This window comes from Bacteroidales bacterium, from assembly GCA_041671145.1.
GTDB lineage: Bacteria > Bacteroidota > Bacteroidia > Bacteroidales > JAHJDW01 > JAQUPB01.
On the sequence record JBAZBZ010000013.1, the window covers coordinates 2,673 to 60,343 of the forward strand.

Here is a 57,671-nt window from a genome sequence, read left to right on the forward strand (position 1 = left end):
GATGAGCTTGCAATATTGAACAAAGCTGAAATAAATGCTTTGAAAAGTATATTCAGTAAGGATTATATTAAGGTTCGACATCCTTTCGATAGGAAGCCGATTGTAAGCTCACGAAGAGCCAACTTTTTAGGAAGTACAAATAAGATTGGATTTTTAAATGATGAAACTGGTTCTGTACGTTGGCTTTGTTTTGAAATAATCGGTATTGATTGGAATTATAGCACCGATGTTGATATTAATTTAGTTTGGTCGCAAGCTTATACTTTATTTAAAGAGGGCTTTAAATATGAGCTTAACGCAGAAGAAATACAGGAAAACGAAAAAGCAAATAAAGAATTTATAAATGAAACAGCAGAAATGCAATTGATAAATGAATATTTTGAACCGGCAACAAAAGAAAGCCATGAGTCATGTTTGCCTGCAACCAAAATACTAAAGCTTTTTCAGTTTAAAAATAACAATATAAATAAAATGAGCATTGAAAGCATTGGTAAGGCAATGAAATTTTTGGAATTTGAACGTGGCAATTATTATGTAAAAGAGCGAGGTAATCAATCAAAGGGATATTATGTAAATTATATTAATCCAACAGATAAAATGTTATTAAATGAATAAAAGAACTTGCTTAACTTACTTAGTATTTCTGTTTGTGCCTATTTTATTATGTTTTTAGGTAAGTAAGGTTTGTTTATTTAAGTTACTTAATAGTTACTTGGTTACTTATATTGATAAATAAAGGATTTTAACTAAGTAATCAAGTAGGTAAAGTAAGCTACTTTTTTAATTTTTAAAATATGAATTATGAGTAAAAGATTAACAACAAAGGAATGTAAATTTTGCGGAAGAGAATTTGAAGCAAAACGAATTGATGCAATGTATTGCGGGAACACCTGCAAACAATATGCTTATGAAAATAAAAAAAAGTATAATTATAGTAGCTTTGCAAAATTACTTAATGACAAAAAAATAATCCATGAAACATATATAAATGTTTCTAAACATTTCATTAAAATTTTAAAAAAAGATTATGCTGATATTCCCATTGGCTTTCTTTATGATTTAATGATGCGAGCTGCAAAATTTGTTGATTCAAATAAAAATAAAAAGTTATGGAATTGTTATATTTTTAAAAATGATTTTGTAAAGCTTTTAGGTATAATGGTAAGTTTTCATAGTGCCGCTCAATTAGGAACTCTATCAAAAACCAATTTGATGTTGAATATCGAATTATTTGAAGAAGAAATAAGTCGCTGCGAAGAGTTTAAGGATAGTTATTTTTGATAGAACTGAATGTTCATACAAATTTGAATAATTCAATACAAAGTAAATAAAATGCCAAACATCAAAAAATAATTTATAGTTCTACATATCAAGAGCACACATTTTTAATATGTATTTCTCTGAAATTAAAATTGAAGTATAGATTTAAAATATCCAAATGCTTCATTCACTAAAAGCTTTCTGTCTAAAAACAGATTTGAAAGTTCACAAGTAATTTCTGGCGTTAATGTGCATGAATGACATGCTGCTAAATTCAATTGCGAAACACCTTGTCCTTCTGATTCCATACAAATAGGGTCAGAAGAACAGTCGTTGGCTCTGTTGATTGCACTTCTAATAATTTCATTCAGCTTTTCTAAGTCGTTACACAAGTTTGCAAGACCACCTAAATAACCGTCTGTGCCGTCAAATGCAGATATAAGAAAGCCATGCATTGTATCACTCACATACAAGCGTTCCTGTATAGAAGATGCCGGATAGCCACACACATACTCCAACTCACGAATGAGTATATGTGATAGTGTGTGAATGAGAACTTTTCTCGGTGTCAAAGTCCTTGCAATGATTTTATGATACTGCCACGAAGAATTCTTTGCATTCTTAATTAAGATTTTTGTTCTCTCAATTACATCATCCTGTAATTCCCAACGGTTTAATTTATCTTTGTCCAACACAAACAAAATTCCTTCACCATAGCTTTCAATTCCGGGAAGTAACTTTGTGTCAAAATTATTTTTAGAAACTGATTGTCGTTTTACAAGATAATCTTGATTGAAAATATTATCCTCTTGCAAAATCGAATCAACATCAATTGGCTCTTGTCGTGTGAAGGAAGTTTGAACAGTTATCTTCTTCAACTTTTCAAGTTTTACCAACTTTTCAAAACCGAAAGTTTGTGTTAAGCATTCAAGCAATCTGAATTTTAGTTGATTGTTTTCAGGATGTTCACCTTTCAACAAATAATTGTATTCAGTTTCTCTAAAAACAATATCAGGAATGAAGGTTACATTTCCGGTTTGTAAATAACTTCTTAAAACATCTTTTGGGATTTTTTTAGTGATACTGATATTCTTAATTATTTCTTCCGTTGAGAATTCTCCGCTGTCAATCAAATTATCAATTTCAATACGAACCTCACCTGTAATAGGGGTTTGCATTTCAGGAATGTAAATACTGCTTAATGAGTTTGCATAATAAACGCTGTTGCTTGTCTTAACAACAACTTTTGTTTGCTGTTTACATTCTTCATCAGCCCACTTTCCATTTGTCATTCCCAACCAATATTTTTTTCCGAAGCAATCTGTTTGATAATTGAAAATACCTTTCAATGTTCTCACAGCTTTACAGGTCTTGCACACAACACGAATACCCGTTAACTCTGTATTCTCCTTACTTATTTCATAACGTAAATCTTGCGACTGGCAACAAGTTCTTGACAAATCAATTTGAGGTCCTTGCGGTTTCACATTTGAAGTTTCATCGTCTGCATTATCATCTTCAATATCCGTGAGGTCTTCGGGTAAAAATGTGTTCCAATGTTTCCAAGGTATGTCATGAATATGTCCGTCTTTACAAGTCATAACGAAACGAATTTGCTCTAATACCTCTTCATTGCAATCAGGATTAGAACACTTAGGTGGATTAAAATAATCAATCTTTTTACCTGCTGCAACCCATCGCCTTTTCCATTCGTTATAATCTGCAAACCTATTGCATTTTGAATGCGGACAATAAAACCATTTTGAAAAATAGTTTGCACTCGGTCTTACTTGATCGGTGAAAGAATTTTTATCCGTTGGAATTTGAACAATATGCCTGATGTTCGGGAAGCGATTTTTCAAACGATTCAACAATCTATCATCTTTAATGATATATGTTGAAAGTCGGTTTGCTAAATCTTTGTACTGCCAATTATCAAATGTCTCAATGATAATTGAACAATCTTGTGTTTCGATTAGAGAACCAACGCCTCCGTAATTTGAAATCAGCTTACTTCTTCCGTGTTTTATTTTATCGTTTGGCATTTCTTATTGTTGTTTAATAAATATTTCTGCATTTGGTTCAACATTCCTCATGGATTGCATTGCTACTAAAATATCATCTTCACTTCTTTTGTCTTGAACCGATTTCATTAAAGATTTTTCCGGATGCTGATACCAAAAGAATTTTAAATCGTTCACTGCATCAACTCTATATTGCCAATTTTGAATAAAGTATTCAATCTTCAAAATAATGTTTGAGAGTTCCTGTGCTACGAAAGGATGATTTCTAAATAGTTCAGGAAATTGATTTTGCAATTGTGTTTTCGCATTAGTTTGCATGAAAGCATTTGCCATATTATTTGCAGCGAAATTCATTTTATGTCGGAAGTATGCAACCATCAAAGTGAAAAGCATTTTGTCCAAAGCACTGTCGGCAAATGGAGTTACGCTCAATGGTTCAACTTGCTTGTAAAAAGTTTTATGGAACTGAACAAAATCTTCAAAGTAAGAAAGGTCTCTTGTGTTGAATGGGTCAAACATTGTTGTTACAAGTCCTTCGTTCTTTCTCGCTACACGACTGCTTGCCTGAATATACTCTGCTGTGTTAGGTGGCATTCCATTCATTACCATTATTCCCAATCGTCCAACATCTAAACCCACGCTAATCATATTCGTTGCTAAAACTAAATCGTATGCTTTATGTTCTTTCAAACTTCCGTCAAATTGAATATCCAACTTATCAAGATTCTTTTTGATTCTTTCGTTTGGAATTCTGCTTGTGAGTTCAAGATTTCTGTATGAAAGTTTCCAATAGTTGTAAGTCAGGTCGCCTTGATTTTTCAAGCGTCTTACCTGCAATTGTTGAATTATAGGTTTTAACTCTGAAGAAATTTTATTTGAGAACCTCCCGATTTCCTTCAAACTTTTGAAGTAAGAAAGCAAAGTCCAAAACTGGTCTGCATCTTTTTTATCTGCTGACTGTTCCCAAATTTCTATTCGAGCATAAAGCAATGCAGAAAGTAATTGCAAGTTTGTCATCACTGTTGTTTTTCCTGTTGGCAAAATACCAATGTATTTTCTTTTGCTTTCTTCTAATGTTTTTGAAAAAAATGTGTCATCAGAGTTTGTTGCGTATTGAGGAAATATTCTTGCTTCCCTTCCGTAAAGTCCTTGAATTTGTGCTTCAACATTTTTTACTGTTGCAGTTGAAGCAATGATTTTTGGTTTCTGATTTTCGTTTGTGCAAAGCGAAAGAATTACATTTTCAAACAAGCCAACTAAACTTCCTAAAGGTCCATTCAGTAAATGCAACTCGTCTTGAATTATAAGTTCGGGTTTGCGATTTCCTCCATAATTGAACAAAGTAGTTGCTTCACCATTCCAAGCAAGCGAAGCGAACTTATCAACTGTTCCAAATAAAATTGTCGGTGGTTTGTGATAAATGTCATCATCAACCAAAACAAGTGGTAACCCTCCTTTCGTTTCATTGTAATTGCACTTTGGGTTTAAGCAATGTGATTGAAGATGATTATTGATTCTATGCCCTACTGAATATGTTGCATCTTTATTGTTGATTCTTGAAATTATTTTTGAATTACACCACTGGCAATTTGTAAGTTGAAAAGGATTGATTGCTTTTCTGCCATCAAAATTTTTATCGTTAAGTTTCTTAAGAAGAAAATTGTATTTTTCTTTTGCTATTTTAATGCTGTTGGGAATAGTTGCTTTTCCAATCCAAAATCCAATGGAAATTTTCTCGCTGCCTAAATCTTTTTGATGTTGCCTAATAAACTCACAAGCCAAAATCAATTTTGTCGCTCTTTCAAATTGTTGTGCAGAAAGCAAACGCAAAGTGTATCGAATGATAATGTTTACACCATCGTATTGTTTAGGAAAAGTAACCCGTCTCCAAAAAATCAAAAATGCTGATATTGCTAAATATGCCTCTGTCTTTCCGCCTCCGGTGGGGAAATAAAGCAAATCAACAAGGTCTTTGTCTGTGCTATTTGGCTCAACGAATGAAGGAATACATTGCAAGATAAAAGCTAACTGAAAAGGTCTCCAACTAGGTTCTCCTTTTCCATTTGGAAAATTTGCTGTTGAATATTCGTTGTATGTGAGTTGCATATTTCCGTTTCTCTCAAAAACCTCAAAACCGTCTTTCTTGTTAAAGTGCCATTCGCTTTGAAACATCTGAATGTAAATTGCTGTATTCGCTAATTGAAATGCTTTGTAAGCATTATCATTTTGAGAAAGCAACTGAATTCCTTTTTCAATTCTTCTGTGAATCTCTTTGCATTTCTGAATATTCTTTTCTCCATATTCATTATCATCTGCGTTGCCGCTTTCATCTTTTATCCAACTCAAATAAGCATCAGCAATTTTTTGAAGATTGCTAATTACTTTATTCTTATCGTTGCCAAATGATGAAAGGTTTTTGATATTCAAAATTTCATTTGCAATTTTATCTGTCTCTGTGCTTTGGTTTTTCACATTGTATGAAGGAATAAAAGTGGTCTTTATCCAACTCGGTTTACTCTCATCTTGTTCGCAATTCTCCCAAGTGCAAGAAGTGTTGTGTCCGATGCCATACGCCAACTTGTTTTTGAATAAGTAGTCAAGCATTTTATCTTCTGCGGTCTTGTAAAGATGTGGTCTGTAATCACGGAAGGGCAAAAGAAAATTACTGTTGACTTTTATTTCAGTTTGGAAAAGTGCCAACTGATTTAATTTTTCTTTTGAAAGTGCAAACTGGTCTTTCTTATGAGCAAACTTGTTTTCAATAACTGCTTTTATAAAATACTTGTCTGCATTCGTGTTGTGAAGTTTTAAATGCAAAACTAAATTGTCTTTATTGTCTTTGTGCCAATTGTCTGAATTTACATTGGGAACATTTGAAAGATTTATTTCAATGTGATTATTTTCTGTATTCAGCAAATCGGCAATTTTTATATCAACTGGAATTTCATTTTTAAATCGTTTGTATTTGTCTTTGAAAAAAAGTTTTGTGAGGTGTTTGAATATTGCAGAATTCCTGTGGTCTGCTGACATTGATTTAAAAGCAGATTGTAAAAGCAAATATTCGGTTGTTACTTTTCCTTTCTTTTTGCGTTTTATTTCGTGTCGTTGTCTTAGCGTTTTGGCTTTCTCGTCAAAAGTTACGAATTGGTCAAAGCCAAATTGAGTAAGCAAATTCAAATCGCTTGCTGTGTAATGTAAAATAATTTCTTCGGCTTTTGCTTTCTTGTAATTGCCAAATGAAACTATCAAGTTGAGTTCACTACAACTTTTGTTTACGCTAAATGAAAAGCCAAAGTGAGAAGGGAAGAAAGCATTTGAACTTGACTTTGGAACTGTGTCGGGTTCTTCATCCACATCATCTTCACTTTCGCTTTTTTCTTTTTCATCTTCATCTGATGGAGTAATTATGGCTTTGTCAATTTCAGAATCATTATCATCATCTTGTATGAATTCGCCCTTTCCTGTTTCAGAATCATCTGTTACAATTTGTTTTGGAAAAAGGATTGCTGAAAAATATCGTTGAAGCGGTTTGCCTTCAATAATCTCATTGGAAAAATCAGCATCACAAAGAAAAATATCAGAGCCGGGTCCGATTAATTCTTTTTCAATCCTATCAATTATTTTATTTCGGTTTTCAAGATAGCTCATAATTCTAACTGTTGAAAATTGTTTAGTTCTATTTGTTCATTATCTTCTTTATAAACTTCTTTCACTTTTATTGTTTGCAGTGGCATATATTCATCAACGAAGATTTTTAGCGTAGTTGCAGTAAATTTTAACTTGGTTAATATTTCACCAATTATTTTTTCTTTCAAAAATAATTTTATCTCTTGTTTAATTCCTCTACCCAAAGCTATCATTGTACTGTTATATATAGATTTTGATTTCCGAATTGGAGCTAAAAGTAAATCAATTTCTTCATCTTTTTTAGTATGAAACTTTAATCTAAATATTGCTTTTATGTCAGAATTGAACATCGGAAATTTTCTGCACCCATTAAAATAACTTTCAACTGTTGCAGGCAAAACTCTTAACCCATTTGCTTTTAGCATTGCGTATAATGAATTTGAGTATGTTTGTTTTAGTTCTGTTAGAACTGCCAACCAATATTTTGAATGTTCTTCAACCTTTCCAAAAACTTCCGAATCTGTTTCAACCGCCACTTGATAAAGATTTTCGGCAAAATGTTCTCTTGGATAAGTTCTGATTTTATCTCCAATTTTTATTTGCGAAAGATATATTTTTAGCAAATCCCCATTAGCTGTATATATTGTTTCGTTGCTATCTATGTATTCTATTTTGTTATTAGCATAAGTAATTTTGAAAATACATTTTTCTGGTAATTCATCTAAAAGTATATCTGATTCTTCCTTATAATTTTCATATACCCTTTTACTCCAGTCATCTATTCGGTTCACAATATTTTCAATTGTTTGGCTCACATGAATAGGTAAATCAGGAATTGGTACATAAGAAATACCGCAAATATTTTTGCGGTCATCACTCCTAACTTCTTCTTCTATTAATTGTTTGCGTTTTTGTAATTGGCTTTTGTAAAGTTGATGCTCTTGTTCATATAAAACAAGTGATACTTCTATTTGAAGATTGTATATAAAATCAAAATCCTTCTTTCCGTTAAATGAATAGAAAATTATTTTTTTATAGATATTGAGATTTCTTTTTAGCTCAGCAAGAGAAATGATTTTAATTCTTTTGTTTCGTATTATTTGAGTTAAAAAGTCAATATCATTTGTGTCTGCAATAATTGTTTCTCTTTCTGTTATTTTATTTAGAAAATCTTTAAAATAAATAAACTTGAGCTGTTTTGTTTGCAAGTAATTTAAAATTTCAGATAAAATTGTTTTCGGATTATTGCCAGCTATAAAATCGGTTGTATATCCGTCAGCATTGCTCAATGCGTTTTCTAATTCACGATTAATATTAGTTCTTTCAATTAAATTATTAAATGATTCAGACTGAATGTTATTTAAAGCAATTCTTAAAATATTTCCATATGTTTTAAGCTCTATGTTAAATTGAGTTTTCAAATAATTAATTTTTTCATCAAATGTTTTGATGAGCGTTTCAAAATCGGTATCCCTTATTTCGTGGACTTCTATCATAGCATATTGATTAAATCTATTTCTTCTTTATACCAATTCCAACAAGGAACTTGATTATATTTATTTAAATTAGATGTGTTAGTTAGCATAATTAAATTAAAACCAAAACGATTTTTATCTTGAATTATATGTTCAATCTCTGTTTCCTCTGTGTTATAAACAACTATCGTATCAACTTTTGTTTGTTGTTGTATGATTTTATCGTAGCACACTTTGTATTTGGGAACGAAATACATTATTGAATCAGGCAAAGCAGGAATTGATTTTGTTTCGTGCGAATTGCTTTCTTCTCTTGGATTTGGAAAATACGTTGTTGGAATTTTGTTTTTCACTTCCAATAAATCGTAAAAGGTTTTTGGTGCTATAAAAACTGATTTGCGCTCAAAATGAGTTTGTAAAAAATCTGTTTTCTGATTGTTTAACTCTTTAAAGAAATTTATATAATTGTTTATTGTTCGTTCTGAAATACCTGTATCTACTTCAACAAAACTTTTTGCGATAGAATCATAAGTTAAATCAGGTAATATGGTTTTTGTCGATTCTGTATACTTAAATCTTTTTCTTTGTTCTTCGATTAACGTATAACGGTTATTGTCTATTCCTAAAACTCTATAATATTTGTTATCTCTGTTTCTCTTGAGTCTCTGTCCGACTTCAAAACTTGGAGGTAGGTCAGCATAATTTAGGTAAATATCATTTGCTAATTCAATAAAAAGATGTTGACCTATTTTCCTTAAAGTATTATCAGAACACTGAAAATTAAAATGAACTGGCTTTTTGTTTTTATAATGTTCTATAATTATCTTGAGAGTAAGAACAAAAAAATTATCATTGAGTTTTAAATCAAGTGTCTCAATATTTTGATACTTATCCCAAACAGCTTGATAATATGTTCTATTTAGTAACATTAGTTTTTTATTTTGATATGGAAAAAATTGATGCTTTTTATATCATTATCAAATTTAATAATTTATTTTCCAATAATATTTTATTTAAAGAAAATTTACTTGTAATAAAAAGAACAAATAAATTATAATTTAATAATAATTTCATTAAATCCTTTTGTTAATAATGCTTTTAGCAAATATGGCAAAGTATAATTTGTTGAAATATACCAATAATATACCAATAATCTACTAATACAAGTAATTTTCGATAAATTTATATACTCGTAATTTACTGATAACACTATTTTTGATTAAATTTTCAGGATATTTTGATTAAAAATTCAATTTTTTTAAAGTTTTTGGGGGAATATTTGAGTTTTTTCTATCTCATTTGAATTTTGAGTGATAAACGCCAATTATTTTATATATTTGAAGCGAATCAATCAATAATTTTTTTCTAATGACATCCGAATCAGAAAAAGTAACAAGAGAAAAAAGGATTGACCTACAGTTAAAAGCTACTGGGTGGCTTATTATTCATTATACGGAAGGAATGGACTTATCCGTTCTGACTAATCACGCTATTGAAGAATTTCAAACTGCAAATGGTCCTGCTGATTATGCTTTGGTGGTTAATGGCAAATTATTCGGAGTTGTTGAAGCAAAAAAACTTGAAGTTGGTGCTCAGAATGTTTTGGAACAAGCCAAACGTTATTCAAAAGGTGCAGAAAATACAATCGGCGAATGGAATAAATTTCATGTTCCATTTTTATATTCTTCAAATGGTGAGTTGATTTATTATTTGGATGCAAGAGACAGCAAAAACTTAAGCCGACAAATTTATAGTTTTCATACGCCTGAAGCAATAGAAACTTTATTTAATACAAAAATAGAAACTGCTTTGCAATGGCTAAAAGACAAACCAATTAACACTCCCGGATTAAGACCTTATCAAAAAGATGCAATTCAATCTTATGAGAATAATTTAGAAGAAGGCGAACGCCTGATGTTATTGGCAATGGCAACAGGAACAGGCAAAACATTTACAACGGTAAATCTTGTTTATCGAATGCTTGCATCGGGTTATGCAAAACGAATTTTGTTTTTAGTGGACAGAAAATCTTTAGCTGCACAAGCTGTTACTGCTTTTGCTTCTTTCGACACTCCCCGAAATATTAAGTTCAAAGATGAGTACGAATTATATTCTCAACGATTCAGAAAAGACGATTTTGAAGGAGAAGCATACGACCCTACTGTTTTACCAAATTCATATCTCACGAATCCTGACGGCAGTAAAACATTTCTTTATGTTTGTACTATTCAACGAATGGCGATTAATTTATACGGAAAATCTGCTGCATTTTATGATAATGAAGAAGTCGAGGACGATGCAGAAGAAAAATTAACAATTCCTTCTCATGCTTTTGATTTGATTATTGCAGATGAGTGTCATCGTGGTTATACTTCAAAAGATACTAATGTTTGGCGAGATGTGTTAAATCATTTCGATGCCGTTAAGGTTGGTTTAACTGCAACCCCTGTTTCACATACAGTTGCTTATTTTAAAAAACCTATTTTTAATTATCCTTTGCAACAAGCTATTGACGAAGGTTATTTAGTGGACTATGATGCGGTTGCTATTGATTCAAAAGTTTTAATGAATGGAGCTTTTCTTAAAGAAGGCGAACAAGTTGGAATGATTGATACTATAACCGGCAGAGAAAAAATAGACCAACTGGAAGACGAAAGAGAATTTACATCAACGGAAATTGAAGAAAAGATTACCGCTCCCGATACCAATCAAAAAATAATTGAGGAATTAAAAAAATATGCTGATGAATTTGAAGCAGAAAGAGGAAGATTTCCAAAAATATTAATTTTTGCTTCTAATGATATGCCAATGATTTCACACGCTGATAGAATAGTGAGCATTTGCAAATCGGTTTTTAATCGTGGTGATGATTTTGTCGCAAAGATTACAGGAAGTCCAACAGTTGACCGTCCGCTAAAAAAGATTAAGGAATTCCGTAACCGACCAAATCCTAAAATTGTCGTTACAGTTGATATGTTGAGTACAGGTGTTGATATTCCTGCTCTTGAATTTATTGTTTTTCTTCGACCCGTAAAATCACGTATCCTTTGGGAACAGATGTTAGGAAGAGGCACTCGTAAATGCGATGATATTGGAAAAACTCACTTTGTAATATTCGATTGTTTTAATGGCACATTGATTAAATACTTTAAAAATGCAAGTTATAATTTTAAAATTGACCCACCCGGAACGGACACTGTTACAATAAAAGAATTAATTGAAAAAATATATAACAACGAAGACCGCAAGGCAAACGCTAAACGTTTAAGTAAACGTCTTCATCGAATCGAGAAAGACATGAGCGGAAATGCACGTGATAAATTTAAAACATATATTCCCGATGGCGATATGGGTAAATTTGCGGAATATTTGTCGAAATTCTTTGATAATTATAAATAATGGCAAAATCGTTTAACGACATATTTGAAAGTTTTTCAAGCGTTATGGAGCTTCTTAGAAATGAGAAATTCCAAGACCTGTTGGTAAATTATGAACGTGCTAAAAAAGTTTTCATTGTTGGCTATGATGTGAAAGACGAAGTGAGTTCAATGGTTTTGTTTGAAGCAGAAGACAAGTATGGATTAAAACCCGAAGATTATTTAATTTCTTTCTCGGAATTTATAAAACAAAATGAAAAAGAAATTGAAGCAATTTCAATAATTTTAAACAAACCGAAGGACTGGAACACAAAAGTTTTAAATGAGCTAAAGCAAAAGCTGAAAGAAAACAAATACGATGAATCGAACTTACAAAAAGCCCATAAAATTGTTTATCATAAAGATACAGTTGATATAATAAGCATGGTAAAACATGCCGTAAAAGAAACAGAACCTTTGCTAAGTACTGATGAAAGAGTGAATCAGGCAATTCAGAAAGTAACAGAAGGAAAACAACTGAATGATGAACAACAAAAATGGATGGAGTACATTAAAGAACATCTGAAACAAAATATGACATTAGATGAAAATGACTTAAAGGAATTGCCGGTGTTTACAGATAGAGGAGGGTTTAACAAATTCAAAAAAGTTTTTGCCGGAAAATATGAAATAATAATTAACGAGATAAATAAAGCAATAGCAGCATAAAATGAGTGATGTAGTAAACAAATTGTGGGGATTTTGCCACACCCTGAGACACGAAGGAATTGATTATAACGATTACATTGAACAATTATCTTTTTTATTGTTCTTGAAAATGGCTGATGAAAAAGAAGTGCATCTAACGGAGAAATACAATTGGCAGGCACTTAAAAATTTAAGCGGTGGCGATTTGATGGATCATTATACTGATACATTAAAAGAATTAGCCAAAGAACCGGGTTTGCTTGGCGAAATTTTCACACAGGCACAAAACCGTTTCAATAATCCGGTGAGTTTAAAGAAACTGCTGAACCTTATTGAAGAAGACGAATGGACTTCGATGGATGTTGATGTAAAAGGAGCCGCTTTTGAAGGACTTTTGGAAAAAGCTGCCAGTGAAGGAAAGAAAGGGGCAGGACAATATTTTACACCACGACCATTAATACAAAGCATGGTGCGACTAATAAAACCAGACCCAAGAGGCAAATCAACATTTACCATTTCCGACCCTGCTTGTGGTACAGGCGGTTTCTTGGTTTGTGCTTACGAATGGCTTATGCACGAATGTAAAGGTGCAATACCCCGTGAAGATGTAAAACGAATACGTGAAAAAACATATTACGGACAAGAATTAGTTGCACGACCAAGACGACTTGCATTGATGAATATGTATTTGCATGGTGTAACTCCAAAAATAAAATTAGGCGATACCATTTACAATACACCCGGAAGCGACCGCTTTGATGTGGTATTGGCTAATCCGCCGTTTGGAACTAAAGGAGCTAATCAGGTTCCCGAACGAGACGATTTTACTGTTGAAACAAGCAACAAGCAATTAAATTTTGTGCAACACATTATGAGTACGCTTAAAACAAGCGGACGTGCTGCAATTGTGCTACCCGACAATGTTTTGTTTGAAGATAAAGCAGGCGAGGTATTTGAAATACTTATGCAAGATTGCAACCTGCACACTATTTTGCGATTACCACGAGGCACATTTACTCCGTATGCACAAGGTGTAAAAGCAAATGTAATATTTTTCCAAAAAGGTTTGCCTACCGAAAAAGTTTGGATTTACGATAACCGAAGCAACATTGAAGGCATTACAAAAAAAGACCGACCGCTTACAGCTAAATATTTTGAGGAGTTTGAGCAATGTTATGGAAAAGATGTAAATGGAAATAGTAAGCGAATAGACCAAGGCGAAACAGGACGTTTCCGTTGCTTTACATTGGAAGAAATAAAAAAACGAAATTATAAATTAGATATTACTTGGCTAAAAGACGACAGCATTGAAGATGCCGACAGCTTACCTGAACCAAATGAATTAGCAACAGAAACCATTACCGAATTAGAAGCAGTGGTTGATGATTTACGTGAAATATTAACCCTATTGGAAAATAATGGAGAATAGTTTACCACAAGGTTGGGTTGAATGCAGTTTAGGCAAAATCGTAACTGCAAAAAAAGGCAAGAAACCTATATCAGTTATTTGTGAGCCAAGAGAAGGATATGTGCCGTACATTCTGATTGATGAAATGGAAGGAAAGCCAATTAGAACTTATACAAATGACCCAAAGGTTTCCATTGTTGATGAGAGTGAAGTATTATTGGTGTGGGATGGTAGTATTGGGAAATGTGGAAGCGGTTTAAAAGGGGCTATAGGTTCGACTTTAGTTGGATTAAAAGTATTAGATAAAATTCAAACAAAATTTCTTGAATACACTATTAAGCAACAGAATAACTTTATTAAAGAAACAAGTACTGGAACAGGATTACAGCATATCAATAAAGATTTTTTTGAAATCTGAAAAATACCACTCCCGCCACTTCCCGAGCAACACCGCATCGTAGCAAAGTTAGATGCATTAATACTAAAAGCTGAAAGTAACAAACAACGCATAGAAAAAATACCAAAACTTTTCAAACGATTTAGACAAAGCGTACTGGCTGCCGCTGTATGCGGTAAATTGACAGAGAATTGGAGGGATAAGAACAAAGATAAAAAAACAATATTTGATATTATTGAAAGTATTGTAGAAAGAAGAAAACTTGATTACGAGAATTTAGTTAAGGAAATGTCTTTGTTGGGTAAAAGCAAACCACGAAAACCTGAGAATTTAATACCTAATGTGAAAAGTAATGATAATTTTCCTGAAACTTGGGGAACTATGACATTTTCGGATATATCTTCAACAAAACAATATTCTATGAGTAGCGGACCTTTCGGCTCTTCATTAGGAACAAAGGATTACAAAGAAAATGGAGTTCCTGTTGTTAGAGGACAGAATATACAAGGCGGAGTGTTTATAGCTAAAAATTTTGTTTTTATTTCTAAAGAAAAGGCAATTGAATTGGCAAGGTCTTCTGCTGTCCCTGATGATATAGTTATTGTTGCAGTTGGGGCAGGGGTGGGTAATTCAGCAATAATTCCTAACGAAATAGATAAAGTTGTTTTATCTCAAAACTGCAATAAATTTACTTTGGATATAGGTTTTATAATACCTAAGTTCATTTTATTCAATTTACAAGTATCCGTTCTAAAAGAACAAATGGATGATGTTACCACCGATACTGCAAGAGAATTTCTGAGTTTAACTAATTTAAAGAAATTAAATTTTCCAATTCCCCCAATCGAAGAACAAAAAGAAATCGTTCGCAGAGTAGAAAAACTCTTTTCCTTTGCCGATAAAGTAGAAGCCCGCTACACCAAAGCAAAAGTTATGTTGGATAAACTACCGCAAAGTATTTTAGCAAAGGCATTTCGTGGTGAGTTGGTTCCGCAAAATGTAAACGATGAGCCGGCAAGTATGCTGTTGGAAAGAATAAAGAAAGAAAAGGAAAAAATAGTTGAGCAAAAAAAGAATAAAAAAAACAAAAAATATTTGGTTGAGGAAACAGAAATAAAGATTGCAGCAGAGGAAAAGGAAAGCTATAAGAAGAAAAAACAATAAAGTTAAAAAAGGGGAAACAAATAAAAGATATTCTGAACAAAGCACTCAACAAAATTTAAAAAAAATATTTCTAATTTAGAAAAATAAAATATGAATAAAAGCGAACTCATAGAAAAATTATCTGATATTGAATGGGAAGATTTTGAAGTGAAGGAAGCTAAATCAGAAGTCCCCAAAAATAGTTGGGAAACTGTTAGTGCATTTTCCAATACTGCCGGAGGGTGGTTGGTATTTGGTGTAAAACAATCAGGTAAGCATTTTGAAATTACCGGAGTTGATAATATTGAAAAAGTAGAAAACGATTTTATTACAACGTTAAGAAGCGGTAAATTCAATGTTATAATCACTCCATCTTGTAAAAGATATAAGTTCGACAAGAAAAATGTTTTAGCTTTTTATTTCCCTATTTCGGAAAAACGCCCTGTTTATTTTAATTCACAATCAAATACTTTTATTCGCACAGGTAGCGGAGACCAGAGAGCTACTAAAGAAGAAATTGATGCAATGTTTCGTAATCAATCATACGGAACAAAAGACAAAGAACTTACTAAATATACTATTAAAGACCTTCATAAATCTTCATTGGAAAGTTATCGTGAATATTTGAAAAGTATTAATCCATCTCATCATTATAACAATCTTAAAACAGATGAATTTCTTGAAAAACTTCATGTTTTACGTGATGGTAAAGTTACTATTGGCGGTTTGCTTGTTTTTGGTAAATATGATGTAATAGAAGATTTAATAACTGATTTTCGAGTTGATTATATTGAAGTTCCTGGCACTTCATACTCTGATTCAGAAGTCCGATTTACTTATAGAATTAATGAGGAAGAAAATTTATATCAGTATTTTTTCAGCATTATGAGTAGGTTGGGAAAAAAGATTGAGCTTCCGTTTAAACTTACAAATATTGGAATGGCAACAGATAATCAGCCACAAATGGTTGCTATAAGAGAGGCATTGGTTAATTTGCTTATTCATTCCGACTATTTTAGCACAATGAAACCACGTATAAGAACTTTCACAGACCGCATTGAATTTATGAATCCAGGTGGCTTGCCTAAAGATATTGAATCTATTATCAAAGAAGATTATACGCAACCACGAAACCCAATTATTGCAAGAATATTTCGTGTAATAAAATTGGCAGAAACAGCCGGTTCTGGATTTGACAAAATGTTTAAAGGATGGAAAACTTATTATAATAGCAAACCTGTAATTGAAGGTGCTTTTGATTATTATAAGATAACTTTTACTACTCAAAAGAAAAAAAGTGAGGTGAAAAGTAAGGTGAAAAGTGAGGTGAAAAGTAAGTTGAAAAGTAAGTTGGAAATTATGGAACTAATAAAAGCTAATAAAGAAATAACCATTTCTGAAATTGCCGTTAAACTTGGTTTTTCAAAAAGCGGAATCGAAAAGCAAATTACAAAATTGAAAGAAGAAGGCATTTTAAAAAGAATTGGACCGGATAAAGGAGGGCACTGGAAAATTATTGAGAAAAATTAAAGCAAACATAAAAACTTTCTACACTTTCGGAATATAAATATCTGCATTACCAAAACTAAGTTTATTAAAATAATTTGGTTTGTCAATGTTTTGAGTGTTTGTCAGAAGTTTTGGCAGAGTAGCAGCAAGACAGAAAATAACAGGCAAACTATATTTAGGATATTTAATAATCGAATAAAGTAAAATTGCTCCACCAAATGCTAATCCTATCTTTTGACCTTTTGTAAAATTAATATTTGAAAAAAGTTTAGTTATTTTTTCAAAATTTTCTTCTTGTATTTTCTTTTTTGCTATTTCAAAATTATTTGGTGCAATGAAACCATTATACAAGCCAATAAATATATCTTGACGAGAAATTTTATTACCAACAATTAATCCACGAGGCATTAAAAGTTTTTTTGTGCCTATATTGCATGAAATCGAACTTGCAACAATATCTTGTTTTGATGTTTCTGTTTGTATGTTTTCTGAAGAAATACTATCAATAAAATCAATTCCTTTCGTTGGGTGTGTATGAAACCTCAATGGTAAATAACCATGAGTAAGAACAACATTCAATTCTTGATTTAGTTGGACTATATCGGGTAAATACGCATTTGATTTATTTAAATCGTCAGCCCTTTTATTGTCTTCAATAGCATTTCTAACAAAACTAACTTTATCAACTAAAAATAAATTTTCATTATCGTTATTTGTTGGCTTTGCCCATAAAACACCACCAATTTCTTCATTAGATAGGTAGCTTTTCTTTAATCTACCTACAATGTCTGATTTTATTCTAAAACGGCATGGTGTTTTTAAATGAAAAATTTCTTGTTCATTTTCAATTTTAATTTCCAAAAATCCTTTTTTTTGTAATTCTGTAATTAGCTTTTCCATATTTTTTTGCATTTCTTAAATTTTTAAATATTTTTTTAGTTTGCGATATTCTTTTCGAGGAAATGAATATCTCTCATCCCATTTTTCTTTATATCCTTTTTCACCATAACTCTTTAAAATGTTTTGCATGTTGGAAAAAATCAATTTAGCAAAGGAAGCAATGTATATAATAGTTTCCGTTATAAAAACATAATTAATATTTTTATTTACTTCATTACCATTTTCATCTATGAAATTAAAACTAATCCACTCGTCTGCCAAAAAAAGTTTCAATAAAATCTCCCTGTCGTTTAATTTTGTTAGTGTCAATTTGTATTCACCGGGTTCACAAATAAAAATAACATCGGAAGAATTTGCTTTCTTTGAAATTATATTATTTATACCATTTAAAAGTTCAAATGGCGGATTATTGAAATATGAAGCGTCTATTTGAATTTTTTTATTCTCAAACTGAAGATATACCTTAGCCCATCCGTATCCTAAAAGTTTATATTTGAAATCAAAATTCATTTTTTTTTGTTTTTTAATTCTAAGTATTTTTCAAAAAGTTCAGATTGTTTAAATTCTTCAAGCACTTCTTCAGAAAGCATTTCAAGTGTAATTTGTTCACGAAAAAGCCACCTATATATATGAACATTGTTGTTATAAGTTAATGGAGGTTTAATTTTTTTCACTCCCTCTTGTATCATCGGTGCATCTCGTGCAAACCCAATTTTTGCATGTTCTTTAAGCATTCTACATTGTTCCTTTGCTTTTTCTAAGGTAATCGGCTGTTGCTTTAATAATAGCTTCTTCGCCAATTTGGCTCTTTCCTGAAATGATATATTGTAATTCTTTAAATTTTTAATATAATTATTCAGCAATCCTTTTATTTGCTCTTTAGCAACAGGGTTTGCTGAATGAACTTTGAATTTTAAGTTTCTAATATCAATTTCTGATTCATAGACAAGCCATTTGGCACAAGCATACCCGTCTAAAGCAACTTTTCCTTTTTCATCCAGTCCTAAATCATTATCGAAAGAAATGAATTCAGGAAGCCCTTTTTCAATAATAACTCTTTTAAAATCATTAAAACTACGAACGATAATAAAATCGGTTTCCTCCAAATGCGGATAAATTGTTTTTGCATTTCTAAAATCGTCTAAAAATAATTTGTAGTTCATTTTGAAAATATTTTTTAATCTTAAAATTAAATTTTCAATTTTGTCCGTAAATTAAAGATTAAATGTTTTGCTTTAACTTTAGTCAATCCTTCTTCCACATAGTAATTAATAGAAGAATTTACATATTTTTTGTATCGTTTGTAATGGTCTTTATCATCTGTTAGAATTGGTGCAATCCTATTTAATTCTACTGATGTCTGCTTGTAAAAACTAATAGATGTAAACACTTTTATTCTTTGCAAGCTGTCCTTAATATATTTTTTATTTTTTTCGCAAATATCTATTAATAAAAGTTGGTTTGAATTTGCTTGTTTGTCAAAAAGGCAAACCTCTAATTCCACTTTGTTTTCAAGTGAGGTAAACCAACCAGAAATTTTGTAGTTATCAAAAAGCATTCTTACAAGTTTGTTTCGTCTGTTTATATCCCAGTGTTTAATGTCAAGGTCGTTAAAATCAGGATTGCTATCCAATGGAAAAACGCTGTTGTATAGTCGAGGTAAAGCAGAAATTGTCCAGCTCATGTGATTAAGATATTCAACTAAAAAAATAATTTTTATATCAATTTTGGTTTTCCAAACCTGTACTTTATCAAAGAATCCTTTTGCAACCCAATATTTTGTTGCAAAAAACATACAATCGTCAAATGAATTGTTTTCGTGCCCTCTATACAAAAGCGTGTTTTTGGGTATAATGCAGTATCCGTATATTTCAGTAAGTTTTTCCATTATTTATTTTGTAGTTTATATTTACTAATTTATAATTTAATCTGCATCTGAAATTGCAAGTATCCAAAATTCTCCTTTTATTTTATCAAAAATAAAGTATGTGTAATCCCAATATCCGGTAAACCAATTTGACCATGCACTTAAAATTTGATAAACTTCAAAATCATCGTAACGATTTTGTATTATCTCATTTGCAAATTTATGTGATTTGTTTTTTGTGCTTGATGCTGTACGAAGGTGTTCTATATATGCACCTCCATAATAAGCCATTTTTGCAAGCAATCCATCTAAAATAAACGAATTAACTTTTTCAATTTTTACGTCTGCAATATTTTGCCCCAAACCATAATTATATGTGGTAAATCCCTCAACTAATTTTTTATAAATTTTATTTTTTAATAAGGATTTATTTGAAAGTAGTTGTATAAAAACTCTATTAACTTTAATCTCGTCCTGTATATATTTACCAATTCCAAACCAATGAATACACTGTCCAAACTTATATTTGTCTGTTGCTGAAAATCCAAGTAAAATTGGATTTTTATAAATAAAAATTTTCTTTAAGTCGGAAAAGAAAAAATCATTAGTTAGCCATGAATTGCTAATGCTTGTAAACTCGGCATTACTGAGAGATTCGATTATTTCATCCTCGCTGATTTTTGGTATATTACTTTCAATAAAGTTAACCTCTACTGTTTCGTCTTTTTTTAATGGTAATTTACATAATGAAAATTTTATTTTCCAGTTATCAAAGTTGAGATAATCTTTTTTAAAATTAATATATTTCATATCAAATTCAAAAGATTGATTTATATTAAAAACAGATTGAATTTGGTTTTTTTTTGTTTTTAAATCAGCAGAACTAACTATTGACCCCCTTCCATTACCTTTTTTATCAAGAACGGAAATATCAATCATAACAGATGTTAATTCTTTTATTCTTTTCTTCCAGTTTTTATCTTTTGTATTAAACTTTATTGTCGTAATTTTTATTACTGGTCTTTCTATATATGAAATACACTCAATCATTTTATCTTTATTAAATATTATTGTTCTTTCCATAAACATACTTTTTAAGAAACCTGTATTCTATATATTCCCGAATCGTTCCGCAATATTCCATGTGATGAAAGTGAATCTTCTGAACGACCTTCAATAAAATCAAAAACAACCCAGTCCTTTGGTATTCGAGGAAACACTAAAATAAATGTTAATGAATCACCTAATTTTTTTAAAAAATGTTTTGATGGTGCATAAGGAATATTAATTGCGGTAATCATTTTAATACTCTTACCTGAAATAGTATCTTGCAGAATACACGTTTTGTAAATATTTACCCACCAACCACAATTATATTTTGGGGATGTGGTGTAGCGACAATATAACATTGTAACAGGTGCGTCTTCAGTAGAAGTAACAGTTAATCCAATTGGTTTAACTATTGTTTTTTCTTTTATTAGAATCTTATTTGATGACATAATATTTGTTTTAATAATTAGTTGCGTTCAAAAAATATTAAAACAAAATTATTATAGCAAAAAGTAATGTAAATGCGTTTTGCATTTTTTGTGAAAAATTATTCGGAAATCAACAAAGGTATTGCTGATGTTGGGTTCAGTTGAATATCATAATAATTAAAATCCGTTGGTTTTGGATTTTCTTTTTCTATAATATCAAATGAATTGATGCCTGCCGGAAGTGTTGGAAAATAAAGAGAAAATAATAAATTATCAACAGTGCTTTTGAAATGATATTTTTCAGGAGCGTATGGAATATTTTCTGCTTTAATAAGAAAAAGTTTATTATCAGAACCCTTAACACAAATAAATGTTTTTGGAGCAATAGTTACCCAACCACCACGAACATAATACGAATCGCACTGATAACCGAAATCAATTCGAGTATGCTTTTCAGAAGTTATTACTCTTAATAATTGAGGATGTTCGTTATTAGGTTTATGCTTAGGAAGATTATATAGATGACTAATATTTTTCATTTCTTAGAATAATTTATTTTTGCATTACACAAAGATTCTAAAACTTTTTTATATAATGTTTGAGGTTTGATAACCTTAATGTTTATACTATTTTGAATAAAATAATTCAATAGTTCCTGTGAAGGAATGAGTTCTAATTCAAAGACGACACTACCATACGCTCCAGTTTTTTTAACAATTTGTGATTTATGTATTGGATTTGATTTTAAATATTCAGATAATAGCGGATTTGCAATGAAAATGATTTTTTGTTTTTTTTCATTTGGCAAAGGATAAGTACCGTAAACATTGCTAAAATAACTTTCGGTTATTTCGGAAGGAGTATCGTGAAAAGGAATTTTGAGCATTATAGGATTGCTGACTCTATCAAGACCAAATGTGCGAAGACATTTATGCTGTTCGGAATATGCCACTAAATACCATTTATTCTGAAATTCTTTAAGAAGCAAAGGATGTGCAATAATTGAATTAAAATGGCGATTTTTATATGAATAATGAATAAAACATACCGGAATTTTTTTTACGATGGTATGAAGGAAAAACTCAAAATTTTCAAAGCCCTTATGTTGAATCTGTGAATCTGTTTGTATAATCTTATATCTTTTTTCCTGTTGAAGCGTTTTTTCCTTTAATGAAGCAAATATCTTTTGAACAGCTTGATTATAATTCTCACTTATGCGACTGCCTGTAAAAGCTGAAAGAACATCCGTCATAGCTTCAAGAGATTCGATTTCTTCGCTGTTTAGTGGTATTGTATGAATAGAATATTCCTTGTCGGAATAATAATAACCTTGATTGCTTCTGCTAAAACAGATTGGTGCTTTGTATTCGAGAGCTTCATCTTCTTTCATTACCTTAATGTCCTTCTGAATTGTAGAGATAGAAAAGGATTTGCCAAGTTTATCTTCACAAGCCCTGACAATATCATCCATAGTAGGATAAGGATGAAATCGGTCTGTGAGGCATTCATCAATTATTTTGTAGCGGATATATGCTTCTTTGTTTATTGGCAAGATTTACAAATTAAATAACAGATACAAAAATAACAATTTGTAAGATGTATGATGAAAATTACTTTAAAAAAAATCAAAGCAAAATTACATTAAAGTTGAAAGCCATATTTAAAAGAATAATCACTATATCAAACAGCTATATTATTATCGTATTTTGCAAATATCTTTTGCATATCCTTATTTATAAGCTCATCCACCACACGAGCATATTTCTTTGTCATATTAATACTCGAATGACCGAGCATTTTAGATACAACTTCCATTGAAACCTGATTTGAAAGAGTTACAGTTGTTGCGAAAGTGTGCCGTGCTGTGTGCATACTTAATTTTTTATTAATCCCGCAAACATCAGCTATTTCTTTTAAATACGAGTTCATTCTTTGGTTAGTTAAAACAGGTAAGACCTTATTTCTTTCAATACATTTTGGATAATTCTTATATTTATCAAGTATTTGCATTGCCATAGGAAGCAAAGGAATATGACACCAATTTTTTGTTTTCTGCCTTTTCTTTTTAATCCAATAATGTCCGTCTTTTTCTTTTATAATGTCGGATTCGGTTAAATTGCTTACATCAACAAAAGATAGCCCGGTAAAGCAACAAAACAAATAAATATCTTTTACGTTTTGCAGTCGTTCAATTCTAAATTCCTTTTGAATTACATTGTTTAATTCATCTTCGCTTAAATAAGCCATATCAACATCGTCCAAATGAAATTTGATGTTTTTAAAAGGATCAGCTTTCAGCCATCCGTTTGCTAAAGCAATTCGAACAATCTTTTTAAAGTTCTTTATATACTTTGTTGTAGTGTTATGATTGCAATCTCTCGTAGTTTTCAGGTAAAATTCAAAATCATTTATAAACAGGGGAGTAATTTCATGCAAAAGCATATCATCTCTGCTGTATTTACGCCTGATAAATTCTTTTAAATGTTTATAGCAAGTAAAATAGCGTTCTACTGTGCCTTCAGCAAAATCCTTATTTACTAACTGCCTGCATTTCTCATTGTGTTCGGCAAATACCTGTAAAATCGTTCTTGTTTTTTCTTCAATTCCGAGATAGGAATTTTTTAATTCTGTTGCAGTTAATATTTTGTTTTGTTCTTCAATCTCTCTTTTGTGTTCAAATAATTTCATTTTCACAAAATCGAGATAAGAGTTTAAATCCCGGGACTGCTTTGTAAAGCCCTTTATACATCCTTTGTGATTGTCCCAATTTTCAGCTTCAATGCTTTTTTGCAAGCTGAATTCTGCTCTTTGTCTGTTTACGGTTATTCTTGCAAGAATCGGAGCAGTACCATTTTTTAATGTTTTTGTGCGTTTGATGTAGAATAGCACGGTAAAAGTTGCACGTTTCATAATGAAAAATTTAAGTTTAACAAAATTATGAATTAAGTGCAAAAAGGCGAAATGCAAAGTACTGCAAGCCAATGAATAATATCCTTATTCGGTGGACTAAAAACAAAAAAAACTAAGTCCACCGAATAAGCCACCGGATAAGTGCTTTTTTTAGCTTTTTTTTGCTTTCCGAAAAAACAAAAACCACCGAAAATATCAATAAATTCGGTGGTTTGCATTTTTCTGCATTTTTTATCAGCGGAGAGAATGGGATTCGAACCCATGGCACCCTTTTGGAGTGCACACGCTTTCCAAGCGTGCCTCTTAAGCCACTCGAGCATCTCTCCTTGCATTTTGAGAATGCAAATCTACAAAAAATAATTGATTTTATGGCATTATGAATTACTGAAAAATATTAATTTTGCAAGGATTTTAATTCGGAATCAATGTCGGAACAAAGCATACTTGGCAAACTTGGTGAAAAACTTGCGGTTGAATTTTTAAAGGAAAAAGGATATAAAATAATTGCAACCAACTGGCGTTTTGGTAAAAAAGAAATTGATATCATAGCAAAGGATGGTGAATATATTGTAATGGTTGAAGTTAAAACAAGAAGCAGCGATTATTTTGGAGAGCCGGAAGATTCGGTTACCCGAAGAAAACAAAAATATTTGGTAAAAGCTGCCAATAATTTCATTTGTAAAAAAAACATAAATAATGAAACGAGATTTGATGTGATAGGAATTGTTTTTGATGAAGGCAAACCGATTTTTGACCATATTATTGATGCTTTTTATCCTACTCTTTAAGCAACCTTTTCTTGTTTTTTATTGTCTATAATAAAAAAGGAACTATAAATCTTCATAAATAATTATCATGATAAATCGCAAAAGTCCACCTGAATACAGCCGTGTAGAAGATATATGTTTTACGGAACCTGAAAAATGTTTGTTTGATAATAATATTGAGGTGTTTACTCTCAATATTGGCATGCAGGATGTTGTTAAAATCGAATTTATTTTTAATGCAGGAATGTGGGAACAAGATATACCATTAGTTGCAACTGCATGTAATTCAATGCTTATTGAAGGAACAAAAAAATATACGGCTGATGAAATTGCTGAAAGTATTGATTTTTGTGGTTCTTACATTGAAACAGGTATTAATCAAGATTTGGCATCAGTTTCACTTTATACTTTAAATAAGCATTTGGCAAAAACATTGCCTTTAGTTGAAGAAATTATTAAAAATGCCGTTTTTCCCGAAAAAGAGCTTGACATATATTTTAATAATAATAAACAGAGGTTTTTAGTTAAAAATAAAAAGGTAAAATATATTGCTAAAAATAAATTTTCAGAATCTTTATTTGGCAAGCAGCATCCTTACAATACCTCGTTAAATATTAGTGATTTTGATAATGTGAAAAGGAAAAATATTATTGATTTTTATAAAAAATCATATTGTTCAAATAATTGTAAAGTAATAATATCAGGTAAAGCAGAAAAAAACTGTATTAAACTTGTTGAAAAATATTTTGGCGGGAATGATTGGTCTAATAAAAATTTCTTTTCAGATAAAAAAAATCTTGTAAAAACTACAAATAAAAAAAGAATTTATGAAAACAAACCCGATGCCGTTCAATCGGCAATAAGAATCGGCAGATTACTTTTCAACAGGAAGCATGCTGGTTTCCAGAATATGCAAATTCTTAATATGCTCTTTGGCGGGTATTTCGGGTCAAGATTAATGTCAAACATCAGAGAAGATAAAGGATACACTTATGGCATAGGGTCGGGCATAGTATCGCTGAAAAATGCGGGTTACTTTTTTATAGCTACCGAAGTAGGAGTTGAGTTTTGCGAAAAAACCATTGATGAAATATTTCGCGAAATTAAGCGTTTAAAGGATAAAAAGGTGGGAGAAGACGAATTGAAGCTTGTGAAAAATTATATGCTTGGCACAATATTGCGTGAAGCTGATGGTCCGTTTTCTTTGGCGGAAATGTATAAATCGGTGCTCCAATATGGCTTGAATTTTAGTTATTACAAGAGTTTTATTGAAAACATTAAAAAAGCAAATCCTGATTTGCTTCTCGAACTTGCTAATAAATATTTTGATGAAGAAAAAATGAAAGAGATTATTGTAGGAAAAATTTAAACCTTTTTAGTGAATTTATTGTATAACAATATTAATTATGATAATGAAAAATAATATAGTTTGGATTATTGTTATTTTGCTTCTTGTTAATTTTTTGGGTTTTGCGCAGGTTACGATAAATCCCGTACAGCCGATATGTGGCAGTCAGAGTTTGACATTAACAGCAAGCGGAGCAAGCGAATATAGCTGGTCGCCTTCAATTTATTTGTCTTCTACTTCCGGCTCGGTTATTACTGCAACCCCCCCCGTTTCCATTGTTTATACAGTTACAGGTTATAACGGCGGTACTGTTATTGGTACTGCTGGTGTATCAATCACTGTTACAACAAGCGTACTTCCTCCCGAAATAAGATGCGCTTCTGTTGATACAGCAGGAAACGCAACGCTTACATGGGTAATTCCAAATGACCCTTCAGTTGCTTTTGATAGTTATCATATTTACGCTTCAAACAATGCAGCGGGTCTATTTACTGAAATAGACAGTATTTTTACATACACACAAAGCTCGTATATTCACTCAGGTGCCGGTGCTCAACTTGCTCCCAAATATTACTACATCAGAACGCGTTTTAATTGCAACGGCAAGGTTTATTCAATCCCTTCCAATACAATTAAAACTATTTTTCTTGATGTAGTGAATTTGAATAATGGAGTTGCTTCTCTAAGCTGGAATAAATTGAATAATCCAGATTTGCCTACTTCACTTGGCGCTTATCGCATCTATCGCGAATATCCTGCAGGAGTGTGGACTATGATTGCTACAACCACAAACCTTAATTACAGTGATACAGTAAAGAAATGTTCTGTTTATTTAAGATATAGAGTTGAAATAGATGATAACGCTCCTTGCACTTCGGTTTCATCAATAAATGACGATATCATCAAAGATTTGACTCCTCCTGTTGCTACAGATATTGATACTGTTAGTGTTGATGACAGCGGAAAAGCAACGATAAGCTGGATAAAAAGTGTTTCTGCAGATACACGGTGTTATGTTATATATCAGCTTAAAAATAGTGTCTGGACTGCAATAGACACAATCTGCAATTCATCAACTTTTATGCAGAATTTAACTTCCAATGCAGATAAAACAGTGGAATTATATACAATTGCTGCTATTGACAGTTGCGGCAACATAAGCCCGATGAGCAAATACCACAGAACATTTTTTTTAAATGTGAATACCGATATTTGCTCAAAAACAAACTCGCTTGCATGGAATTCGTATGTAAATATGAACCCTCAGATTAGCGGGTATAAGATTTATGTCAGCCAGAATGCAGGACCATACACATTGCTGGCAATGCTGAATACAAGGGATACTACATATACTCATTCAAATTTACAAAACAATACAACTTATTGTTATTTTATTCAGGCGTACTCTGTGTTGGGGCAAAAGTCATCATCTTCAAACGTGGTTTGTAAAACTTTCCGTTCTCCAAAATCGCCGCAGTTTTGTTATTTGAAATATGCAACTGTTCTTTCCGATAAAACAGTTGAAGTGTCATTTTATATTGATATAAGTGGACATATTAAAAAATGTAATATAGTTCGTTCTGAAGATTTATATGGAACATATAGTGTTATTGCAACTATAAATGATTTTTCAAGTGCTGTTATAAATTATATAGATACAAGAGCGAGTGTTAATTCAAAAAGTTATTGTTATAAAGTTATTGTTATTGATAGTTGCGATAATGAAATTATTGCTTCTAATGTTGGGATAACAATTTTACTGACAGTTAAAGCTAATTTAGACATGTCAAATTCGGTTATATGGAATGATTATCAGGATTGGCTTGGAGGTGTAAAAGGATACACAATATATAGAGCAATAGATGAAACGCCGCCAGATGGTTCTCCTATAATAAATTTGCCAAGAGCAACAACATATACCGATTTTGTAAACGATTATTATAATTCGGAGGGAAGTTTTAAATATTATATAAGAGCCATTGAAGATATTGATAATCCTTATGGATTCACCGATTCAAGCACTTCTAATGTGGTTGAGGTTTATCAGACCCCGAAAGTATTTGTTCCAAGTGCTTTCGACCCGTATGGTTTGTACCGTGTTTTAAAACCCGTAGGCTCTTTCATTAATGCTAAAGATTATGAATTTTTAATTTATAACAGATGGGGTGCCCTTATTTTTAAAAGCAATAGCCCGGAAGAAGGATGGGACGGCAAAATTGGCAGCAATATAGCTCCGATAGGAGTATATATATATTTATTGAAGTTCAATAATTTTGAAGGCAGCGTTATTACCAAAAGAGGTTCGATTAGCGTTTTGTACTGATTTCTCTGGGCGCAGAGCATATGGATTTTCCGACAACCATCAACTATTCTCTTTTCAATTCCAGAAATGCAGTAACGGGATAATGGTCGGAAAGCTCTTCTTTAATTACATGGTAATTGTATGATTTAAAAATTTTACTGTAAAGAATATAATCTATTCTAAAAAATGGAATTTTAGAAACATATGAATTACCAATGCCATTGCCGCTTTCAACAAAAGCATCATTTAAGCCAGATGTAACAGTTTTATAAGAATATGAGCAGGGGGTATCATTGAAATCACCGCAAAGTATGACAGGATAGGGGCAATCCATAATGCTTTCAGTAACAAGTTCCGACTGTGGTGCACGTTTCTGAAATGCTGTTTTTAATCTTTTTATTATACGTTTTGAATTGTTGGTGAATTTTTCATTTTCTTTTATATTCTTTTTAATTTCTTCAGCAAAAAGATAATCTTCGGGGCTGAGGCGTATTGATTCAAAATGAACATTGTAAATCCTAATAGTATCCTTATTTATTACTATATCAGAAAAGATGCAAGTATTGCCTGATGTTGTATTGAATTTTATTTTACCTCTGTTAATAATAGGATATATACTATAAGTAGCCACACCAAAAAAATTTACATTTTTTGATGACTTTGTGTATTCAGTATGAAAATATTTTGTTTTCAGAAACTGAATTATTGTATCGTGAGTTTTAAAATTGCCTTTTGCATCATGAACGAATTCCTGAAAACAAATAATATCGGGTGATTCTTTTTTTAAGAGAGCGAATATTTTATTTCTTTTTTCGAAATTTAATTTCCAGTGCGGATGATAGTTGTATAAGTCAAAATTTCTTGCATTAAACGACATAACTTTTATTGCATTTTTCGGAACATTTTCGGTTTTTTTATTTGTTACTGTAAATCTTATTAATACTTGCCATCCGATTATAATCGAAACCAGCGAAATTAAAAAATAAAAATTTCGCTTTATAATCCAAATAAGAATAAAAAAAATATTTGCAAATAGTATAAGTGGATAAGCCAATCCGAAAAATGCCATGTACCAATATTTTTCGGGACTTATATATTGAGATATATATGAAATGAGTATAAGAAAAACAACTGTCAGATTTAAAAACAGAACTATAATGTTGAAAATTTTATTTTTCTTTTTTTTCACAAAAGATTTTTTTATTCTTTTTTCTTGTACGTGGATAAATGTCTTTCTTTTTTCATTTCGTAAATATCGCCTATTGTTACAAGTAAACCTGTTTCCTCAACATTTCCGAATCCTTTGTTAATAGCGGTTCCGAACGTGCGCATTGTAGATGTCAAATTCATGTATGCATTTACTAAAGGGGGAATGTTCTCATTAATTCCTCTTAATGCCTGAATTAATAGCTTGTAATCGGCTCCGTAGTTCCCTCCGTTAAAAATTTTTTCCAATTCAGTTATATCGGTTTTTATTAAAAGAGGGTCTTTAGGATGAACTAAATTGTCTTTGTCGGGAAAATATTTAAAAAGAAAATATAATATCATGTCTTTTGCACGCTGGTTGAAGTGCGGATACATGGTAACTTTTCCGAAAAAATATTTTATGTCCGGATTATCAACAACTAATGTGCCTAAGCCATCCCATAAATTATCAAGTGAAAATAATCCCTTTCTGCTGTTGTTTACCGGCTGATACATCGGTTGAACGAATGACCTTCCGAGTTCGATGGAATGAGGTAAATAATCTTTAATAAATTTTTCTGAGAGATTAAATAATTCGGCTGTTGCAAGTTCAATTTCTTCTCCTTTTTTATGTTTTTTTAAAACATCTTTACATTCAATAAATCTGTAGCCACCGGTAATTTCTTTATCTTCGGGATTCCATACTATTAACTGTTTGTACGGAATTGGTGCGTAATCGAATTTATCAATGTCAACTTCTTTTCCTGTTCCGCCACCGGCTTCCCTGAATGTAATTTCACGCAGACGTCCTATTTCACGCATTATATTTGGAGAATTGTGATGTGTAATTACATAAATTTTATTATTTCCGTTATTGGTATCACGTAAAAACGTATCTTTTGTAAGTTCTTTCTCAATAACTTTTCTGTCTATTGGTGGAATTATTTTTTGCATACAAAAAATATTTATTTCTTTATTAATTTTTTACTTTTTTTTATTGCAATGGAAGTTCTTGTTTTGCCGCCAATCCGTAAACCCGTTTTTTTATTATTTCAGCCCATTGCAGATTATTAAATTTTTTATCAAAAATTTTATACGAAATTGGCTCGCCAAAGATAATATTAATTATTTTATTTTTTTGCTTATACATTTCATCAACTAAATATATCATTTCAATATTTTGGCGAATGCCTGTTTTTTTTCGCCAGTTTGATAAATTATAAAAGAAATTTGAATTTTTTCCGTCAATATATACAGGCAAAATATCTCTTTTATATTGTATAGCTTTTTTTATAAAGGTAGGTTTCCATTCCAAGTCCAGTATTTTTCCGTTTTGCTTTCTTGAGCATAGTCCTGCGGGAAAATAAAGAATCATGTTGTCTGAGGCAAAAGTTTGTTCAATTTGTTCGATATATTTTGTGTTTTTTCCGAGTTTATTCAATGGAATAAATAATGGACGAAGGTTTGGTATATGCATCAACAAATCATTAACCGGAAATTTAATGTCTTTTCGTACTTTCCCCACAGTGCTCATTAATGCCATTCCATCAAGACCGCCTAACGGATGATTGGATGCTATTATATATTTTCCCGTTTTGGGTATATTTTCCAGTCCTTGTGTTTTTATTATAATCTGAAATTCGTTGAGCATTGCATCAGTGAAATCAGTTCCTATTTTATCCCTGTTCCTATAAATTAATTTGTTTAATCTTTCTTCATGAATTATTTTTTTTAAATATTTTAAAATAAAACGTGGTAATAACTTCAGAAGTTTTGGATTTTTGTTTCTAATAACATTTTCAATATCAATAAAACGCTCGGTATTTATATGGTAATCTTCGTTGGTATAAGTCATAATTAGTTTCATTTACTTGTTTTTAATGGCTTCTTCGCTTTGTTTTATTACCAATATGTTAGTTGCATCTTCGTATATTTTTTCCAGCATTTCTATATTTTCAACGTAAAAATGCATACTTTGCTTAAATTTTGTTTTATTGACTTTATATTTTTTAAAAACCGTTTCGTAAAAAGATTTTATATTTTTAGGTAATGTTGAATCTCCGTTCATTGAATTAATTACGATAGCAGCATCTATTATCTGTAAATCGGCTATAATGTGCGACATCGTGTCTTTAGGAATTATTTCCATGGGAATTTTAATGTTTCTTTCTTTACATGAAAAAATAAAAATAAATAAAAATAAATAAAATATTGCGTTTTGCGTTTTCATGCTTCTTACCTATTATTTCTTACTTCAGTTTTTAAAACTCATTAATCTAACTTTGTTTGAATTTTTATAAATAATTCGATTTATCTGTTAAATTTCAACACTTTTCCTTTTGCCTTTTCATTAAAGTTATTGTTATCAAAAACAAGATTGCCGTTAACAAATGTATATAATACTTTTGAATTGAAAGTTGTATTTTCAAAAGGCGACCATTTGCATTTAGATAAGATGTTTGGTTTTTCTATTTTCCACTGATAATTCAAATCAGCAATAACAAGGTCGGCATAGTAATTTTCTCTTATATATCCGCGACTTTCAACTCTATAGCATTCTGCTGGTGAATGACACATTTTTTCTGCAATCTTTTCAAGTGATATTTTATTTTGATGATGCAGTTCAAGCATTGCAATCAATGAATGTTGAACCATAGGAATTCCCGATGGTGATTTCAGATATTTGTTTAGTTTTTCTGTTAATGTGTGAGGAGCGTGGTCAGTAGCGATTATATCAATTTTGTTATTTATTAAATTTTCAAGCAAAGCTTTTTTATCTTTTGATTTTTTTATGGAAGGGTTGCATTTTATAAGATTTCCTAATTTGTCATAATCGCTGTCATCAAACCAGAGATGATGAACACTTACTTCGGATGTGATTTTTTTCTGATGTAATGAAACATTATTTTTCAGTAAACTCAATTCTTCTGCGGTGGAAATATGAGTTATATGCAGTCGGGTATTATATTTTTCGGCAAGCTCAATTGCAAAAGAAGTGGATTTATAACAAGCTTCTGCATTTCTTATTTCCGCATGACATTTTGGTGGAATATCTTCGCCGTATTTTTTCTTAAATATATTCAAATTGTCGTTTATTATTTTCTCGTCTTCACAATGTACGGCAATTAATACAGGAGCTTCACTAAAAATTGCACTTAATATTTTTTCATCATCGAGCATAATATTGCCTGTAGAAGAGCCCATAAACAGTTTTACTCCACAAGTGTTTTTGGGATTTATTTTTTTTATTTCGTCTAAATTATTACTTGTAGCACCCATAAAGAAAGAGTAATTGGCAAAAGATTTTTCGGATGCAATTTTATTTTTTTCTTCTATTAGTTTTATTGAATCGGTATAAGGAATAGTATTGGGCATTTCGAGATATGAAGTTATGCCTCCGGCGACTGCCGCTTTTGACTCGGTATATATATCGGCTTTTGGGGTTAACCCGGGTTCGCGGAAATGAACATGGCAATCAATAACACCCGGAAATAAATATTTACCTTCGGCATTTATAATATTTTCGGAATATAGAGGAGAATTGTCTGAGTAATTTTTTTTTCTGAAAATGCTTTTTATTCTTTCGCCTTTTATTAGTATATCGGCAATATAATTTTCATTCTCATTAACAATAACAGCATTTTTAACCAGATAATTGTTCATATGTAATAAGCATCATGCTTTTCTTCTATATGATTTCAAAAAGCTTCCGAATTTTAATTTAATTACTCCGAGAAAAGCTTCTTTGAATATTCCTTTGTTCATTTTTGATTTTCCTTCAGTTCTGTCGGTAAATATTATAGGGACTTCAACTATTTTAAAACCAAATTTCCAAGCTGTAAATTTCATTTCAATCTGGAAGGCGTATCCTACAAATTTGATTTTATCTAGTTCTAAAGTTCTAAGTACTTTAGCTTTGTAACACTTAAATCCGGCCGTTGCATCTTTTATTTTCATTCCCGTAACAATTCTTACGTAAACCGAGGCATAATACGACATCAATACTCTACCCATAGGCCAGTTAACAACATTTGCGCCAGAAATATATCTTGACCCGATTGCAAGGTCTGCTCCGTCAACCGCACATGCATTATAAAGATTTATAAGGTCGTCGGGATTGTGCGAGAAGTCAGCATCCATTTCAAAAATGTATTCATAATTTCTGTTCAAAGCCCATTTGAAACCATGAATATATGCGGTTCCTAAACCTAATTTGCCTGTTCGTTCTTCTAAAAATAATTTATCCGGAAATTCTTTTATCAGAAATTTTACAATTTGAGCAGTACCGTCGGGAGAACTATCATCAACAATCAGAATATTGAAATCCTTTGGTAAAGACAATACTTTTCTGATTATTTTAGCAATATTCTCTTTTTCGTTAAATGTTGGTATTATTACTAAACTGTCTGACACAAAATTTAATTTATTCTGTAAAAGTATGAAAATTTATTCAATAGATGTTAACGTTGAAATATTTTTTATAGTATACTCCTAACATTCATTATCATTTTTAATATAAAAATAAAACTGCTCATATACGATGAGAAAGCTTGTCTAAATAATAAAAATTTATTTAATTGGTGTTTAACGGCTTATATGACGGTGTTTGTTAATTTTTTTTTTTATTATCTTTGGAAAATATTGTTTAAAGTCAAAAATAACTACTTGTGAATAACGAACTAAAAAAGAAAATAGAAAAAAGTTTAAGCATGCTTTTTAATCAATTTTATGGTGAAAGTCCTCATGTAATTGAACTATTACCTACTTCGGGTTCTTACAGGGTTTATTATAGATTGGAAAATAAAAGCAAACCAGCAATTGGTGTGTACAATGAAGATATAAAAGAAAATGCAGCATTTATAAACTTTACAAAATATTTCCTGAATAAAAAACTTAATGTTCCCAAAATATATTCCGAAAATTTATCAAACTCAGTTTACTTACTCGAAGATTTAGGCGATGAAACATTATTTTCATTCTTAACATCAAAAAGAGTGGGACAGGAGTGGAGTTCCGAATTTACTAAAATTTACAAAAAAGTAATTGCTCAATTACCTTTATTTCAGATATCAGCAGGAAAAGATTTTGATTATAGTTATTGCTATCCGAGGGCAAGTTTCGACAAGCAATCAATGCTTTGGGATTTAAATTATTTCAAATATTATTTTCTGAAGCTTGCACAAATATCATTTGACGAGCAAAAGCTCGAAAACGATTTTGAAACTCTTTCGGATTATTTACTTCAGGCGGAAAACAATTTCTTTCTATATCGCGATTTTCAATCGAGAAACATAATGCTTGTTAACGGAGAACCTTATTTTATAGATTATCAGGGAGGACGAAAAGGGGCTTTGCAATACGATTTAGCTTCGTTGTTGTACGATGCAAAAGCCGATATTCCTCAAAGTGTCAGAAATGAATTAATTGATTACTATATTAAAGTTGCTTCTTTTTTTATTCCGGTTGATTCTGCTCAATTTAAAAATTATTTTTTTGGATTTGTTTTTATAAGAATAATGCAGGCACTTGGTGCTTATGGTTTCCGTGGATTTTATGAACGTAAAGAACATTTTTTGGCAAGTATTCCTTATGCAATAAAAAATATCGAATGGCTTATAAATAATACTTCAATACCGCTTGAAATTCCCGAGTTAAAAAAATGTTGGGGAAAACTTGTTGAATCATCTTATTTGAAAAAAATCGGACAGTCGGCAAATAAGCTTACTTTGAACATTCAGAGTTTTTCATACAAAAACGGAATTCCTGAAGATGACAGCGGGAATGGAGGAGGATTTGTTTTTGATTGCAGAGCTTTGCCCAACCCGGGAAGATTAATCGCATATAAAACGCTGACAGGAAACGACAGAGAAGTAATTGAATATTTGGAAAAGTCAGAAGAAGTTAAAACTTTTTTGCAAAATATTTTTTCGGTTGTTGATATATCAGTTGAAAATTATAAAAAAAGAAATTTTACTAATCTTCTGGTAACATTTGGTTGTACCGGTGGACAGCATCGCTCTGTATATTGCGCAAATATGCTGACAAAACACTTGAAGGGAAAATATGACAGTAATGTAATTGTTAAGCATAATGAAATAGGTTTGTAGTTACGCTTATTGAACGATATGCTATTTTAACAACAAACTACAAACTTTTTAAACGTTTTTCTATGAAAGCAATGATTTTTGCGGCAGGTTTGGGAACACGCCTGAAACCGCTTACGGATGAAATTCCTAAAGCTCTTGTTAAAATAAACGGAATGACATTATTGGAAATTGCCGTTAAAAAACTTTCTTCTCAGGGAATTAATGACATTATTATAAACGTACATCATTTTGCTGAAAAGGTTAAAGCTTATTTAAAAGAAAAAAATAATTTTAATATAAATATAGCTGTATCCGATGAATCCGATGAATTGCTTGATACAGGAGGAGGACTAAAAAAAGCTTCATGGTTTTTAAATGATGGCAAATCTTTTTTAATTTATAATGTTGATATATTATCCGATATTGATTTAAAAGGATTAATTGATTTTCAGGAGAAATCGAATACTTTGGCAACTCTTGCTGTCAGACAAAGAAAGACATCAAGATACCTTTTGTTTAATGCGAATAATATGCTTTGTGGATGGCAGAACGAAGAAACCAAAGAAATAAGGATTGTAAGGAATTTTGAAAAATATTTGAATGTTGCTGCGTTCAGCGGTATTCAGGTTATTTCACCTGTTATTTTTGATTTGATTACTGAAGAAGGAAAATTTTCACTTGTAAATTTATATTTGCGGCTTTGTGAAAACAACAGGATAATTGCATATTATCATAATGAAGATAATTGGATGGATGTAGGAAAGCTTGAAGATTTGAGCAAAGCAAAAGATTTTTTTATTTTTAATTTTTAAATGTTAAATTTGCAATATATTTTTTAGATAGTAGTCGAATCGCAAACTATAAACTAAAAACAAGAAACTAAATTCGGGGTGTGGCGCAGTTGGCTAGCGTACTAGCATGGGGTGCTAGGGGTCGGAGGTTCAAGTCCTCTCACCCCGACAAAAAGAGGATGTCTATGTTACTTCAGGCATCCTCTTTTTTTTAATTCAAATCAGCAATTTACTTCACAGCAGATGCAAGTTCAGCACCAGCCTTGAATTTTGCCACTTTCTTAGCAGGTATGTTGATTACTTTACCTGTTTGTGGATTTCTTCCTTTTCTTGCAGATCTTTTAACTACTGAGAAAGAACCAAAACCTATTAATGCTACTCTATCACCTTTTTTTAAAGCTTTAGATGTAGTAGTAATAAAAGCGTCAAGAACTTTTCTTGAATCAGCTTTAGTCAGCTTTGATGTTGCTGCAATTGCATCAATTAGTTCAGCTTTGTTCATTTTTTTATAGTTTAAAGGTTAATAATAAAATAAATTATCACTACAAATTTATTGCATTATTAAATAAAAACATTTTTTTAAAAAAAAAATTGATGTTTTGTTTAAAAATGGCGTGTTTTGTTAATAACTTAACTCAAAACATTGGTATTACGCGTAAATTGTTGCCTTCAATACATTATTTTACTATATAATTTTTAAAAAAAAGTTTTGGAATGCAGAAAAACTATGTGTTAATTATTATTGTGGAAAGAATTGTCGGAATAAAAATCGTGAAATCAGTTGTAAAATAATTGTGAGATATTTCGGACAAAATTAAGTAATTTTTCTTTTCTGGTTTTTTTTTCTGAAAAGATGATAATACCTTTATCCAACAAAAAGAGGAAACATATATTTATTATGTTTCCCCTTAGGTTCGTGACCATGCTGGGACTCGAACCCAGGACCCCTGCCTTAAAAGGGCAATGCTCTACCAGCTGAGCTACATAGTCGTAAAAAACGAGTGCAAAGATAAAATTAATATTGAAAAATCACAATATATTTTATATCGCTTTTACAAAAGGTTATCAACAATTTTTAAAATCTTAATGTAATCAGCGTACAATTAATATATTTAAGAATAAATTGTGGCTTTCAAAATAAATAAATTTAAATTTGCAAATGTATAATTCCTTGAAACATATGTTTGGGAAAATAATTCAGGACAAAATGTAATTAAAATATGAAACATATATATTTTTTGCTGTGTTTATTTTTATTTGCGGGTTGCAACCAAAATAATAAAAACAAAAATGATGCTTCTTTAAAAGACACATCCAAAAATACAGGTTGGTATAGAAAGAAAAATGGCAAAGGAAATCTTGTTTTAGAGATGTATTTTAAAAATGGATTGCAGGAGGGAAGCTCAAAAAGTTTTTATGATGACGGGAAACTGCGATATGATGTGATTTACAAAGGCGGCAAACGCGAAGGTACTGCTATATGGTATTATGGCAATGGAGTTACTATTTATGAAACAATAGAATACAAAAATGACAAAAAAAACGGAACTGCAAAAAAATACTACAAAAACGGGAAATTAAAATCAGTATTATCATACAAAGATGACCAACCTGGAATAGGTTTGAAAGAATATGATGAAAAAGGAAAAGAAATTGCAGGTGGTTGTCCTTTTATTATTATTAAAGAAAAAAGAATACCTAATAAAATCATTCTGCTGATTGCACTTGACAATGAATCGGAAAATGTTGAATTTTACCAGGGAGAGCTGACTGATAATGTTTACATGAATAAAAAATTATTTCCTATTTTCACTCAACACGGAAAAGGAAAAATTGTGTATTCGTTTTCTAAATTCACAGGAATTATTCGGAAAATAAATATAATAGCTAAAGTTATAACTTCGCAAAACAATATTTATGTAACTCAATCTTCATATAAAATCAATTTTTAATTATTTTTAGCATATAAAAAAATGATTTACTAACAATTTATTTACTTTTTGTTTTTCAGTACTTTTTTATAGTATCTTTATGTAAAAATTATTAAAAATGAAAAGAAGTATTACTGAAGATATTAGAGAAAATAAAATAATTTATGTAAATGAAAAATATAAAAAAATTTGCATAGATAAAGATTTTAATGTTATTTATTCGGATTTGATTTACAAATTTCCGGTAAGTAGCAAAGCCAACAAAGAAATACTTGAAAAGAATAATTTCAAGTTATTCCAAAACAACTAATATGGGGATGTAAGGTATTTAAAGGCAATTTTGTTTATATCTAAATGTCTTATAATAAATATTATGTTAAATTTTCCCACAATGCCCCATTTAGTTCTTTGTTGTCAGATTGCTTTTAGTAAACTTTTTAAAATAAAATTCGTTTAAATTTAAAATCTAAATTATGACACCAGAAGAAAAATTAGATGCTGTTTTAAATTATCTTTCAAATAATGGAGCTAAAGGAGAAAGTTATAATTATTATAAAGATTTATTGAATTATTTATCTGAAAATAAAACTGATATTCCAAAAGATGAATGCCCTATGATTGTAAATCAATTAATAGAAGATGGTTATGTAAAATGTTATGAAAACGAAATAATAAAAGGAACAGAGCAAATAAAAATAACATTCAAAGGAAAATATTTTATAGGGTATGTACAACAACAAAATAATAAGGAATCAGAAATAACTACCAAATTAGAGGATAAACAGATGATGGTGCATTACCAAATAAAAATGGCGACAATTCAGAAGTGGATTGTTCGGGCAACTGTTGTAACTGGAATTTTTTATTTAATTGAGATTTTGAAAATAATTTATCATCATTGGAATTGGCTTTTTTCTCTTTTCCATTGTCATTAAAAAACGCCCTTTGTAATCTTTCATCACTTGCCGATTTTATTTTTGCATGATTTTTACTCAAAAATCCCGCCAAAATAAAATCCTTCACACGACCACCATAATTTAACATAATAAATTGTTATACAACAGAACCAAATTACATAAGGTTTGTAGTATAACATAACATTATGTTAAATATATTTTTTAATATATTAGAGAATAATTTCCGATTATTATCCCCTATATTCTTTTTATTTTTTATTTAATTTTTCATTAACTTCTTTCAGCTTATCCGTTTGATTTGTTCGGGCATAAATTTGTTTTAAAACTATTAAAGTTTCTTTATCATTTTGACTAATTGCTATTGCTTTTTCCAAATAAAGCTGTGCTTCATCTTTCCACTTACTTTCCCATACAAGTTTTGCTTTATCATACATTTTCTGGTCTTTTATATTTTGACCTGCTGTAAACAATCTCACTCCTTCATTAAAATATAGTGCTCCGAGGTTATACAAAGCATCAAAAAAATCGGGTTTTAATTCGAGTGCTTTCTTAAGGTTTATTTCAGATTCATTATAATAATTCTTATATGTAATCGAATCTGTTTCATAATTAATGTCTTTAACCAGATTAAAATAATTTGTACCTATTGCATATAAAACCGTATAGTTGCTCGGATCTTTTTCAATTGCTAACTTTAGCATATTTTGTGCTTCTTTTATTTGTTTTTTCAACAGGTAAATATTTGCTTCGGCAAGAATAAACTCCAGATTATTGCCTAAGTTTTCTTTCCCTGACTGCAAGGTTTTTAAAGCATTTAAAGTATCTTTCTCACTCAGATAAATATTTGCAAGCATTGTATATATCAATGTTTTCTTATATTTCAAATCAATTAATTTTCGAAAAAAATCTTTTGATTTAACTTTAATTTCGGGCTTTCCTGTATTTTGAGCTGCCACTCCTGCATACATTAATGAATAATAATAAACAGAATCTGTAGTTCCTGTACTTCCTTTTATTTCTATTACTTTAGAAAAAGTATTAACAGCTTTTTCATATTTCTTTCGGTTATATTCCCTTACTGCTTCATTATAAAATTCCAAACCGCAATTATTAAGATTTGAATTAAGCTCATTGGTATATTTCTTTTCCTGTTCATCAAGTTTGAATGCTGTCATAAATGAATTATACGCAATTTCCAGTGCATTTGAATCAAGTGATTTGAATTTTGGATTTGTTGAAGAATGGATGTCGTAATAAATTATTCCTTTGTAAAACCATGCTTTTGCCTTGTTTTTTGTTTCTTCATTAACACATGCTTCATCAATTGCCGTCTTTGCCCTGTCAAGCTTGCCTTCTCTTTGATATTTGAATGCGCTGTTAATATTAATAACTTGTGCTTCCAATTTCATCAGAAAAATCATTCCGATAAATAAAATTGCTATCTTTTTCATAATTTTAAATTTTAATTTTATCAAACTATTTATTATTGCAAAACAATTGCCATAAATTGAAATAACATTAAATTTTTGCAAATTTATATTTTTATTTTAAATAACGTGAATTTGGAATTTATTTTATATTAATTTTTTAGGTTCTATAACGAATAGTTATGGGTAAATAAATTTGAGTAAACAATTGCTACGACCTTCAGATATGCGATAATTTCCGAGTAAAAAGAATTTTCTGCGTGAAGTTGATAGTAAAATCTTACCAGATTATAAAAAAAGAATTACTACTTTTCGTTATTTTCTTCCTTCGATTCTTCCTCAATGTCCTCATCATTTTCTGCTGAATTATCGATTTCATTTTCATCTTCGTCATCCGGTTCGATAGCTTCAATCTCTTCTTCATTAATCGGCAAAGGTTTAACTCTTTCCTGCAATTCGTTCTCGGATTCTTCATCAATAACAACTTTTGTAACTGAAGCAATAGCATCTTCATTTTTCAAATTGATAAGCCGTACTCCCTGTGTTGCTCTACCCATAACTCGTAAGTCGGCAACTGCCATTCTGATAATTATTCCCGATTTATTTATTATCATTAAATCATCGGTATCAACAACGTTCTGAATAGCAATAAGGCAACCGGTTTTATCGGTGATATTTATTGTTTTTACACCTTTGCCGCCTCTGTTTGTAACCCTGTAATCGTCAACTTTTGTTCGTTTTCCGTATCCGTTTTCGGAAACAACAAGTAAAGTTGAATTGCTGTCTTCCACACAAACCATTCCGATAGCTTCATCTTTTGAGTTATTCATTCTTATTCCTCTGACACCGCTTGCGCCTCTGCCCATTGGGCGAACCTTGCTTTCATTAAATCTTATTGCTCTTCCCGATTTCAAGGCAATTACAATTTCATCTTTCCCTCCTGTCATTTTTGCTTCAATAAGATGGTCTCCGTCTTTTACAGTAATTGCTATAATTCCATTCTGGCGTGGACGCGAGAATGCTTCGAGTTTTGTTTTCTTTATTACACCTTTTTGGGTGCACATAATTATGTAATTATTTTCAATATATTCTTTGTCATCAAGATTTTTAACATTTATATATGCTTTGATTTTGTCGCTTGGTTCAAGATTCAAAAGATTTTGTATTGCTCTGCCTTTCGATGCTCTCGTTCCTTCAGGAATTTCATAAACTTTAAGCCAGAAACATTTACCGCTTTCGGTAAAGAAAAGCATATAGTTATGATTTGTTGCGGTAAATAAATGTTCAATATAATCCTCCTCGCGAGAATCGCTTCCCTTAGAACCGCGACCTCCCCTGTTCTGTCGCCTGTATTCGGAAAGCGGAGTTCTTTTTATGTACCCTAAATGCGAAATAGTGATAACAACTGCTTCATCTGCTATTGTATCTTCAATTCTGAAATCATCGGCAGTGTAAACAATTTCACTTCTCGGAGCATCTCCATATTTACTCTTAATTTCGGCAAGTTCTTCTTTTATGATTTTCATTCTTAAAGTTACATCTTCCAATATTTCTTTGAAATACTTTATTTGTTTTAGCAAACCTATATGTTCTTCTTTTATTTTTTCTCTTTCAAGTCCTGTAAGTCGCTGTAAACGCATTTCTAAAATAGCTTTTGCCTGAATTTCAGTCAATGCAAATGCTTCAATTAACCCCGACTTTGCATCATCGGGTGTTGCAGATGATTTTATGAGTTTGATTACTGCATCTATATTGTCAACTGCAATTAACAAGCCCTCTAATATATGTGCACGCTTTTCGGCTTCTTTTAATTCATATTTTGTTCTTCTTACAACAATTTCATGGCGGTGTTCAACAAAGCTTTTAATCATATCCTTTAAATTCAACATTACCGGTCTTCTGTTAATTAAAGCTATATTGTTTACACTAAACGAAGATTGTAGCTGAGTGTATTTAAACAAATTGTTTAATACTACATTTGCAATCGCATCTCTTTTAAGGTCATACACTATCCTTATACCATTCCTGTCAGATTCATCTCTTATATCGGAAATGCCTTCTATTTGCTTCTCATTCACAAGGTCGGCAGTTTTTTTAATCATTTCCGCTTTGTTAACCAGATAAGGAACCGAAGTTGCAATAATTGCATCTTTTTCTTTTGTTATTGGTTCTATATTTGTGTTTGCTCTTATAATAATTCTGCCTCTGCCAGTTTCAAAAGCATTTTTAACGCCTTCGTAACCGTATATAATTCCACCATAAGGAAAATCAGGGGCTTTAATATGTTGCATCAATTCCGCAATAGTAATATCGTTATTGTCAATAAATGCCATAACGCCATCAATTACCTGCGATAAATTATGAGGAGGCATATTTGTTGCCATACCCACGGCAATTCCTGAAGTTCCGTTTATAAGCAGATTTGGGATTTTTGTGGGGAGAATAACCGGCTCTTCAAGGGTATCATCAAAATTGAGTGAGAAATCAACGGTTTCTTTGTCAATATCGGCAAGCATTTCCTCGGCAATTTTTTTCAGGCGTGCTTCTGTATATCGCATCGCAGCGGGACTATCTCCATCAATAGAACCGAAATTTCCTTGCCCGTCAACTAAGGGGTATCGCAACGACCAATCCTGCGCCATCCTCACCATAGCATCATAAACAGAAGTATCTCCGTGAGGATGATACTTACCAAGAACTTCACCCACAATTCTTGCTGATTTTTTATAGGGGCGGTTCGACATAACCCCAAGTTCGTACATTCCAAAAAGCACTCTTCTATGAACCGGTTTAAGTCCATCTCTTATATCAGGTAATGCTCTGGAAACTATCACCGACATTGAATAATCAATGTAAGCCGATTTCATTTGCTCTTCAATATTTACTGCTATAATTTTTTCTCCTTCTTCTGACATACTTTTCCTGCGTTTAAGTTCGTTATGTTAATATTATATTAATACATTAAAAAAATCAAAAATTTTGTTATAGAGGCACCTCTATTTTAATTCCACGAAGTTATAAAAATATTTTATTTTTTTTTAAAAAAAATGAAAGAATTTTAATGTTAATAAAATTTTGTATCTTTGTTATGAAAACAACGTTGAACATTATATTTTAATAAAAAAATATAAAAGCTATATAAAATATGGACGCAAAATTTTCCTCAAGAGTAAAAGATGTTTTAACATTTAGCCGCGAAGAAGCTACTCGCTTAGGTAATGATTATATTGGCACCGAGCATTTATTTCTAGGAATATTAAGAGAAGGCGAAGGCACTGCCGTTCAGATTCTGATGAATTTGGGTGTTAATCTTACTGAAATTAAAAAAAATATTGAATTTTCCATAAGAAAAGAAACTTCACAAAAAATAAATTCCAGCAATATCCCTTTTGTAAAACAGGCAGAAAGAATCCTTAAACTCACTCATCTTGAAGCAAGATACTACAGAAGCAAGGTAATCGGAACAGAACATATTCTTTTATCAATACTAAAAAACGATGACAATGTCGTTACTCAAGCATTGAAGAGATACAACTTAACTTATGAATTGGTTGCTGATGAAGTAAAATTATTAAGTCCGAATCAGGATGTAACAAGTGAATTACCTGGAAACGGTGGTGGTGATGATGACCCTTTTGAAGAAAAGGAAAGCGGTTTCAGTGGAACAAAGAAAACGGGAGATACAAAATCCAAAACTCCAGTGCTTGATAATTTCAGTCGCGACCTTACAAAAGCTGCGGAAGAAAACCGTCTTGACCCTATAGTTGGCAGAGACCGTGAACTTGAACGCATAGCTCAGATATTAAGCCGCAGAAAGAAAAACAATCCTATTCTTATTGGTGAACCAGGAGTTGGAAAATCAGCTATTGCCGAAGGTTTGGCATTGCGAATAATTCAAAGAAAAGTTTCAAGAACACTTTTTGATAAAAGAATTGTTACACTTGATTTGGCATCTTTGGTTGCCGGTACAAAATACCGCGGGCAATTCGAAGAAAGAATGAAAGCCGTTATTAATGAACTCGAAAAAAATCAGAATATAATTCTTTTTATTGACGAAATTCATACTATTGTTGGTGCAGGAGGTGCATCGGGTTCGCTTGATGCGTCTAACATGTTCAAACCGGCATTAGCACGCGGCGACATACAATGTATCGGTGCAACCACACTTGATGAATACCGCCAATACATTGAAAAAGACGGTGCGTTAGACCGCAGGTTTCAGAAAATACTGATTGACCCTCCCACTATTGACGAAACAATCAACATTCTTGCAAAAATTAAACCGCGATACGAAGACCATCATAATGTTTTGTACACCGATGAAGCCATTAAAGCTTGTGTGCTGTTGACTACCAGATACATCACCGACAGGTGTCTGCCCGATAAAGCAATTGATGCTATGGATGAAGCAGGCGCAAGAGTTCATATAAAAAATATAGTTGTACCAAAAGAAATTATTGAAATAGAAAAGAAAATTGAAGAAACAAAACAGGAAAAAAGCCGCACCATAAAATCACAGAAATATGAAGATGCTGCAAAGTTAAGGGATATTGAAAGGAAATTACTTGAAGACCTCGAAAGAACAAAAGCAAACTGGGAACAGGAAACCCGCAATAACAGGGAAACTGTGAGCGATGAAAATGTTGCTGAAGTTGTTGCAATGATGACAGGTGTTCCTGTTCAAAGAATTGCACAAAACGAAAGCGACCGACTTGCCTTGATGGCAGAAGAACTAAAAGGCACTGTAATCGGACAGGATGGCGCAATCGCTAAGGTTGTTAAAGCGATACATCGTAACCGTGCAGGACTAAAAGACCCAAATAAACCTATCGGAACATTTATATTTTTGGGACCTACAGGTGTTGGAAAAACTTATCTTGCAAAAGTTCTTGCTAAATATTTATTCGACAGCGAAGATACTTTGATAAGAGTAGATATGAGCGAATACATGGAAAAATTTGCTGTTTCACGTCTTGTTGGAGCACCTCCGGGATATGTTGGTTACGAAGAAGGCGGTCAGCTTACAGAAAAAGTAAGGAGAAAACCATACTCGGTTGTATTGCTTGATGAAATTGAAAAAGCACATCCCGATGTATTTCATATCTTGCTTCAGGTTCTTGATGATGGCATATTAACCGACAGCTTCGGCAGGAAAGTTGATTTTAAAAACACAATTATTATTATGACTTCAAACATCGGCTCTCGCCAGTTAAGGGAATTCGGTGCCGGCGTTGGCTTTAAAACAAGCAGCAAACTAAAAAATATGGATGAATACAACCGAAGCATTATAGAAAATGCACTAAAAAAAGCATTTGCTCCGGAATTTCTAAACAGAATAGATGATGTTGTGATATTTGAATCATTAGAACGCGAAGATATTCATAAAATAATTGACATTGAACTTGAAAAACTTTATAAAAGAATAAATTCTCTTGGCTATAATATTATACTTACTGAACCTGCAAAAGATTTTATTGCCGATAAAGGTTATGATTCTCTGTTCGGTGCAAGACCTCTGAAACGGGCTATTCAGAAATATTTAGAAGACCCGCTGGCTGAAGAAATAATAAAATCAAAACTTACCGAAGGAGATACAATAAATATTGACTTCAACAAAGATGATGATACTCTGAAAATGGAAACCAAGAAAAAGGAAGCTGCTGTTACAAAAGAAAACGGGAAAAAGAAAGAATCATAAGATGTTTCAGCAAACAGGTGTGAATTGCGGCAAATTTAATTTCAAGCCATCATAAGCAAGTTTAATAAACGAAGGCAATGTCTTCTCAACTTCCTCATGTAATCCTAATTGATGGCTTATATGTGTTAAATATGCTGTTTCGGGTTTAAGTTCACTTAATACTTCAATAGCTTGTTCTAAATTATAATGCGAAATATGTGTGTTTATTCTTAATGCATTTAAAACAATGCATTTTGAACCAATTACCTTATTCATCTCCGTATGCGAAATAGTACTTGCATCAGTGATATATGTAAAATCCCCTACTCTGTATCCAAAAATCCTCAATCTATAATGAAGAACTTCGATTGGTGTAAATTTTATATCATTTATTTCAAAAGGTATATTTTTAATTGTGTGTAAATTTATATCTGGTAAGCTTGAAAACTTTTTATCCTCAAAAGCATAGCAGAAATCTTTTTTTATACTTTTTGTTACTTCTTTTGATGCAAATACATCAATAGGTTTTCTCTGAATATAATTAAATCCTCTCACATCATCCAATCCGCCGATATGGTCTTTATGTGCATGTGTTATAATAACAGCATCAATTTTTTTAACATTTTCTCTGAGCATTTGCTGGCGAAAATCCATTCCCGCATCAATAATAAAATTGTTTCCGTTAATTTCTAACATTACGGATGACCTCAATCGCTTATCTCTGACATCTGCCGATTTGCATACTTCGCAATTGCATGCAACCACAGGTACGCCTTGCGATGTTCCTGTTCCAAGAAATGTTACTTTCATTTTTCTTTATAAATAACAAAGTTAAAATGGGGTTATGCTTATAAAACCTGATTAACTAAGTACTATCAGAATCTTAAACGCCTAATGATTACAAATGATTATTGACGGTATAACATTATTATTCCTTATTATTTTTTCACTTCAACTTTATTGTCATAAATAAGTTTAAAGAAGTAAACTCCGCTTTTTAGATTACTAATATCTATTTGTGTTGTCTTTATTTTTTCATTTTTTAACTACGCAAATATAATAATTTTTATCTGCAGATAAAGTTCACTTTAAATTATTCTTAATACGTCATAATAAAAACTCACAACTGAAAATATCCATATTCATGAAAAATCGTAATTTTTGTTTCATATAAACCGCTAACATCTAACATTTAACATCGAGCAATGGAATTTATTTTTCATTTACAAAGTATTATTCTAAATTTGCTAAATATAAATGTGATAAAAGTTTTCTGCAAATGTGGGTTTTTCTTGTTAGGTTAATTCTTAGATACCGATTGTCGATACTTATTGTTATAGGCATAGTTACTGCTTTCATGGCTTATAATGCGACTAAAGTAAAATTGTCATACGAACTTGCCAGAATGCTTCCTGCTGCCGATTCAGCGAATGTTGAATACGATACATTCAAAAGCAGATTCGGTGAAGATGGAAATGTTTTTGCCATAGGCATAAAAAACGATAAGATTTTTGAACTTGAGGAATTCAACGCACTGTATGATTTGTGTAACACTATTAGAAAATATGAAGGTATTGAAGAAGTTGTTTCGATAACCAGGGCATTGAATATTTTCAAAAATGACAGCACAAGAAAATTTGATTTCAAACCAATAGTACAAACAAAGCCCACCAAACAAACCGAAGTTGACAGTTTAAAAAATATTATTTATTCCCTCCCCTTTTACGAAGGATTATTATTTAATCCCAAAACCAGTTCATACTTAATAGCAATAACGCTCGACAAGAATAAACTCAATAACAAAAGCAGAGTTGGTTTAATATACAGCATAAGAAATATTGTCGAAAAATACAGGATAAAACATAATGTCGAAGTTCATTACTCAGGATTGCCATATATAAGAACCGTTACCTCACAAAAGGTAAAAGAAGAGCTCAAACTATTTGTTTTGCTTTCCCTGATAATAGCATCGTTGATTCTTATTATATTCTTCAGGTCATTCAGGGTTTTATTTTCCTGCCTGATAATTGTTGTAATAAGTGTTATATGGGGATTGGGAACCATTGCATTGTTCAATTATAAAATCACAATATTAACAGGCGTAATTCCGTCGTTGCTTGTTATTAAAGCTATTCAGAACTGCATTTATTTGCTTAACAAATACCACTGGGAATACAAAAATCACGGCAATAAAATAAAAGCATTGTCGCGGGTAGTTCAAAGAATTGGCTTTGCAACGCTTATAACCAATATCACAACAGCAATCGGTTTTGCTGCTTTTATCTTTACCTCAAATGCAATTCTTAAGGAATTCGGAGTTATTGCTTCAATGAATGTAATGTTTGAATATTTACTTTCAATAATACTCATACCTGTTATTTTCAGCTACCTTCCGCCTCCCAAGCAAAAGCACATTTTGTATCTTGACAGCAAATTTGTACAAACAATAATGAATAAGGTAAAATTTATTGTTTTAAACAAACGCGGAACGGTATACATAATAGGAACTGCAATAATACTTGTTTGTTTTTATGGAATGACACTTATGCGTACTTCGGGAAAAGTTGTTGACGACATTCCCGAAAGAGACCCGATTTACAAAGACCTTAAATTTTTTGAAAAGAATTTCAGCGGTGTCATGCCTTTTGAAATATCCATAGATACCAAGAAAAAGAACGGCGTGATGCGGCTGAGCACTATAAGGAAAATTGATTCGCTGCAAAATGTAATTTCAAAGTTTTCCATATTTTCTCAACCCTTATCTCTTGCCGAACTTGTAAAATTCTCGAAACAGTCATTTTACCACGGCGCTCGAGAAAAATATGAACTTCCTGATGGAAGAGAGACAGCTTTTATAATGCAATACTTTCCTTCAAAAATAAAAGGAAAGAAAAATATTTTACATTCATTCATTGACAGTACAAAGCAATATACGCGCATCAGCGTTCAAATGGCTGATATCGGAATGAAAGAAATGAACCTGATGAAGCTGCAACTGAGACCTAAAGTAGATTCCATTTTCCCTCCGAAAAATTTTAATGTGACATTTACCGGCAATAGCATAGTTTACACAAAAGGAACTGAATTTTTAATTCATAATTTGTGGGAAAGCATTGTCATTGCTATTATCCTCATATCATTACTCATGACTTTTGTATTTTCATCATACAGAATGATAGTCATTGCAATGTTCTGCAATCTTATCCCGCTTTTAATTACTGCTGCTATCATGGGTTTTGCAAATATTCCCATAAAGCCATCTACTATCATTGTTTTCAGTGTTGCACTCGGCATAGCAGTTGACAATGCAATAATTTTTCTTTCAAAATACCGCCATGAACTCAAATTTCGCAGTACTGACATAAAAGAATCGGTAATAAATGCACTTGATGAAACCGGCGTGAGCATTATTTATACTTCAATAGTGCTTGTTATGGGATTTGCTATTTATATAGTTTCGGGCTTTGGAGGAACGCAGGCACTCGGCTTGCTTATCACCATCACCTTGTTTGTTGCTTTGTTTTTTAACCTTGTTGCATTGCCTTCGTTAATTCTCAGCTTTAACAAAACAATTGTTACAGAAGCATTCAAAGAACCTTTAATTGAAATTTACGATAACGATGAGGATGCTGAAGAAGAAAACGAAGGAGAAAATAACGACAATAAAATGAAGGAATGAAAGTTTAAAATGTTTGTAGTTTGTAGTTACGCTTTTTATAATGACCAATGGCAAATATCGAAGTTAGCAATTTAGAAATAAAACAATATTTAAGTATTAAAGTTGTGATTAATAAAATTTTCCGAAACTTTAAACTTTAGACATTAAACATTAAACTTTTTTTAAAAAATGAAAGGTATAATATTAGCAGGAGGTGCAGGCACGCGATTGCATCCCATAACCTTAGCCATGAGCAAACAGCTCATGCCAATATACGATAAGCCAATGATTTATTATCCGTTGTCGGTTTTGATGATGGCAGGAATATCCGAAATACTTGTAATTTCAACACCTTCCGACCTTCCTGATTTCGAAAAACTTCTTGGCGACGGGAAAAAAATCGGTTGTTCTTTTAAATATGCAGTGCAGGAAATCCCCAACGGACTTGCTCAAGCATTTGTAATAGGCGAAAAATTTATTAAAAAAGATAAAGTTTGCTTAATACTTGGTGACAACATTTTTTTCAGCAGCGGTTTGCAGGGACTTTTAAAAGAAAACTCCGAACCTGATGGCGGTGTTGTTTTTGCATATCACGTTTCCGACCCTGAAAGATACGGTGTTGTTGCGTTTGATGAAAACCTGAAAGCAATATCAATTGAAGAAAAACCGAAACATCCGAAATCAAATTTTGCTGTACCTGGATTGTATATGTACGACAATAGTGTTGTTGGAGTAGCCAAAAACATTAAACCGAGTGCAAGAGGTGAATATGAAATCACCGATGTAAACAAATGGTATCTTGAAAAAGGCAAACTCAAAGTAGGTGTTTTAAGCAGAGGAACGGCATGGCTCGATACGGGCACTTTTGCTTCGCTCATGCAGGCAAGTCAGTTTGTGCAGGTTATTGAAGAAAGACAGGGATTGAAAATCGGATGTATTGAAGAAGTTGCTTACCGCATGGGATTTATAAATGCAGAACAGTTAAAAAAACTTGCACAACCATTGCTGAAAAGCGGATATGGAGAGTATCTTTTGAAAATCGTTTAATAGTTTGTGGTTTGTAGTTATCGCTTTTTTATACTTTCCACTGACCATTGATTATAAGATAAATATTAAATGTTTTATGGTTTACAGTTTTCAATTTAATAGCACAGGCATTTAAATACCGAAACTTTAGACATTAAACTTTAAACTTTTTTAAATATCGAACATCGAAGTTTGACTGATGACTATTGACTAATGACTTTATTTATGCATTCCATTGAATACTTACAGAAACGAATAGATGAAGAAATTGCAGGTTTGAATTTTAATTTAGAGCCAAAAGAACTTTACGACCCTATTGCGTACATGCTTTCGATAGGCGGGAAAAGATTGCGACCTGCATTAGCACTACTTTCCTGCGATGTTTTCGGCGGTGATATTGAAAAGGCAATTTTCCCCGCTCTTGCTATTGAAACATTTCACAACTTCACACTTATCCATGATGACATAATGGATAATGCACCAATACGCAGAGGACACACTACTGTTTATAAAAATGCAATCCCAATGTTGCCATTCTTTCAGGTGATGCGATGTTTGCCAAAGCTTATGAGCTTCTTATAAAAACCGATGAGATTTATTATAACAAAATTCTGAAAGTATTTAACCAAACCTCCATTGAAGTTTGCGAAGGGCAACAGTTTGATATGAATTTCGAAACTCAGGAAGATATTACAATTCCCGAATACATTAAAATGATTCGTTTAAAAACAGGAGTTCTTATTGCTGCATGTTTTAATGTTGGTTCTATTATTGCTTTTGCTTCCGATGAAGATGCTCAAAATATTTATTCTTTCGGAGAAAATCTCGGCATTGCTTTTCAATTGCAAGACGACCTTCTTGATGTATATGCAGAGCAGAATAAATTCGGGAAAAAAATCGGCAGTGATATTTTAACAAACAAAAAAACCTTTCTTCTGATTAAAGCATTGGAACTTGCAAAAGATAAAACCTCAGAAAAACTAAAGTCCATACTTAAAAGCAATAATTTTATTCCTGAAGAAAAAATCAAGGAAGTTACCGCAATTTACAATTTTCTAAACATTAAAGAACTTACCATAAAAATGATTGACAATTATTACGAAAAATCATTGAGATATCTCGAATTATTGAGCATCAACAATGGAAAGAAAAAAGTTTTAAAGGATTTTGCCGGAAGTATAATGAAAAGGGACTTTTAGCTCGCATTACAGGCAGCTTGCTGCTCTAACAAAATCAACAAAAAGCGGATGTGGGCTGTCAACAGTGCTTCTGTATTCGGGATGGAACTGAACACCGATAAACCAAGGATGAGAAGGCAATTCAATAATTTCCACAAGACCGCCATCAGGATTTATTCCGCTTGCGAGCATTCCTGCTTTCTGAAAATCTTCCAGATAATTATTATTAAATTCAAACCTATGGCGGTGACGCTCTGCAATTTTTGTTTTTTTATAAATTCCATAAACTTTGGTTGCTTCGGTAATCACACAGGGATATGCTCCCAGTCGCATTGTTCCACCTTTGATATATATTTTCTTCTGTTCAGTCATTAAATCAATAACAGGATATTTTGTATTGGGGTTTATTTCTGTAGAATGTGCATCTTTGAATCCAAGAACATTTCTAGCAAACTCAACAACTGCGCATTGCATCCCAAGACATATTCCCAGAAATGGAATTTTATTTTCACGAGCAAATTTAATAGAATGAATCTTACCGTCAATACCGCGCTCGCCGAATCCGGGTGCTACAATAATCCCTTTGAGACCGTTTAATTTTTCGTTGACATTTGCAATAGTAATACCTTCGGAATGTATGAGTTTAATATTTATTTTAAATTCCTGAATTGTTCCTGCCTGTATCAATGATTCAACTATGGATTTATAAGCATCTTTCAGTTCAACATATTTTCCAACCAAGCCAATTTCAATTTCTTTTTTCGGATTTTTGAGTTTCTTTAAAAAGCATTCCCAGTCCTTCAAATCTGGTGCCTTGTCAGCCGACAAGCCAATTTTTCCAAGCACAACTTCATCGAGCTTTTCTTTTTTCATCAAAACAGGAACTTCATAAATTGATGAAGCATCAATGGATTCGATTACAGAACTCGGTTCAACATTGCAAAACAGAGCGATTTTATTTCGTATGGCGGGAGTAATGCTTTTAATGGTGCGGCAAACAAGTATATCGGGCTGAACTCCTGATTCGAGTAAGGTCTTAACGGAATGCTGTGTTGGTTTTGTTTTAAGTTCTCCGGTAGTATTCAAATATGGAAGCAAAGTCAAATGTACAACAAGGCAATCGTTTCCCATTTCCCATTTCAACTGACGAACAGCTTCAATGTATGGAAGCGATTCAATATCGCCAACGGTCCCTCCTATTTCGGTAATTACAATATCATATTTTTTTGTTTCTCCGAGAATTTTAATTCTGTGTTTTATTTCATCCGTAATATGAGGAATTACCTGAACTGTTTCGCCAAGATAATCGCCTTTGCGCTCTTTATCAATTACCGTTTGATATATTCTGCCTGTTGTAACATTATTTGCCTGCGATGTAGGTACATTGAGAAAACGTTCATAATGCCCGAGGTCAAGGTCAGTTTCCGCTCCGTCTTCGGTAACATAACATTCACCGTGTTCATAAGGATTAAGAGTTCCGGGGTCAATATTTATGTATGGGTCGAGTTTTTGTATGGTAATTGAAAAGCCACGTGCCTGCAATAATTTTGCAAGCGATGCTGATATAATACCTTTCCCGAGTGAGGAAGTTACTCCACCTGTTACAAATATATATTTCACCGAAGCCATCAACTGCTGTTTTTTTATTATGCTACAAATCTAATTAATTTTAGATTAAATACAAATTGAAAAATTTTAAATAAATTTATTTTTACAAAAAATCAAAAATTCTGAGCCTCTTATGGGATTTGAACCTATGACCTGTTCATTACGAATGAACTGCTCTACCGCTGAGCTAAAGAGGCATAAAAATATTATTGCTAATCTGCGTTATTCGCAAAAAACAAAATGTTTGTAGTTTGTGGTTTGTCGTTGATTTCCTTTTTTATTTTTTGTTATATATTTTTTCAGCCATGTTCACGGCATTATAAGCATTAAGTAAACCGCCCGTTACCGACAATGTTCCGAATCTAACTTTTTCTTTTTTTGTGGATTTTGAATCCTGTTTATACACTTTTTTCTTTTCAAGTTTCAAGCTTGAATCCATAATAATTTTCTTTATTTCTTTAGCAGTCAATTGAGGGTAATATGACTTCAATAATGCAGCAACACCTGCAACCATGGGACTGGCAAAGCTTGTACCATCACCCGTTGTATATTTGTTGTCCGGTTTTAATGAATAAATATCTTCACCCGGAGCAAAAATATCAACATTCTTTTTTCCATAATTTGAAAATGAAGCTACAAGATTTTTATCAAGATGTTTTGTTGAAGCCCCTACTTCGAGCCAGTTTCCAGTAATTACTTTCCCATCGTTAAAATATTTTTTCGGATAATTTTCAACCACATCATTATTTTCTGCATCATTGCCGGCAGCATGAACTAATAATACATCTTTTTCTTCTGCAAGTTTAAGAACATCGTCAACAAATATTTTTTCTGGTGAATATCCTTTGCCAAAACTCATATTTATAATTTTTGCCCCGTTATTTATGGCATATCTTATTGCATTTGCAACATCTTTGTCCCTTTCGTCACCATTTGGAATGGCTCTGATAACCATTATTTCAACGCTGTCGGCAATGCCATCCATACCTATATTATTGTTTCTTTCAGCAGCAATAATTCCCGACACAAAAGTGCCATGCGAAGGGGTATTTGCTATAACATCACTATTTCCGTAATGTATTCCATCAAGTTGCGTTGGATTATCTCCAATAATTTTCCTTGGATTATAAGAGGTATCAACTCCGTATAAATAATTGTTGTAATAATATTCTTTCATTTCCTTATATTTCTCTATGTCGAAATTTTTTATTTCAAGTGTCAACAGGTAATATTTACTTTCATTCACAACACTATCTTTTGTATTAACAGACAATAAATCCATTATTGAATAATCTGTTTTTTTAAGATAATCAGTTATTATACTGTCTTTTTTAGTAAAATATTTATCGAGAGAAGAATTTTTCAGCATATTGTAATCTAAAGTTGCTTGTATGTATTTCGCATAATATTCCCTGCATATTTTTTTATAGTAAGCAAAACCTGTTGTATCTTTAATTTTACATTTACTTAATATCGTATCGCCGAATTTTCTTGTCATGTCTCTGAAAAGGCGTGTTAATTCCATAGTTTCCTGCTTAATATTTTCACCGTTTGAATTGCCTAAAAAATTCCATCCGTGAATATCGTCAATAAATCCGTTGTTATCATCGTCAACATTATTTACGGGAATTTCTTTTCTGTTTGTCCAGATTCTATTTTTAATATCTTCATGGTTAATATCAACACCGCCATCAATAACTGCAATTATTACCTTATGAGGAATTTTATTTTTCAATATTTCCTGATATGCCTTGTTCAAGCTTATTCCAGCAACTTTATCTTTCTTCGGGTATAAAGTGTGCCAGCTTTTATTTTCTTCACTTTTCTTTTTTCTGCTTTTATGTTTTGCAAGAACGCCATTGTCGGAATAAGAATAATTGGCTGTAACAAGGAATGCTGCAGTTATAAATAAAATTAATAGGTTTCTCATTTACACTTAATTTAGTTGATATTTCTTTTACGGAATTCTGTGAGAGTTTGTTGTTTGTAGTTGTTTTTATAACAACAAACCGCAAACAATTTAAACTACAAACTCTTTTTAAAGCATCTTTTTCTTTTATGTTGAACATGCTCATATATTTTCCAGTGCTGAATGGCTTTCTGGTTGGTTTCTATCATACCGGTAGTTTCAACGTGAGTGATGCCATGTTCAAGAATTGTTTGCATGAGTTCGGAAATAATGATAGAAGGAACTCCCATTCCCTGCATCTGCGGGTTAACGGCAGTAAGAAACAAATCTATTTCCTTGGGATTTTTCAATGCTTTCATGATGTGATAAAATCCGAATGGAAATAATTTTCCTTTTGCTTTTTGCATTGCTTTGGATAAAGAAGGCACACCGATAATAAATCCCACAACTTTATAATCTGCATCAAATACAATCTTAACAAATTTAGGATTCAGCATTTTCATGTATTTCTTTTTATAATATTCCACCATTTTCTCATCAAAAGCAACAACGCTGAATAGTTCTTCAAATGCTTTATTAAGCAACTCGAACATATCGTTTGCATAAAGCATCAAATCCTTGGAAGACAAAAATGTTTTAGAAGTAAGATTATATCTTTTCTTTATTGTTTCACATAGTTTAATTGCTTTTTCGGGTATTTCTTTCGGCATTGTAAGACGAAATTCGAGCCAGTCAATTTCTTTTTCATATCCTGCTTTTTCAATATGTTCTTTATAATACGGGAAATGATATTCAGAAGCAACAGAAGGAAGATAATCGAATCCTTCAATAAGAATTGCCTGATGGTCGAGGTTGGTGAAACCGAGTGGTCCATGAATTGCAGTCATGCCTTGTTCTTTTGCCCATTTTTCGACAGCTTCGAGAAGTTTTGCTGAAATCTCAAAATCATCAACAAATTCTATTCTTGAGAAACGTGCAACCTTTTCATTTGTTTTCTCAATATCTTTTTCATTTATAATTCCGCCGATTCTTCCCATGCATTTATTGTCTTTATATGCCAGCCAGAATTTTGCTTTACAGAAATTAAAAGCAGGATTGTACTTCGGTAACAATGATTTTATTTCGTCGGCTTTTAAAGGCGGCACCCAATATTCTGCATTTTTATATAATTCAAACTGAAAATTTACAAATTGCTTTATATCTTTTTTAGTAATAACTTCTTTTATTTCAACGCTCATATAATTTATTTTCATTAATAATAATTACCAAAAATATTGTTTTTTTAGCATTATTTCAAAAATTAAATTTTATTTTTCTTTTACCGAAAAAATAATCTTATAAAAAAATTTACGATGTTTCCAGACATGAATAATCGCAATCACGGCAAAGCCAACAGCGCAGTCAACGTGAAAAACATAAAGCTGTCTTAAAAAGGAAACATGAAATCCATAATTAATTTTCAGAACAAGAAATATTCCGATTAATCCGGGAAAAAGAAATGCCATAAGCAAAAAAGAATTCCAGATTTTCGTATGTGTTGTTTTTTTTACTTTCTTTTTTCTCACGAGTAGTAAAGAAACAACATATAAAAAAATTAATGAAACGGATATGCCAATAAAGTGATATGGCGAAGTTGCAGCAGGTGGTTTTACGCCATTTTCCTCGCTTATTGCAGTTGCGGAATTATTTTTTGTAACAATATTTTTCTCGGAAGCTTCGTTTTTACTTTTAATTTTATCAACAGTAGTATCTGTATTTATTTTTTCTTCATACGATTTATTTTTCAAAAACGAACATTC

General features: G+C 31.6%; 48 protein-coding genes, 4 tRNA genes and 1 pseudogene (1 of these 53 only partly in view). 22 read left to right on the forward strand and 31 right to left on the reverse strand.

From position 1 onward, the window contains the following. Positions 1 to 615, forward strand: a 615-nt coding sequence (locus tag WC223_06245) for a VapE domain-containing protein (protein MFA6923841.1), incomplete at its 5' end; no start/stop codon positions are given. A 186-nt stretch (positions 616 to 801) separates the two neighbouring features. After that, positions 802 to 1,281, forward strand: coding sequence for a hypothetical protein (locus tag WC223_06250; protein ID MFA6923842.1), 480 nt, complete (start codon positions 802 to 804; stop codon positions 1,279 to 1,281). A gap of 125 nt (positions 1,282 to 1,406) precedes the next feature. Here WC223_06250 and WC223_06255 read toward each other — a convergent pair whose 3' ends face one another. From WC223_06255 to WC223_06270, 4 genes are read right to left on the reverse strand one after another with little or no spacing between them, the layout of a single operon-like run. Next, positions 1,407 to 3,305, reverse strand: a complete 1,899-nt coding sequence (locus WC223_06255; protein ID MFA6923843.1) for a DUF1998 domain-containing protein — start codon at positions 3,303 to 3,305, stop codon at positions 1,407 to 1,409. Positions 3,306 to 3,308: 3 nt separating this feature from the next. After that, the gene (locus WC223_06260) at positions 3,309 to 6,932 is read right to left on the reverse strand and encodes a helicase-related protein (protein ID MFA6923844.1); all 3,624 of its coding nucleotides are present in this window, start codon (positions 6,930 to 6,932) and stop codon (positions 3,309 to 3,311) included. Further along, positions 6,929 to 8,407: a hypothetical protein gene (locus tag WC223_06265; GenBank protein MFA6923845.1), complete on the reverse strand. Its 1,479-nt coding sequence runs from the start codon at positions 8,405 to 8,407 to the stop codon at positions 6,929 to 6,931. Before WC223_06265 ends, WC223_06260 begins: the two co-directional genes overlap by 4 nt. After that, positions 8,404 to 9,315, reverse strand: a complete 912-nt coding sequence (locus tag WC223_06270) for a hypothetical protein (protein ID MFA6923846.1) — start codon at positions 9,313 to 9,315, stop codon at positions 8,404 to 8,406. The genes WC223_06265 and WC223_06270 overlap by 4 nt, the downstream gene beginning before the upstream one ends. A gap of 439 nt (positions 9,316 to 9,754) precedes the next feature. On the opposite strand from WC223_06270, the gene WC223_06275 reads away from it, so the two are divergent. The 6 genes and pseudogenes from WC223_06275 to WC223_06300 all read left to right on the forward strand — a co-directional run bounded on the left by WC223_06275 (position 9,755) and on the right by WC223_06300 (position 16,928). Beyond that, entirely contained in the window at positions 9,755 to 11,785 is a 2,031-nt protein-coding gene (locus WC223_06275) for a DEAD/DEAH box helicase family protein (protein MFA6923847.1), read from the forward strand. Then, complete coding sequence (locus tag WC223_06280) at positions 11,785 to 12,471, forward strand: type I restriction-modification enzyme R subunit C-terminal domain-containing protein (GenBank protein ID MFA6923848.1); 687 nt, start codon at positions 11,785 to 11,787, stop codon at positions 12,469 to 12,471. Before WC223_06275 ends, WC223_06280 begins: the two co-directional genes overlap by 1 nt. A 1-nt stretch (position 12,472) precedes the next feature. Further along, entirely contained in the window at positions 12,473 to 13,879 is a 1,407-nt protein-coding gene (locus WC223_06285) for a class I SAM-dependent DNA methyltransferase (protein ID MFA6923849.1), read from the forward strand. Beyond that, positions 13,869 to 14,369, forward strand: a pseudogene (locus WC223_06290) (restriction endonuclease subunit S). Before WC223_06285 ends, WC223_06290 begins: the two are co-directional and overlap by 11 nt. Positions 14,370 to 14,435: 66 nt before the next feature. Next, a complete protein-coding gene (locus WC223_06295; protein MFA6923850.1) occupies positions 14,436 to 15,419 on the forward strand; it encodes a restriction endonuclease subunit S in 984 nt (327 codons plus the stop codon). 90 nt (positions 15,420 to 15,509) lie between these two features. Beyond that, positions 15,510 to 16,928: an RNA-binding domain-containing protein gene (locus tag WC223_06300; GenBank protein ID MFA6923851.1), complete on the forward strand. Its 1,419-nt coding sequence runs from the start codon at positions 15,510 to 15,512 to the stop codon at positions 16,926 to 16,928. Between the two features lie 18 nt (positions 16,929 to 16,946). Here WC223_06300 and WC223_06305 read toward each other — a convergent pair whose 3' ends face one another. From WC223_06305 to WC223_06355, 11 genes are all read right to left on the reverse strand, one after another. Next, on the reverse strand, positions 16,947 to 17,807 hold the full coding sequence (locus tag WC223_06305; GenBank protein ID MFA6923852.1) for a hypothetical protein: 861 nt from the start codon (positions 17,805 to 17,807) through the stop codon (positions 16,947 to 16,949). 15 nt (positions 17,808 to 17,822) lie between these two features. After that, positions 17,823 to 18,317: a hypothetical protein gene (locus WC223_06310; protein ID MFA6923853.1), complete on the reverse strand. Its 495-nt coding sequence runs from the start codon at positions 18,315 to 18,317 to the stop codon at positions 17,823 to 17,825. Then, entirely contained in the window at positions 18,314 to 18,970 is a 657-nt protein-coding gene (locus tag WC223_06315) for a cyclic-phosphate processing receiver domain-containing protein (GenBank protein ID MFA6923854.1), read from the reverse strand. Before WC223_06315 ends, WC223_06310 begins: the two co-directional genes overlap by 4 nt. A gap of 26 nt (positions 18,971 to 18,996) precedes the next feature. Continuing rightward, entirely contained in the window at positions 18,997 to 19,695 is a 699-nt protein-coding gene (locus WC223_06320; GenBank protein ID MFA6923855.1) for a hypothetical protein, read from the reverse strand. 36 nt (positions 19,696 to 19,731) lie between these two features. Further along, complete coding sequence (locus tag WC223_06325; GenBank protein ID MFA6923856.1) at positions 19,732 to 20,757, reverse strand: hypothetical protein; 1,026 nt, start codon at positions 20,755 to 20,757, stop codon at positions 19,732 to 19,734. An 11-nt stretch (positions 20,758 to 20,768) separates the two neighbouring features. Continuing rightward, positions 20,769 to 21,173: a hypothetical protein gene (locus tag WC223_06330; GenBank protein ID MFA6923857.1), complete on the reverse strand. Its 405-nt coding sequence runs from the start codon at positions 21,171 to 21,173 to the stop codon at positions 20,769 to 20,771. Positions 21,174 to 21,271: 98 nt separating this feature from the next. Further along, complete coding sequence (locus tag WC223_06335) at positions 21,272 to 21,691, reverse strand: hypothetical protein (protein MFA6923858.1); 420 nt, start codon at positions 21,689 to 21,691, stop codon at positions 21,272 to 21,274. Continuing rightward, positions 21,688 to 22,704 (reverse strand): WYL domain-containing protein, encoded by a 1,017-nt coding sequence (locus WC223_06340; GenBank protein MFA6923859.1) that lies wholly within the window; start codon positions 22,702 to 22,704, stop codon positions 21,688 to 21,690. The genes WC223_06335 and WC223_06340 overlap by 4 nt, the downstream gene beginning before the upstream one ends. A gap of 128 nt (positions 22,705 to 22,832) precedes the next feature. Further along, positions 22,833 to 24,062 carry a site-specific integrase gene (locus WC223_06345; protein ID MFA6923860.1) on the reverse strand — a complete coding sequence of 410 codons (1,230 nt, stop codon included), beginning with the start codon at positions 24,060 to 24,062 and terminating at the stop codon, positions 22,833 to 22,835. A gap of 32 nt (positions 24,063 to 24,094) precedes the next feature. Further along, positions 24,095 to 24,280 carry a hypothetical protein gene (locus WC223_06350; GenBank protein ID MFA6923861.1) on the reverse strand — a complete coding sequence of 62 codons (186 nt, stop codon included), beginning with the start codon at positions 24,278 to 24,280 and terminating at the stop codon, positions 24,095 to 24,097. Between the two features lie 20 nt (positions 24,281 to 24,300). Next, a tRNA-Ser gene (locus tag WC223_06355) sits at positions 24,301 to 24,388 on the reverse strand. A gap of 99 nt (positions 24,389 to 24,487) precedes the next feature. On the opposite strand from WC223_06355, the gene WC223_06360 reads away from it, so the two are divergent. The 3 genes from WC223_06360 to WC223_06370 all read left to right on the forward strand — a co-directional run bounded on the left by WC223_06360 (position 24,488) and on the right by WC223_06370 (position 28,500). Continuing rightward, positions 24,488 to 24,850, forward strand: a complete 363-nt coding sequence (locus WC223_06360) for a YraN family protein (protein MFA6923862.1) — start codon at positions 24,488 to 24,490, stop codon at positions 24,848 to 24,850. Between the two features lie 67 nt (positions 24,851 to 24,917). Next, positions 24,918 to 26,198 carry a pitrilysin family protein gene (locus tag WC223_06365; GenBank protein MFA6923863.1) on the forward strand — a complete coding sequence of 427 codons (1,281 nt, stop codon included), beginning with the start codon at positions 24,918 to 24,920 and terminating at the stop codon, positions 26,196 to 26,198. A gap of 43 nt (positions 26,199 to 26,241) precedes the next feature. Then, positions 26,242 to 28,500 (forward strand): gliding motility-associated C-terminal domain-containing protein, encoded by a 2,259-nt coding sequence (locus WC223_06370; protein MFA6923864.1) that lies wholly within the window; start codon positions 26,242 to 26,244, stop codon positions 28,498 to 28,500. A gap of 43 nt (positions 28,501 to 28,543) precedes the next feature. Here WC223_06370 and WC223_06375 read toward each other — a convergent pair whose 3' ends face one another. From WC223_06375 to WC223_06400, 6 genes are all read right to left on the reverse strand, one after another. Then, on the reverse strand, positions 28,544 to 29,668 hold the full coding sequence (locus tag WC223_06375; protein ID MFA6923865.1) for an endonuclease/exonuclease/phosphatase family protein: 1,125 nt from the start codon (positions 29,666 to 29,668) through the stop codon (positions 28,544 to 28,546). Between the two features lie 11 nt (positions 29,669 to 29,679). After that, complete coding sequence (locus WC223_06380; protein ID MFA6923866.1) at positions 29,680 to 30,618, reverse strand: GNAT family N-acetyltransferase; 939 nt, start codon at positions 30,616 to 30,618, stop codon at positions 29,680 to 29,682. 40 nt (positions 30,619 to 30,658) lie between these two features. Continuing rightward, the gene (locus WC223_06385; GenBank protein MFA6923867.1) at positions 30,659 to 31,531 is read right to left on the reverse strand and encodes a 1-acyl-sn-glycerol-3-phosphate acyltransferase; all 873 of its coding nucleotides are present in this window, start codon (positions 31,529 to 31,531) and stop codon (positions 30,659 to 30,661) included. Then, on the reverse strand, positions 31,532 to 31,894 hold the full coding sequence (locus WC223_06390) for a DUF4296 domain-containing protein (GenBank protein ID MFA6923868.1): 363 nt from the start codon (positions 31,892 to 31,894) through the stop codon (positions 31,532 to 31,534). It lies immediately after the preceding gene. A gap of 80 nt (positions 31,895 to 31,974) precedes the next feature. Then, the gene (locus tag WC223_06395) at positions 31,975 to 33,327 is read right to left on the reverse strand and encodes a dihydroorotase (GenBank protein MFA6923869.1); all 1,353 of its coding nucleotides are present in this window, start codon (positions 33,325 to 33,327) and stop codon (positions 31,975 to 31,977) included. Positions 33,328 to 33,339: 12 nt separating this feature from the next. Next, on the reverse strand, positions 33,340 to 34,077 hold the full coding sequence (locus WC223_06400) for a polyprenol monophosphomannose synthase (protein ID MFA6923870.1): 738 nt from the start codon (positions 34,075 to 34,077) through the stop codon (positions 33,340 to 33,342). A gap of 254 nt (positions 34,078 to 34,331) precedes the next feature. Here WC223_06400 and WC223_06405 point away from each other — a divergent pair, with 254 nt between their 5' ends. From WC223_06405 to WC223_06415, 3 genes are all read left to right on the forward strand, one after another. Continuing rightward, complete coding sequence (locus WC223_06405; protein MFA6923871.1) at positions 34,332 to 35,771, forward strand: RNase adapter RapZ; 1,440 nt, start codon at positions 34,332 to 34,334, stop codon at positions 35,769 to 35,771. Positions 35,772 to 35,833: 62 nt separating this feature from the next. Next, a complete protein-coding gene (locus tag WC223_06410) occupies positions 35,834 to 36,562 on the forward strand; it encodes a nucleotidyltransferase family protein (GenBank protein ID MFA6923872.1) in 729 nt (242 codons plus the stop codon). A 74-nt stretch (positions 36,563 to 36,636) separates the two neighbouring features. Continuing rightward, a tRNA-Pro gene (locus WC223_06415) sits at positions 36,637 to 36,710 on the forward strand. A gap of 60 nt (positions 36,711 to 36,770) precedes the next feature. Here the strand turns inward: WC223_06415 and WC223_06420 are convergent. Both WC223_06420 and WC223_06425 read right to left on the reverse strand, forming a co-directional pair. Continuing rightward, positions 36,771 to 37,043: an HU family DNA-binding protein gene (locus WC223_06420; protein ID MFA6923873.1), complete on the reverse strand. Its 273-nt coding sequence runs from the start codon at positions 37,041 to 37,043 to the stop codon at positions 36,771 to 36,773. 415 nt (positions 37,044 to 37,458) lie between these two features. Beyond that, positions 37,459 to 37,531 (reverse strand) — tRNA-Lys (locus WC223_06425). Between the two features lie 230 nt (positions 37,532 to 37,761). Between WC223_06425 and WC223_06430 the strand changes: the two genes are divergently transcribed. The 3 genes from WC223_06430 to WC223_06440 all read left to right on the forward strand — a co-directional run bounded on the left by WC223_06430 (position 37,762) and on the right by WC223_06440 (position 39,407). Continuing rightward, complete coding sequence (locus WC223_06430) at positions 37,762 to 38,493, forward strand: hypothetical protein (protein MFA6923874.1); 732 nt, start codon at positions 37,762 to 37,764, stop codon at positions 38,491 to 38,493. Between the two features lie 97 nt (positions 38,494 to 38,590). After that, positions 38,591 to 38,782 carry a hypothetical protein gene (locus WC223_06435; GenBank protein ID MFA6923875.1) on the forward strand — a complete coding sequence of 64 codons (192 nt, stop codon included), beginning with the start codon at positions 38,591 to 38,593 and terminating at the stop codon, positions 38,780 to 38,782. A 163-nt stretch (positions 38,783 to 38,945) separates the two neighbouring features. Continuing rightward, entirely contained in the window at positions 38,946 to 39,407 is a 462-nt protein-coding gene (locus WC223_06440; protein MFA6923876.1) for a hypothetical protein, read from the forward strand. Between the two features lie 230 nt (positions 39,408 to 39,637). On the opposite strand, the gene WC223_06445 is transcribed toward WC223_06440, so the two are convergent. After that, positions 39,638 to 40,840, reverse strand: a complete 1,203-nt coding sequence (locus WC223_06445) for a tetratricopeptide repeat protein (GenBank protein ID MFA6923877.1) — start codon at positions 40,838 to 40,840, stop codon at positions 39,638 to 39,640. A gap of 281 nt (positions 40,841 to 41,121) precedes the next feature. Then, the gene (gyrA, locus tag WC223_06450; GenBank protein ID MFA6923878.1) at positions 41,122 to 43,731 is read right to left on the reverse strand and encodes a DNA gyrase subunit A; all 2,610 of its coding nucleotides are present in this window, start codon (positions 43,729 to 43,731) and stop codon (positions 41,122 to 41,124) included. A gap of 230 nt (positions 43,732 to 43,961) precedes the next feature. Between gyrA and WC223_06455 the strand changes: the two genes are divergently transcribed. Continuing rightward, positions 43,962 to 46,514, forward strand: a complete 2,553-nt coding sequence (locus tag WC223_06455) for an ATP-dependent Clp protease ATP-binding subunit (GenBank protein MFA6923879.1) — start codon at positions 43,962 to 43,964, stop codon at positions 46,512 to 46,514. Positions 46,515 to 46,520: 6 nt separating this feature from the next. Here WC223_06455 and WC223_06460 read toward each other — a convergent pair whose 3' ends face one another. Continuing rightward, a complete protein-coding gene (locus WC223_06460) occupies positions 46,521 to 47,303 on the reverse strand; it encodes an MBL fold metallo-hydrolase (protein ID MFA6923880.1) in 783 nt (260 codons plus the stop codon). Positions 47,304 to 47,772: 469 nt separating this feature from the next. On the opposite strand from WC223_06460, the gene WC223_06465 reads away from it, so the two are divergent. The 4 genes from WC223_06465 (at position 47,773) to WC223_06480 (ending at position 52,376) form a co-directional block, all read left to right on the forward strand. Beyond that, a complete protein-coding gene (locus WC223_06465) occupies positions 47,773 to 50,172 on the forward strand; it encodes an MMPL family transporter (GenBank protein ID MFA6923881.1) in 2,400 nt (799 codons plus the stop codon). Between the two features lie 168 nt (positions 50,173 to 50,340). Continuing rightward, a complete protein-coding gene (gene rfbA / locus WC223_06470) occupies positions 50,341 to 51,198 on the forward strand; it encodes a glucose-1-phosphate thymidylyltransferase RfbA (protein ID MFA6923882.1) in 858 nt (285 codons plus the stop codon). Between the two features lie 204 nt (positions 51,199 to 51,402). Continuing rightward, positions 51,403 to 51,759 carry a polyprenyl synthetase family protein gene (locus WC223_06475; GenBank protein ID MFA6923883.1) on the forward strand — a complete coding sequence of 119 codons (357 nt, stop codon included), beginning with the start codon at positions 51,403 to 51,405 and terminating at the stop codon, positions 51,757 to 51,759. Beyond that, positions 51,729 to 52,376, forward strand: coding sequence for a polyprenyl synthetase family protein (locus WC223_06480; protein MFA6923884.1), 648 nt, complete (start codon positions 51,729 to 51,731; stop codon positions 52,374 to 52,376). The genes WC223_06475 and WC223_06480 overlap by 31 nt, the downstream gene beginning before the upstream one ends. A 6-nt stretch (positions 52,377 to 52,382) precedes the next feature. Here WC223_06480 and WC223_06485 read toward each other — a convergent pair whose 3' ends face one another. From WC223_06485 to WC223_06505, 5 genes are all read right to left on the reverse strand, one after another. Continuing rightward, on the reverse strand, positions 52,383 to 53,984 hold the full coding sequence (locus WC223_06485; protein ID MFA6923885.1) for a CTP synthase: 1,602 nt from the start codon (positions 53,982 to 53,984) through the stop codon (positions 52,383 to 52,385). 104 nt (positions 53,985 to 54,088) lie between these two features. After that, a tRNA-Thr gene (locus WC223_06490) sits at positions 54,089 to 54,160 on the reverse strand. 80 nt (positions 54,161 to 54,240) lie between these two features. Next, entirely contained in the window at positions 54,241 to 55,893 is a 1,653-nt protein-coding gene (locus tag WC223_06495; GenBank protein ID MFA6923886.1) for a S8 family peptidase, read from the reverse strand. 95 nt (positions 55,894 to 55,988) lie between these two features. After that, on the reverse strand, positions 55,989 to 57,110 hold the full coding sequence (locus WC223_06500) for an N-acetyltransferase (GenBank protein MFA6923887.1): 1,122 nt from the start codon (positions 57,108 to 57,110) through the stop codon (positions 55,989 to 55,991). A gap of 69 nt (positions 57,111 to 57,179) precedes the next feature. Next, positions 57,180 to 57,671 carry the 3' portion of a hypothetical protein gene (locus tag WC223_06505; protein ID MFA6923888.1) on the reverse strand. 243 nt of this gene lie beyond the right edge of the window, so 492 of the gene's 735 nt are visible here — the last part of the coding sequence; its start codon lies off the right edge, out of view; the stop codon is at positions 57,180 to 57,182.

What these genes read in the sequence shown, in the direction of transcription:
- WC223_06250 (MFA6923842.1), top strand. Translation starts at nt 802, where the DNA reads ATGAGTAAAAGATTAACAACAAAGGAATGTAAATTTTGCGGAAGAGAA.
- WC223_06255 (MFA6923843.1), bottom strand. Translation starts at nt 3,305, where the DNA reads ATGCCAAACGATAAAATAAAACACGGAAGAAGTAAGCTGATTTCAAAT.
- WC223_06260 (MFA6923844.1), bottom strand. Translation starts at nt 6,932, where the DNA reads ATGAGCTATCTTGAAAACCGAAATAAAATAATTGATAGGATTGAAAAA.
- WC223_06265 (MFA6923845.1), bottom strand. Translation starts at nt 8,407, where the DNA reads ATGATAGAAGTCCACGAAATAAGGGATACCGATTTTGAAACGCTCATC.
- WC223_06270 (MFA6923846.1), bottom strand. Translation starts at nt 9,315, where the DNA reads ATGTTACTAAATAGAACATATTATCAAGCTGTTTGGGATAAGTATCAA.
- WC223_06275 (MFA6923847.1), top strand. Translation starts at nt 9,755, where the DNA reads ATGACATCCGAATCAGAAAAAGTAACAAGAGAAAAAAGGATTGACCTA.
- WC223_06280 (MFA6923848.1), top strand. Translation starts at nt 11,785, where the DNA reads ATGGCAAAATCGTTTAACGACATATTTGAAAGTTTTTCAAGCGTTATG.
- WC223_06285 (MFA6923849.1), top strand. Translation starts at nt 12,473, where the DNA reads ATGAGTGATGTAGTAAACAAATTGTGGGGATTTTGCCACACCCTGAGA.
- WC223_06300 (MFA6923851.1), top strand. Translation starts at nt 15,510, where the DNA reads ATGAATAAAAGCGAACTCATAGAAAAATTATCTGATATTGAATGGGAA.
- WC223_06305 (MFA6923852.1), bottom strand. Translation starts at nt 17,807, where the DNA reads ATGGAAAAGCTAATTACAGAATTACAAAAAAAAGGATTTTTGGAAATT.
- WC223_06310 (MFA6923853.1), bottom strand. Translation starts at nt 18,317, where the DNA reads ATGAATTTTGATTTCAAATATAAACTTTTAGGATACGGATGGGCTAAG.
- WC223_06315 (MFA6923854.1), bottom strand. Translation starts at nt 18,970, where the DNA reads ATGAACTACAAATTATTTTTAGACGATTTTAGAAATGCAAAAACAATT.
- WC223_06320 (MFA6923855.1), bottom strand. Translation starts at nt 19,695, where the DNA reads ATGGAAAAACTTACTGAAATATACGGATACTGCATTATACCCAAAAAC.
- WC223_06325 (MFA6923856.1), bottom strand. Translation starts at nt 20,757, where the DNA reads ATGGAAAGAACAATAATATTTAATAAAGATAAAATGATTGAGTGTATT.
- WC223_06330 (MFA6923857.1), bottom strand. Translation starts at nt 21,173, where the DNA reads ATGTCATCAAATAAGATTCTAATAAAAGAAAAAACAATAGTTAAACCA.
- WC223_06335 (MFA6923858.1), bottom strand. Translation starts at nt 21,691, where the DNA reads ATGAAAAATATTAGTCATCTATATAATCTTCCTAAGCATAAACCTAAT.
- WC223_06345 (MFA6923860.1), bottom strand. Translation starts at nt 24,062, where the DNA reads ATGAAACGTGCAACTTTTACCGTGCTATTCTACATCAAACGCACAAAA.
- WC223_06350 (MFA6923861.1), bottom strand. Translation starts at nt 24,280, where the DNA reads ATGCAAACCACCGAATTTATTGATATTTTCGGTGGTTTTTGTTTTTTC.
- WC223_06360 (MFA6923862.1), top strand. Translation starts at nt 24,488, where the DNA reads ATGTCGGAACAAAGCATACTTGGCAAACTTGGTGAAAAACTTGCGGTT.
- WC223_06365 (MFA6923863.1), top strand. Translation starts at nt 24,918, where the DNA reads ATGATAAATCGCAAAAGTCCACCTGAATACAGCCGTGTAGAAGATATA.
- WC223_06370 (MFA6923864.1), top strand. Translation starts at nt 26,242, where the DNA reads ATGAAAAATAATATAGTTTGGATTATTGTTATTTTGCTTCTTGTTAAT.
- WC223_06380 (MFA6923866.1), bottom strand. Translation starts at nt 30,618, where the DNA reads ATGCAAAAAATAATTCCACCAATAGACAGAAAAGTTATTGAGAAAGAA.
- WC223_06385 (MFA6923867.1), bottom strand. Translation starts at nt 31,531, where the DNA reads ATGAAACTAATTATGACTTATACCAACGAAGATTACCATATAAATACC.
- WC223_06390 (MFA6923868.1), bottom strand. Translation starts at nt 31,894, where the DNA reads ATGAAAACGCAAAACGCAATATTTTATTTATTTTTATTTATTTTTATT.
- WC223_06395 (MFA6923869.1), bottom strand. Translation starts at nt 33,327, where the DNA reads ATGAACAATTATCTGGTTAAAAATGCTGTTATTGTTAATGAGAATGAA.
- WC223_06410 (MFA6923872.1), top strand. Translation starts at nt 35,834, where the DNA reads ATGAAAGCAATGATTTTTGCGGCAGGTTTGGGAACACGCCTGAAACCG.
- WC223_06420 (MFA6923873.1), bottom strand. Translation starts at nt 37,043, where the DNA reads ATGAACAAAGCTGAACTAATTGATGCAATTGCAGCAACATCAAAGCTG.
- WC223_06430 (MFA6923874.1), top strand. Translation starts at nt 37,762, where the DNA reads ATGAAACATATATATTTTTTGCTGTGTTTATTTTTATTTGCGGGTTGC.
- WC223_06435 (MFA6923875.1), top strand. Translation starts at nt 38,591, where the DNA reads ATGAAAAGAAGTATTACTGAAGATATTAGAGAAAATAAAATAATTTAT.
- WC223_06440 (MFA6923876.1), top strand. Translation starts at nt 38,946, where the DNA reads ATGACACCAGAAGAAAAATTAGATGCTGTTTTAAATTATCTTTCAAAT.
- WC223_06445 (MFA6923877.1), bottom strand. Translation starts at nt 40,840, where the DNA reads ATGAAAAAGATAGCAATTTTATTTATCGGAATGATTTTTCTGATGAAA.
- gyrA (MFA6923878.1), bottom strand. Translation starts at nt 43,731, where the DNA reads ATGTCAGAAGAAGGAGAAAAAATTATAGCAGTAAATATTGAAGAGCAA.
- WC223_06455 (MFA6923879.1), top strand. Translation starts at nt 43,962, where the DNA reads ATGGACGCAAAATTTTCCTCAAGAGTAAAAGATGTTTTAACATTTAGC.
- WC223_06460 (MFA6923880.1), bottom strand. Translation starts at nt 47,303, where the DNA reads ATGAAAGTAACATTTCTTGGAACAGGAACATCGCAAGGCGTACCTGTG.
- WC223_06465 (MFA6923881.1), top strand. Translation starts at nt 47,773, where the DNA reads ATGTGGGTTTTTCTTGTTAGGTTAATTCTTAGATACCGATTGTCGATA.
- rfbA (MFA6923882.1), top strand. Translation starts at nt 50,341, where the DNA reads ATGAAAGGTATAATATTAGCAGGAGGTGCAGGCACGCGATTGCATCCC.
- WC223_06475 (MFA6923883.1), top strand. Translation starts at nt 51,403, where the DNA reads ATGCATTCCATTGAATACTTACAGAAACGAATAGATGAAGAAATTGCA.
- WC223_06480 (MFA6923884.1), top strand. Translation starts at nt 51,729, where the DNA reads ATGTTTGCCAAAGCTTATGAGCTTCTTATAAAAACCGATGAGATTTAT.
- WC223_06485 (MFA6923885.1), bottom strand. Translation starts at nt 53,984, where the DNA reads ATGGCTTCGGTGAAATATATATTTGTAACAGGTGGAGTAACTTCCTCA.
- WC223_06495 (MFA6923886.1), bottom strand. Translation starts at nt 55,893, where the DNA reads ATGAGAAACCTATTAATTTTATTTATAACTGCAGCATTCCTTGTTACA.
- WC223_06500 (MFA6923887.1), bottom strand. Translation starts at nt 57,110, where the DNA reads ATGAGCGTTGAAATAAAAGAAGTTATTACTAAAAAAGATATAAAGCAA.